Genomic DNA, 57,259 nt, shown 5'->3' with positions numbered 1-57,259 from the left:
CGTGACGCTGGACGACAGCGCCGCCTCGACCCAGCAGACGGCGAGCTTCAACATCGTCGTGGCGGCCGCCGCGACGGTGACGCCGATCCACGTCCTCCAGGGCACGTCCGGCCGGTCGACGTACGCACCCGCCTCGGGCACCGGCCTGGGCACCCAGGTCGTGAGCGCCGAGGGCGTCGTCACCGCGGTCTACACCAAGGGCTTCAACGCCTCCGGTACGGCGACCTGCGGCTTCTGCGGCTACGTCATCCAGGACCCGTCCGGCGACCTGACCGACAACGCCTCGGACGCGATCTTCGTGTACGGCGGCGCCGGCTTCACCGGGAAGGACTCGACGGGCACGGACCTCGCGCCGGGCCAGTCGGTCCGGGTCACCGGCAGGATCAGCGAGTTCGGCGGTGCGACCGACACCGAGACCCTGACCGAGCTCAACCAGTCGGCGGCGCCCGACCCGATCGCCTCGCTCGGCACGATCACGCCCCAGGCGACCGCGCCCACGACGTACGACGCACGCGAGGCGCACGAGGAGGAGCTGTTCGCTCCGACCGATCTGGTCATCACCGACCACTACAACTTCGAGGGCTTCGGCGAGCTCGGCATCGCGACGGGGAACGCCGTCCTGCAGCAGCCTGGACAGATCTGCCACGACGGTGACACCGCCTGCATCGCGGCGGCGCAGACCGACATCAAGAACCGTGGCTACTTCATGGAGGACGGCACCAACACGACCTTCCTCAGCACCGCGCAGCACTACCGTCCGCAGGACAGCAAGAACTCCGACATCCCGCTGCCGTTCATCGACAAGACCCACTCGGCCCGTGTCGGTGCTCAGCTCACCTTCCCGCAGGGTGCGGTGCTCCACTTCGCCAACAAGAAGTGGTACCTCGACCCGCCGCGTGCGGTGCTCGCCACCCACAACGCCGCCGCGCCCGACCTCGGCACCGACGTCGTGCACATCCAGGACACCCGCGCGGACAACCTCGCGCCGCGCCCGGCCCCGGCCGGCGCCAACATGCGCTTCGCGACGTACAACGTCGAGAACTTCTTCTCCGTGCCGATGGCCGACTACGCCGCCGCCAACCCCTGGTACGCCTCGTCGGGCAAGGGCTGCGAGTACGACTACGACCGCGACGGCAACGGCATCCTGGCCTACCAGTGCACCAACCCGACGGGGATGGCGACGGCCTGGGACCCGGTGACCGGCGCCGTCACGGCGTACGCGCCCGGCCTGGCGAACGCCCCGCGTGGCGCGGGTCGCCAGGAGGACCTGACCCGGCAGACGAACAAGATCGTCACCGCGATCAACAAGCTCGGTGCCGACGTCGTGGCCCTCGAGGAGATCGGCAACCCGAACAAGCTCAAGATGGGCGTCACCAACTCGCCCCTCAACCCGGACCTGTCCAACACCAAGGACCAGGGCCAGGGCTCCGCGATCGAGTGGCGTGACGAGACGCTGTCCTACCTCGTCGACCACCTCAACGCCGCGCTCCCGGCCGGTGCCGACCAGTGGGCGTTCGCGGCCTCCCCGGAGGAGACCACCGACTCGACCTCGGTGCCCGGCCTGTGCTCGAAGGTCCAGCCGAACGGCACCGCCGTGCCCGGCCCGGCCAACCTGGCCGGCACCTGCTCCTACGCCTCGGGCCAGGACGTCATCCGCTCGGCGTTCATCTACAAGGTCTCGAAGGTCGTCCCGGTCGGCCCCGGTGACCTGGACCTCCCGGGCTACACGGTCAACGGCACCCCGGACCCCTGGGGCAACCACGTCTTCTCACCGGCCGCCTCGCCGTTCGACAACGCCCGCGAGCCCTTCGCGCAGTACTTCAAGCCCGTCGGCGCCGCGAACGACGAGGGCTTCGCGCTGATCGTCAACCACTTCAAGTCCAAGGGCGACGCCGATGCTCCGGCTGGTCCCGCGACCGGTGGCGACGCCAACGACCCGCTGCACGGCGCCTTCAACGCGACCCGGGTGGCGCAGTCGAAGGAGCTGATCCGGTTCGCGAACGACTTCGCCAGCAAGCACCACACCGACAAGGTGTTCCTGCTCGGTGACTTCAACGCCTACTCGGGCGAGGACCCGATCACCACGATCGAGGACGCCGACAACACCGTCGACCCGCTGGACTTCAAGGAGATCCACTCCGACGACCCGAAGGACACCAGCTACGTCTTCACGACCACGGTCGACGGCGTCGGCTACGGCGGTGCGGGGTCCCTCGACCACATCTTCGCCAGTGCCGGTGCCCGCGGTCTGAGCCCGCGCACCGACATCTGGGAGATCAACGCCAACGAGCCGGACATCTACGACTACGGCCGCTACAACACCAACAAGACCGACTTCTTCGACGGTACGGCGCCGTGGCGCGGCTCGGACCACAACCCCGAGGTCGTCGACCTGGACCTTCCGAGCGCCGCTGCGCCGCCGAAGGTGACCGACGTCCAGATCGTCGGGATGAACGACTTCCACGGCCGGCTGATCGCGGACGCCTCGGACGGCGGCGCCTCGCCCCTGGCCAGCGGGGTCGCGTCGCTGCGCAGGATCTACGGCGCGGACCACACGGTCTTCGTCTCGGCGGGCGACAACGTGGGCGCCTCGATCTTCGAGTCCTTCACCCAGAAGGACAAGCCGACGCTCGACGCGCTGAACGCGATGGACCTGCAGGTCTCCTCGGTCGGCAACCACGAGTTCGACCACGGTGTGAGCGACCTGCTCGACCGGATCGAGAAGCCGAAGAGCGCCAGCAACCCGTACGGCGCCGACGACCCGCTGACCTGGGGCGACTACCTCGCCGCGAACGTCGTGTGGTCGACGACCGCGGACGGTCACACGGCCGGCGACCCGATCACGGCCCCGACCAAGATGATCTCGGTCCCGAACGCCCTCAGCGGCACGCCGATCAAGATCGGCTTCATCGGCGCGGTCACCTCCGACCTGCCGTCGCTGCAGAGCCCGGCGAACCTCGCCGGTGTCTCGGTGCTCGACACCGCCGACACCGTGAGCAAGATCAACGACTACGCCACGCAGCTGAAGAGCCAGGGCGCCAACCTGGTGATCCTGCTGGACCACGAGGGCGCGGCGACCACCGACTGCAGCACCATGCAGTCCGCCGGCACGGCGTTCTCCTCGGTGATCAACGGCATCAGCGCCGACGTGGACGCGGTCCTGTCCGGTCACACCCACCTGGAGTACTCCTGCTCCTTCGGCAAGGCTGCGACGGCCAGCAACCCGCTGACCACGCGCCCGGTGATGCAGGCGGCGTCGTACGGCACCGCCCTGGACCAGCTCGTCTACTCATTCGACGCCTCGAACATCCCAGTCGACCTGATCCAGGACAACGTCGGCATCAAGGGCCCGGGCGGCGCGCTGTTCGACTACGGCAAGAACGCCACCGTGCAGCCGATCGTCAACCAGGCGATCGCCGACTCGCAGGCGGCCGGGAGCCAGGTCCTCGGCAAGATGAGCGCCCCGATGTACCGGTCGAAGCTCAGCGACGGCACGGACAACCGCGGCGGTGAGTCCGTCCTGGGCAACCAGATCGCCGAGATCCAGCGGTGGGCGACTGCCGACCCGCAGCACGGCGGAGCGCAGATCGCGTTCATGAACCCCGGCGGCCTGCGGGCCGATGCGCTCGGCAACCCCGACGGCGGGGCGTACGACCTGACCTACCGCCAGGCGGCCGACGTGCAGCCGTTCGCCAACGAGCTCGTCAACCTCAAGCTCACCGGCGCGCAGATCAAGAAGGTGCTCGAGGAGCAGTGGCAGCGCGACGCCAGCGGCAACATCCCGGCGCGTCCGTTCCTCAAGCTCGGCACCAGCTTGGGCTTCACCTACACCTACACCGAGGCGCAGGACCCGGCGAAGCCGGCCGGCGCGATGCTCGGGACGGTCACCGGGATGTGGCTCGACGGCCAGCCCATCGACCCTGCCGCGACGTACTCGGTCACGGTCAACAGCTTCCTGTCCACCGGTGGTGACAACTTCTGGGAGCTGAACAACGGCGCCTCGAAGCAGGACACCGAGCTCACCGACCTGCAGGCGCAGGTCGACTACATGCAGCAGTACGCCACCACGCCGCTGCAGGTCGACTCCTCCCAGCACGGCATCCGGGTCACCTTCCCGGACGGCGCTCCGGCGGACTACGCGCCGGGCGACACCGTGACCCTCGACCTCGCCTCGCTCGACCTGAACGCCCCCGCGGCTGTCCAGGACGACACCGTGAGCATCAAGGTCGGCGGCACCGTCGTGGCGTCGGGCATCACCGTGACGCACGGCAACGGCACCACGCCCGACGACCACTGGGGCACGGCGCACGTCTCCTTCGTCGTCCCGGCGGACGCACCGCGGACGGCACGGGTCCACGTCGTCGGCGCGGCGACCGGCACCGATGTCACCCTGCCGGTGAGCCTGCGCGGCCTGCCGGCGCTCACGACGGCCACGCCGACGATCGACAACACCAGCCCGCGGGCCGGTGACGTCCTCACCGCGACCCCGGGGACGTGGGGTCCGGGCACGGTGGCGTTCAGCTACCAGTGGCTCGCGGACGGTACGCCGATCGACGGTGCCACTGCGGCGACGTACGCCGTCGGGACCTCCGAGGTGGGCAAGAAGATCACGGTCGCGGTCACCGGCACGGAGGACGGCTACGAGTCGTCGACCGTGACGTCGGCCGAGACGGCCGCGGTGACGCCGGCCCTGCAGGACATCCAGATCATCGGCACCAACGACTTCCACGGCCGGATCCTGGCCGACGGGTCGAACGCCGGCGGTGCGGCGGTCCTCGCGGGTGCGGTCGAGTACTACCGCAACCAGAACCCGAACACGGTCTTCGCGGCCGCCGGTGACCTCATCGGCGCCTCGACGTTCGAGTCCTTCATCCAGCACGACGAGCCCACGATCGACGCGCTGAACGCCGCCGGTCTCGACGTCTCCTCGGTGGGCAACCACGAGTTCGACCAGGGCTACGACGACCTGATGGGTCGCGTCCAGGACCGTGCGCACTGGAAGTACATCGGTGCGAACGTGCAGGGCCCGGCCGGGGGGCCGCAGCTCGCGAAGACCTGGACCAAGACGATGAACGGGGTGAAGGTCGGCTTCGTCGGCGCGGTGACCGAGGACCTCCCGTCCCTGGTCTCGCCGGCCGGCATGCAGGGCGTCACCGTCAGCGACATCGTCGACGCCACGAACAGCGCGGCCACGCAGCTCAAGGCGGACGGCGCGGACCTGGTGATCCTGCTCGTCCACGAGGGCTCGAGCTCCACGGACTGCACGTCGCCGCAGTTCACCGACCCGAGCACGGTCTGGGGCAACATCGTCCAGAACACCTCGCCGGACGTGGACGCGATCATCTCCGGTCACACCCACCTGAAGTACAACTGCTCGTACCCGGTGAGCGCGTGGTCCGGCCGCCCGGTGACCGACCGCCCGGTCGTGTCGGCCGGTCAGTACGGCACGTTCCTCGACAAGCTGGACTTCACCGTCGACCCGGCCACCGGCCAGGTCATGGCGAAGAGCCAGTCGAACGTCAACCTCACCGGCAGCGGTGTCCCCGGTACGCCGGACCCGGCGGTCCAGGCCATCGTGGACGCGGCCCAGCAGCAGGCGGCCGTGCTCGGCGCCAAGGAGCTCGGCACCCTCGGCGGGCCGTTCGACCGGGCGAAGTTCGCCAGCGGCTCGGAGAACCGGGGCGGCGAGTCGACCCTCGGGAACATGGTGGCCGAGGTCCAGCGGGCCCAGACCCCCGACAACGTCGGTGGTGCCGCGCAGATCGCGTTCATGAACCCGGGTGGTCTCCGTGCCGACCTGGTCGGGACCGTCGTGGACCAGGCCTACCTGGACGCGCACCCCGACTCCACGGCGGCGATCGGTGACCGGATCGTCACCTACAAGCAGGCCGCGACGGTCCAGCCGTTCGCCAACACCCTGGTGAACATGAACCTGACGGGGGCGCAGCTCAAGACCGTGCTCGAGCAGCAGTGGCAGCGCACGGCCGTGGGCGGCGTACCGACGCGGGCGTTCCTGAAGCTCGGCATCTCGAAGGGCTTCAGCTACACCTACACGCAGGCGCAGGACCCGGCGCAGGCCGCCGGCGTCATGAAGGGCACCGTCACGGGCATGTGGCTCGACGGCGTCGCGATCGACCCGAGTGCGACGTACTCGGTCACGGTGAACTCGTTCCTCGCCTCCGGTGGGGACAACTTCCGAGAGCTCGCCAACGGTGCGGCGAAGAAGGACACCGGCGTCACCGACCTGCAGGCGATGGTCGACTACCTGGCCGGCCTGAACGGGGCTGCCCTGCCGGTGGCCTTCCAGCAGCAGGGCGTGGGCGTCGCGTTCCCCGCGGACGCGCCGAGCCAGTACGGCCCGCTCGACCACGTGAGGTTCTCGCTGTCCTCGCTCTCCATGACCGGCCAGGCGGCGGGCGGCCCGAACGACACGACGGACACGTCGGTGACGGTCATGCTGGGCGGTACGTCGCTGGGCAGCTTCCCGGTGACGACGACGGTCAGCAGCTCGGCCGACGGCAGCGCCAACAGCAACGACGAGGCCGGTACGGCGTCGGTCGACGTGGTGCTCCCGGCCACCGTCGGCGCCGACCCGACCCTGACGGTCATCGGCGACACGACCAGCACGACGGTCCGGGTGCCGATCCACGTGGTGCCCGTGACGCCGGTCGCGACCGTGACCGGCACCGACACCACCCAGGTGTACGGCGAGGCCGGCTCGATGAGCGTGACCGTCGGCGGCAACCTCGGTACGCCGACCGGCACCGTGACGCTCACCTCGGGCGACGTCCAGCTCGGCAGCGCCCCGGTCGGCTCCGACGGCACCGCCACGGTCCCGATCGCGGCCAGGAGCCTGGCCGTCAGCGGTACGCCGTACCCGGTGACGGTCAGCTACGGCGGCGACGCGACGTACGCCGTCACCACGGGCACCGCCTCCCTCACGGTCTCCCCGGCGACGGCCACCGTCACCGGCGCCGACGTCACGCAGGAGTCCGGCCAGACCGCGACCATGCAGGTGACCGTCGCGGGGACGCTCGGTGCGGGCACGCCGACCGGCACCGTCAGCCTGGCGTCGGGCAGCGTGGCGCTGGGCAGTGCCACGCTCGGACCGGACGGCACCGCCACGGTGACGATCCCGGTGAACGACCTGGCGGCCGGCAGCACGGCGTACCCGGTGACGATCAGCTACTCCGGCGACGGCGCGTACGCCGCCGCGAGCGGCTCCGGGTCGCTCACGGTGACGGCCGCCCCGCCGGCCCGCGCCACACCCACGGTGACGGGCACGCCGGCCACCCAGCGGTACGGCCGGACCGGCTCGATGAAGGTCACCGTCACCGCCGCCGGCGTCACCCCGACCGGCACGGTCGCGCTGAGCTCGGGTGGGGTGCAGCTCGGTCAGGGCACCCTCGGCGCGGACGGCACGGTCGTGGTGTCCCTCGCGGCCAAGGCGCTCAAGCCCCGGGCCACGCCGTACCCCGTGACGATCACCTACTCCGGCGACGCCTCCGTGCTGAACGGCACCGGCACCGCTGCGCTGACCGTCACCAAGGGGTCGGTGAAGGTCACCGCCAAGGCGTCGACGAGCCACGTGGTGGTGAAGCGGACCAAGGTGGGCATCGTGGTCACGGTCGTGAACGCCGACCGGGTCGCCGCGACCGGCAAGGTCACCGTGTCCGGCGCGGGCATCGCGAAGGTCTCCGGGACGCTGTCCCGCGGCCGGGCGACCCTCCACCTCAAGCCGTTCGGCACCACCGGTGCGAAGCGGCTGACGGTGACGTACGCCGGCAGCACGTACCTGCTGGGTGGACGGGCCACGATCACGATCCGGGTGGTGAAGAAGTAGCCTGCGACGCATGACGGACCACCCTTCCGACCTGGTGGCGGCACTGGCCGAGCGCGGGCTGACCGTCGCCACCGCGGAGTCGCTCACCGGAGGCCAGGTCGCCGCCGCGCTCACCGGCGTCCCCGGATCCTCGAAGGTGTACGCCGGCGGCGTGGTCACCTACGCGACCCGGGCGAAGGTCTCGGTGCTGGGCGTCCCGGAGGTGCTGGTCGACGAGCACGGCGTCGTGAGCGGCGAGTGCGCCGCGGCGATGGCCGAGGGGGCACGGCAGCTGCTGGACACCGACATCGCGGTCAGCACGACCGGGGTGGCGGGGCCCGAGGAGCAGGAGGGCAAGCCGGTGGGGACCGTCTTCGTGGGCGTCGCGTCCTCGTCGGGGACCACTGTCAGCGAGCTGTCGCTGTCCGGTGACCGGGTCTCGATCCAGCAGCAGGTCGTCGACGCGGCGGTCGGTGCGGTGCTCGATCATCTCGGAGACGGGTGAGTCCTGCTCCGGAACATCCGGGCCTCGGGTAGCGTTGGCCCTCACAGCAGTTGTTGAGGGACCGATCGGTCGAGGGGAGACGATGATGGCGCTGTTCCGCGAGCGGCTCGGCGACGTGCTGCGTGGTCGCCGCACCGAGCTCGGTCTGACGCTGCGTCAGCTCTCCGCCCTGGCCCGGGTCAGCCTCGGCTACATCTCCGAGATCGAGCGCGGCCAGAAGGAGGCGAGCTCGGAGCTGCTCGCCTCGCTGTGCGACGCCCTCGACGTCCCGCTGTCGGTCGTCCTGCGCGACGTCGCTGACGCGGTCGCGATCGAGGAGGCCGCCTCGCTGCCCACCCCGATCAACCCGCGCATCCCCGCAGCGGTGGTGGCCTCCGCCGCATGATCGCGGCGGCGTGATCGCCGTCTCGGAACGATCCGGCGCTCGTCGTACGTTCTCCTGACATGCACAGCCACTTCAACGGACTCAAGACCGCCGGCCTGCTCGCCGGGATCTTCGCCCTGCTGCTGGCGGTGGGTGGCGCGATCTCCGGCGCGACCGGCAACTCCGCGTTCATCTGGCTCTTCGCGCTCATCGGCCTCGGCACGACCGCGTACGGCTACTGGAACTCCGACAAGATCGCCATCCGGGCGATGCGCGCCTACCCGGTCACGGAGGCGCAGCAGCCGGCGATGTACCGCATCGTGCGCGAGCTCTCCGCCACCGCCGGGCAGCCGATGCCCGCGCTGTTCGTGTCGCCGACCCAGGCGCCCAACGCCTTCGCGACCGGCCGCAACCCGCAGCACGCCGCGGTCTGCTGCACCGAGGGCATCCTCGGCCTGCTCGACGAGCGCGAGCTGCGCGGGGTGCTCGGCCACGAGCTGATGCACGTCTACAACCGCGACATCCTGACCTCCTCCGTCGCGGCCGCGATCGCCGGCGTCATCACCTCGGTCGCGCAGATGATGATGTTCGCCTCGATGTTCGGCGGCGGCAGCGACGACGAGGACCGCCCCAACCCGCTGGTCCTCATCCTGATGTCGCTGCTCGCCCCCATCGCCGCCTCGGTGATCCAGATGGCGATCAGCCGCACCCGCGAGTACGACGCCGACGAGGACGGCTCCACGCTCACCGGCGACCCGCTCGCGCTCGCCTCTGCGCTGCGCAAGCTGGAGTCGGGCACCGCCCGGGCACCGCTGGCCCCGACCCCACAGCTGCAGAACGCCGCCCACATGATGATCGCGAACCCGTTCCGGGCCAGGGACGTCTCGCGGCTGTTCTCCACCCACCCGCCCACCGAGGACCGGATCGCCCGGCTCGAGGCGATGGCGGGCCGGGCTCGCTGACCCGCGAAGCGTCACCTCTGCACCCGCGAAGCGTCACGACTGCACCCGCGAAGCGTCACATGTGCAGCCTTTGCGGGCATGCAGAGGTGACGTCTCGAGGGTGCAGTCGTGACGCCTCGGGCGTGCAGAGGTGACGCCTCGGTCAGGAGCGCAGCCGGAGCCCGCGAGGTGTCGCGACGAACCCCGCCGCTCCGAGCGCCTCGCGCAGCGGGGTGGAGCTGCCGAGCAGCGGGGCGCCGTCGGCCTTCTCGACGGTGAGCCGGCCCAGGTTGCCGCGGCGTACCGCCGTGGACAGGGCCTCGGCCGCGGGGGCCAGCAGGTCGGGCACCTCGGACCAGGTCAGGAGCGTACGGCCGCCGCGCTCGACGTACAGGACCAGCTCGCCGTCGACGAGGACGACGAGGGCGCCGGCCTTGCGGCCGGGGCGGTGCCCCTCGGTCGAGACCGGCCAGGGGAGGGCGGCGCCGTAGGGGTTGGCCGGGTCGGTCGCGGCGAGGGCGACGGCGACGGGCTTGTCGCCGACCGCGGTGTGAGTGCGCAGCCGGTCGACCGCGCCCGGGGTCGCGAACTGCGCGGCGCCGAGGCCCTCGACGAAGTAGCCGCGGCGGCAGCGGCCGGAGTCCTCGAACGCGGTCAGCACCCGGTAGACCGACGCGAACCCGCCCGGCACGCCCTCGCTCGTCACCGCCCCGCGCGTGACCACGCCGTGCCGGTCGAGCAGCCGCTCCGCGGTCGCGTGGGCGCGCCGGGTCGGGTCGGCATCGACCGGCGGCAGGAGCGACCAGCGGCCTGCGGTCTCGGGCGGTCCGGTGCGGCTGACCCGCCCCGGACGGGCGGTCGTGCGCCGGCTGCGGTGGGTCGCGGAGCCGTTGCGGGTGAGGGCGCGCAGCGGCGTGAGGGTGTCGTTGGTGACGCGCCCGGCCCAGACCAGGGCCCACAGCGCGGCACTGAGCGAGGCGTCATCGGGCGACTCGTCGCCGGCGGCCCGTGACGCGACTGCCACCTGGTCGCTGAGCTGCCGGAAGAACCACGCGCCGCCGGGCGACAGCGCGTCGACGATCCGCTGCTGCAGCGCGCCCTCGACCGGCTGCGGCTCGGGCAGGGTGAGCGCCGCCTGGTCGGCGAGGTGGAGCGAGACCCACCCGTCGGCACCGGCCAGCGCGCCGTGGCCGGTCCAGATCACCTCGCCGGTCGCCGTCAGCTCGTCGAGGTACGCCGGCTCGAAGTCGCGCACCCGCGCCCCCAGCACCAGCGACTCCAGTGCGCTCGCGGGCACCGGTACGCCGGCCAGCTGCTCCACCGCGGCGACCACGCCGTCGATGCCGCGCAGCGCACCCGACCCGGTCGAGACCCGCTGCCAGGACAGCGCGAAGCGGGCCAGCGTGGCGGGCGGGACCGGCTCGATCTCGTGCCGCAGCCGGGCGAGCGAGCGACGCCGCAGCCGGCGCAGCACCTCGGCGTCGCACCACTCCAGGCTGTCGGCCGACGCGGTCGGCCGGAACTCGCCCGACACCACCCGGCCCTGTCCCTCGAGCCGCTGCAGCGTGTGCCGCACCACCGCGACGCCCAGCCCGAGTCGGGCACCGACCTCGCCGACGAGGAAGGGGCCGTGGGTGCGGGCATAGCGCCCCACCAGGTCGGCGAGCGGATCGTCGACGGGCTCGGTGAACGCGGCCGGCACCCCGGGCGGCACGGGCACGCCGAGGCCGTCGCGGAGGCGGGCCACGTCCTCGACGACGGCCCACGCCTCGCCGTACGGCATCCGCACCTTGACCACGCGCCGGGCCGCGGCCAGGCCGGTGAGCAGGTCGAGGTCTAGGTCGTCGACGGACCTGGCGGCGATCTCGGAGGACGTGAGCGGACCGAGCAGCCGGAGCAGGTCAACCACTCCCTCGGCGTCCCGCGCCCGCCGATCGGCAGCGGTGCGCTGCAGCTCCGCCTCCACCTCGTCGAGCACGGCGGGATCGAGCAGCTCGCGCAGCTCGGCACGGCCCAGCAGCTCGGCCAGCAGCCCCTGGTCCAGGGTCAGCGCGGCGGCGCGGCGCTCGGCGATGGGGGAGTCGCCCTCGTAGAGGTACTGGGCGACGTACCCGAAGAGCAGGGTGCGCGCGAAGGGCGACGGCTGCACCGTCTCGACCTCGGCGACCGTGACCTCGCGGGAGTCGATCCGGCGCAGCAGCGTGGTCAGCCCGGGCAGGTCGTAGACGTCGTTGAGGCACTCGCGCACCGTCTCGAGCAGGATCGGGAAGGCCGGGTAGCGCGCGGCCACCTGGAGCAGCGCCGCCGCCCGCTGTCGCTGCTGCCACAGCGGCGAGCGGCGGCCGGGGTCGCGCCGCGGCAGCAGCAGCGCCCGTGCAGCGCTCTCCCGGAAGCGCGAGGCGAAGAGGGCGGAGCCGCCCACCTCCCGGGTGACGATCTCGGCGATCTCGTCCGCATCGAACACCACCAGGTCGGCACCGGGCGGCGCGGCGTCGGTGTCGGGGATGCGGATCACGATGCCGTCGTCGGCGGCGAGCGCCTGCCCGTCCACACCGTAGCGCTCGTGCAGGCGGGCGTTGATCGCCAGGGCCCACGGGCCGTGGACGGCCTGGCCGTAGGGGGAGTGCACGACGAGCCGCCAGTCGCCGAGCTCGTCGCGGAACCGCTCCACGACCAGGGTGCTGTCGGTGGGCAGCTGGCGGGTCGCCTCGGTCTGCTCGCGCAGGTAGGCGACCAGGTTGGCCGCCGCGTACTCGTCGAGGCCCTCGGCCCGCACCCGCTCGATCGCCTGTGCGTCAGGGATGGCTCCCAGCTCGCGGGTGAAGGATCCGATGGCCTCGCCGAGCTCGGCGGGGCGGCCGGGGTTGTCGCCCTTCCAGAACGGCAGCCGGGCAGGTACGCCGGGGGCCGGCGTCACGATCACCCGGTCGTGGGTGATGTCCTCGATCCGCCAGCTCGTCGCGCCCAGGGCGAACACGTCGCCGACACGGCTCTCGTAGACCATCTCCTCGTCCAGCTCGCCGACCCGGCGCCCGACACCCTCGCCGGCGATGAACACCCCGAACAGCCCGCGGTCGGGGATCGTGCCGCCGCTGGTGACCGCGAGCCGCTGCGCACCGGGCCGGCCGGTGATCCGCCCGGTGACGCGGTCCCAGGTGATGCGCGGGCGGAGCTCGGCGAACTCGTCGCTCGGATAGCGCCCGGCCAGCAGATCCAGCACCGCCTCGTACGCCGAGCGGGGGAGTGCGGCGTACGGAGCGGCCCGACGGACGGTCTCGAACAGCTCCTCGACGTCCCACTCGTCGACGGCCGTCGCCGCGACGATCTGCTGGGCCAGTACGTCGAGAGGGTTGGCCGGGATGCGCAACGACTCGATGTCCCCGGACCGCATCCGGCTGACCGACACCGCCGCCGGGACCAGGTCGCCGCGGTGCTGGGGGAAGAACACCCCGCGCGAGACCTCGCCGACCTGGTGGCCGGCGCGCCCGACCCGCTGCAGCGCGCTCGCCACGCTCGGCGGCGACGCGATCTGGACGACGCGGTCGACCGCGCCCATGTCGATGCCGAGCTCGAGGCTGCTGGTCGCCACGACGGCGGGCAGGCGCCCGGACTTCAGATCGTCCTCGACCAGCGCGCGCTGCTCCTTGGACACCGAGCCGTGGTGGGTGCGGGCCAGCAGCGGCGCCGAGCCGGCGGAGGCCCCCGACTGGGCCATCACCTGCGCCGGGGCCGTCACGCCGTCGGCCGACTCACCGGAGGCGATCTCGTTGAGGCGCGCGGTCAGCCGCTCCGCCGTACGGCGGCCGTTGGTGAACACGATCGTCGAGCGGCTCTCGCCGATCAGGTCGGCCACCCGCTGCTCGACGTGCGGCCAGATGCTGGGGCGCAGGGCCGGACCGTCCAGCTCCTCCTCGATCTCGCTCTGCCGGGGCAGCGCGGTCATGTCCTCGACCGGCACCTCGACCCGCAGGTCCCACTGCTTGCTGGCCGGGGGAGCGACGATCTCGACCGGCTCGGGACCACCGAGGAACCGCGCGACCTCCTCGGTCGGCCGCACGGTCGCGGACAGCCCGATCCGCTGGGCGGGCGCCGGCAGCAGGGCGTCGAGTCGGGCCAGGCTGAGTGCGAGGTGCGCGCCCCGCTTGGTGCCCGCGACGGCGTGGACCTCGTCGAGGATGACCGCCTCGACGCCGCGCAGCGTCTCACGCGCCTGACTGGTCAGGATCAGGAACAGCGACTCCGGCGTGGTGATGAGGATGTCCGGCGGTCGGGTGGCCAGCGCTCGGCGCTCGTTGGCCGGAGTGTCCCCGGACCGTACGCCGACGGAGAGCTCGGGCAGCTCCGGCAGCCCCAGCCGCGCTGCGGTCTGGCGGATGCCGGCCAGCGGCGCGCGCAGGTTGCGCTCCACGTCGACGGCGAGGGCCTTGAGCGGGCTGACGTAGAGCACGCGGGTGCGGTGCTTGCGCTCGGCCGGCGGCGGGGTGGTCAGCAGCCGGTCGATGCCGGCCAGGAACGCGCTGAGCGTCTTGCCCGACCCGGTGGGCGCGACGACGAGCGTGTGCCGGCCCTGGGCGATCGAGCGCCACGCCCCCGCCTGGGCAGGTGTCGGCTCGGCGAACGCCGCGCCGAACCAGGCACGCGTCGCCTCGCTGAAGCCCGCCAGGGCGTCGTCCTCGACCACCCGCCCATCCTCGCGCACGGCACCGACAACCCACCGATGACGGGGCGCCCAGTTGCCCGCACGCGACGCGACGGTGACACTGACCTGCGTGGGGTGGGAGATCGGGCCGACCGGGGAGGTCCTGCGGCGGCGTCGGAAGCGGCGCTGGCCGCTGCACCTGGCCGTGCACGGCACGCTGCTCGCCATCGCCCTGACCGCGTGGTTCCTGCGGCCGCACCACGCCCCGGTCTTCCCGGACATCCAGCTGGCGCCGATCGCACCGATGCCGGACCTCACCGCCGCCCGCGGCCCGTGCGCGCGCCCTCCGGCCCGGCCGTTCGTGCCGGCGTCGATCACGGTGGCCGGCCGCACTCAGGCCGTCCACCCGGTCGCCCGCACCGCGGACGGGGTGATGGGTGTCCTGCCCGACACTGACAAGACCGAGTTCGCGACCGACGAGGGCGGCGTGCGGGCCGCCGCGCGACACGGGCGGGTGCTGCTCAACACCCACACCTGGCCGGACGGTACGGCGATGGGCAACAGCCTGCTCGCCCGGCTGCACGTGGGCGACCGCCTCGTCCTCAAGGCGCACCGACGCGTCGCCTGCTACCGCGTGGTGTCGCGCGAGGAGGTCCTGGCCAGCGCCGGCTACCCGGGCTGGGACCGCAGGACCGGCCGGCCGCAGGCCGTCATCGTGGTCTGCTCCGGCACCCGGCTGGGCCCGGGGGACTGGACCCACCGGACCCTGTGGTTCGCCGACCCCTACTTCGGGGGCAGGGTCCCGGCGTACCCGACGCCGCGACCGACCCACTCCTGAAGCGCCGCGTCGTCGGTGATCGCGTCGTCGGCGACGCGCAGCCACCCGGTCATCGTCCGGCCGCGCATCTCCATCGGCTCGGCCTCGGTCGTCTGGATCAGCTCGTCGCCCTCGTCGGGGTCGACGCGCACCATCAGGCCGCCCTGGCCGCTCGCCGCGACGGCCATGTTGCCGCCGATCAGGAACGCCAGGCCGCCGAACATCCTCTTCTCGCTGAGCCCGGGCTCACCCTCGACCAGGTCGCGGATGCGGCCGGCCAGCACCTCGTCGTACGCCATGAGATGCAGGGTACGGCGAGGCGCGGACAGTCAGCCCGGACCAGCCCCGCTCAGGCCTGCCAGTGCGGGTCGCGGCCGATGAAGCCGAGGAACCGGTCCTGCGCCGATGCGTCGGCGGGCACCTCCACCCGCGCTCCGAACTGGTCGCCCTGGCGCAGCGCCGCGTCCATGGGCTCCATGGCGGTGAGGGCGGCCGCGCAACGGTCCTCGTCGAGGTCGAAGTCGTGGCCGAGGGCCTTGGCGAGGTCCCAGGAGTGCATCCAGACGTCGTTGGTGTAGAACCGGTCGATCGCCGCCCCGATCGTCATCGTGCCGAACATCGGGCTCTCGAAGGTCTCCTCGGAGCGTCGCTCCAGGACGTCCTGCACCTCGTCGCAGCGGTGCCGCCAGGCGTGCTCGAGATGGTCGAGGTCGACCGGCTCGAGGGTCACCCGGGCGCGCTCGAGGAACCCCGGCAGCCACTCGATCAGGTGCGCGACGACGTCGCGGGCGGTCCAGCCGGCGCACGGCGAGGGGTTGTCCCAGTCGCCGTGGTGCGCGGACTCGACGAGATGGGTGAAGCGGGCGGCGTCGTACGCGTGCTGCTCGGCGGGAGTCATGCCACCCATCCTGCCGTGCTCAGGCCGGCTCTGCGAGCAGGCGGTCGAGGGCGGCGTACCCCTCGTTGACGCCGACCTCCATGCCGGAGGCGAGCATCGCGTCGCGGGCCTCGATCGACTCGACCACCGAGGTGATCTCCAGCCGGGTGCGTCCGCCGGGCAGGTCGGTGAGCACGAGCGTCTCGAGGCTGACGGCCTCGGGCATCTCCTCGAAGCCGAAGGTCTGCACGATCCGCTTGTTCTCCTCGACGCGGTGGAAGGAGCCGTAGAAGTGCGCGATCTCCTCGCCCTCGCGCACGGCGGTGTAGCGGTACTCGCCGCCGGTGCGCACGTCCCAGGTCTCGAAGACGCAGCTCAGGCTGTCCGGGCCGAGCCATTGCGCCATCAGGTCGGGGTCGACGTGGGCGCGGTAGACGCGCTCGCGCGGGGCGTCGAACTCGCGGACGATGCGGACGACGGGGAGGTCCGGGACGGCCTCGATCGTGGTCTCGTGGGTCGTGGTGGTCATGACGCTGCTCCTTGGTGTGCTGTCGGTTTGTCGGTCCGCTGGTCGCCCTCGTCCTCGCCCATCCGGGCCAGCAGGTCGTCGAGGCGGCGGTAGCGCTGCTCGGCCTCGCGCCGGTAGCGCTCGATCCACTTCGTCATCAGGTCGAACACCTCCGCATCCAGGTGGACGTGGCGTTGCCGCCCCTCCCGCGTCCGCGTCACCACGCCGGCGTCCTCCAGCACCCCGAGGTGCTTGGAGACGGCCTGGAGCGAGATCTCGTACGGCGCCGCGAGCTCGCCCACCGTCGCGTCGCCGCCGGCCGCGAGCCGGGCGACCAGGTCGCGGCGGGTCGGGTCGGCGAGGGCCGCGAAGGCCCGGGACAGGGGATCGGATTGCTCAACCACAAGGTTGAGTGAACTCCGTCGCCACGCCGTTGTCAACCATCCGGTTGAACGTTTCTGGCGGCCCGTTCCGGGCTGTCGGTGGCGTGCGACAGGATCTGCTCGTGACCACCGCCGCCGATCCGGCCGACGTCCCCGTCGCGCCGATCGCCCCCACCCTCGCCGATGCCGACGCGCCCACCGGCATCTCCGTCCTCCAGGGCACGGCCCTCACCCTGGCCGCGGTGCTCGGCACCGGCGTCATCTCGCTGCCGGCCCTCGCCGACCGCGCCGCCGGCCCGGCCTCGCTGCTGGCCTGGGCCGCGCTGCTGCTGATCTCGGTCCCGCTCGCGGCCACCTTCGCCGCGCTGGGCGCGCGGCACCCGGACGGCGGCGGGGTGTCGACGTACGCGCGGCTCGCGTTCGGCGAGCGGGCCGCCAGCCTGGTCGGCTGGGCGTTCTTCGTGGCGATCCCGATCGGCGCTCCGGTGGCGGCGGGCTTCGCGGCGTCGTACGTCGCCGACGCGGTCGGTGGCGGGCGGCGGACCGAGGTCCTCGTGACGGTCGCGGTGATCCTGCTCGTGACGGTGATGAACTGGTTCGGCATCCAGCTGTCCGCCCGGGTCCAGGTCGGCATCGCCGCGGTGATCGCGACCCTGCTGCTGGCCGCGATCGTGGTCTCGCTGCCGCGTGCCGACGGCGCGAACCTCACGCCCTTCCTCACCCACGGCTGGTCGGGCGTGGGCTCGGCGGCGGCCCTGCTCGTGTGGGCCTTCGCGGGGTGGGAGATCGTCAGCTCGCTGTCGGCCGAGTACGCGCACCCCGCGCGCGACATCGCCCGCGCCACCTCGATCACCCTCGGCGTCGTCACCGTGCTCTACCTGGGCATCGCCTTCGTGACCGTCGCGGTGCTCGGCGAGCACGCCGGCCGGGCGCCACTGGCCGACCTGCTCTCCGGGGCCGTGGGCGGCTGGGCGCGGCCGGTCACCACCGTCATCGCGGTGCTGCTGACGGTCGGTGCGATCAACGCCTACTTCGCCGGCGCCTCGCGGCTCGGCGCCGCCCTGTCCCTGGCCGGCGCCATGCCCGCCTGGCTGGGGTCCGACCTGCGCGCGGGCGCGACCACACCCCGCCGGGCGCTGCTGGTCGTGGCCACCGGCGGCCTGGCCGTGACCGTCGGCGAGGCGCTGCTGGGCCGCCCCACCGACGCCACCCTGCTCGTCACCACCGGCACCTTCGCGCTCGTGTACGTCGTCGGCACGGCCGCAGCCGTCCGGCTGCTGCCCACCGGCTGGCCGCGCGCGGCCGCCGTGGTCTCGTTCGCGGCCTCGGTCGGCCTGGTGCTGCTGACCGGGCTGCCGGTCCTGGTGCCGATCGCCAGCGGTCTGGCCGGGGTCGGCTGGATGGCGTGGCGAGGTCGGCGCGACCTCAGTCGCGGTAGAGCGGCGGCCTGATCTCGGTGGCCGGTCCCCGGCGGTAGTGGGTCGGCCCCTCGCCCGGGACCGGCACCACGAAGCCGTCGGTGCCGAGCACCATCCGCTGGAACGAGCGCAGCTCCGGCGGCGTGCCCCACACGGCGGCGTACACCTGGCGCAGCTCGGGGAGCGTGAACGGCTCGCTGACGAACTCGCCGGCCAGGGTCGTGTACTCCAGCTTGGCCCGGACCCGCTCGAGCGCGTCGGCCAGGATCTCGGCGTGGTCGAAGGCCAGGTCGGGGAGGTCGTCGACGGCCCACCAGCGCGCGTCGGCGGCGTCGTCGCCGGCCTTCGGCTCGGGCAGGTCGGGGGCGAACGCGACGTGGGCGACCGAGACGGTGCGCATCCGCGGGTCGCGATCGGGCGCGGTGTAGGTCCGCAGCTGCTCGAGGTGGCCGGGGAACCTCTCCACGCCGGTCTCCTCGACGAGCTCGCGCCAGGCTGCGCTCTCCGCGTCCTCGTCGGGGTCGACGAACCCACCCGGCAGGGCCCACGAGCCCGCGTCGGGGTCCCGGGCGCGCTCGATGAGCAGGACCGACAGCCGGCCGTTGCGGATGGTGAACAGGGCGATGTCGACGACGACCGCGAACGGCGGGTACTTGGTGGTGTACATCAGCGCTCGACCTCCACACCGGCGGCCGCCAGGTCGCTCAGTGCGGCCTCGGAGGTCTCCGGTGCGACCCCGGCGTGCAGCCCCGCGAGCAGCCGTACGCCGAAGCCCGCGGCGCGCGCGTCGAGGGCGGTCGCGCGCACGCAGTAGTCGGTGGCGATCCCGGTGACGTCGACGTCGGTGACCCCGGCGTCGCGGAGCACGTCGGCGAGGCGCTCACCGCTCTCGGTGACCCCGTCGAAGGCGGAGTACGCCGGCACGCCCATCCCCTTGGTGATGTGGTGCGTGACGTCGCCGGTGTCCAGCTCCGGCGCGTACGCCGACCCGTGCTCGCCCGACACGCAGTGCACCGGCCAGGTGCTGGTGTAGTCGGGGTCGGTGCCCGGCGCGGCGAAGTGGCCGCCGTTGGTCTCGCCGTCCACGGGCGCATGGTGCCAGTCGCGGGAGGCCGCGATGACGGCGTACTCGGCCGCATGGACCGCGAGGTGCGCGGTGATGGCGGTGGCGACGTCCTTGCCGCCGGCCACGCCGAGGGAGCCGCCCTCGACGAAGTCGTTCTGCACGTCCACGACGATCAGGGCCTTGGTGGGCTGGCTCATCACTGCTCCTTGGGGTTGATCCGGTCGACGGTCAGGTAGGGCTCGCCCGCGGCGACGTCGCGGGCGGCGGGCGGGAGGGTGGCGAGGGCCGCGGCCGCGTGGTCGCGGATCTCGGCCAGGCTGGGCCGGTGCACGACCTCACCGGCCCGGACCAACGGGACCTGCGGCGACCGGCCGGGCAGCGGCTCGAGGGTGGTGTGCTCGGCGACCAGGGTCGTGCCGTCGTACTCGCGCAGCGCGTGCTTGTGCCCGCCCGCGGAGCCCTTGCCGGCGGCCTTCTTGGCCACCGGCCGCAGCTCGCCGCCGGGGGAGTCGCCCACCGCGACGAGCTTGTAGACCATGCTCGCGGTCGGGTGGCCCGACCCGGTGACCAGGCGGGTTCCGACGCCGTAGCCGTCGATCGGCGCGTCGCGCAGGGCGGTGATCACGAACTCGTCGAGGTCGCTGGTGACCACGATCCGGGTGCCGGTCGCGCCGAGCTCGTCGAGGAGGGCCCGCGCCTTCGCGGACTCCTCGGCCAGGTCGCCGGAGTCGATCCGGATCGCGCCGAGCTCCGGCCCGGCGACCTTCACGGCCGTCCGGATGCCCTCGGCGATGTCGTAGGTGTCGACGAGCAGGGTGGTGCCGACGCCGAGCGCCTCGACCTGGCTGCGGAAGGCCGACTCCTCGCTGGTGTGGGCGAGGGTGAAGGCGTGCGCGGCGGTGCCGACGGTCGGTACGCCGAAGCGCCGACCGGCCGCCAGGTTGCTGGTCGAGGCGAACCCGGCGAGGTACGCCGCCCGCGCGCTCGCCACCGCCGCCTCCTCGTGGGTACGCCGGCTGCCCATCTCGATCAGCGGCCGGCCCTCCGCCGCGTCGACCATCCGGGCGGCCGCGCTGGCGATGGCGGTGTCGTGGTTGAGCACGCTGAGGACGAGCGTCTCGAGCACGACGCACTCCCCGAGCGTGCCGGACACGGTGAGGACCGGGCTGCCGGGGAAGTAGAGGTCTCCCTCGGCGTACCCGTCGATGTCGCCACGGAAGCGGAAGCCGCGCAGGTAGTCGGCGGTGGCGGTGCCGATGGCACCCTCCGCGACCAGCCACTCGACCTCCTCGGAGGAGAACGTGAACTCCTCGACCAGCGGCAGCAGCCGGCCCAGGCCGCCGAGCATGCCGTAGCGGCGGCCCTCGGGCAGCCGGCGCGCGAACGCCTCGAAGACGGCCGGGTGGCCGGCGCTGCCGTCGCGCACCCAGGAGTCGAGCATGGTCAGCTCGTAGCGATCGGTGAACAGTCCGCTGCGGTCACTCACCCCCCTATTCTGCTCAGGTGGATGCGCGGGCTCGGGCAGAGGATGCCGCGACCGCCTACGAGCGGGGCCTCGCGTCCGACCCCGGGCGGCGCGGACGCGGCGCGTTCTACACCCCTCCGGCGCTGGTCGCCTGGGTCCTCGACCGGGCGCTCCCGCAGGAGGCGGGCCGGGTGCTCGATCCCGCCTGCGGGACCGGCCACTTCCTGGTCGCCGCCGCCGAGCGGGTCGGCGCGCGCGCCGTGTGGGGCAGCGACCTGGACGCCGAGGCGGTCGAGGTCGCCCGGGCCCGGTTGCACGCCCTCGACCCGTCGCTCACCGATGCCGACCTCTCCGAGCGCGTCCGGTACGCCGACGGCCTGACCTGCTGGGACGGGGAGGCGTTCGACGCGGTCGTCGGCAACCCGCCGTTCCTGGGGCAGCTGCGGCGGCGTACCGCCGGAGCCACGGGTGGCCTGGGCGCCTACACCGACACCAGCGCCGCCTTCCTGCACCGCTCCCTCGGTCTGGTCGGCGACGGCGGCACGGTCGCGCTGGTGCAGCCGCTCTCCGTGCTCGCCGCCCGCGACGCGGGCCCGGTGCGCGCGGAGGTCGCGGCGCGGGGAGCCGTCGTCGACTTCTGGTGCTCCGCCACCCCCGTCTTCGCCGACACCTCCGTGCTGACCTGCGTGCCGGTGGTCCGGGTCGGCGCGGGTGGGGGGCCGGGCCCGGACGACTGGGGCTCGCTCGCCGCCCCCACCTTCGCCATCCCCCCGGTCCACCTCGGTCGTCAGGTTGAGGGCGGCCCCAGGGCCGGTCACAACCTGACGACCCGGACGGTGGGGGACCTCGCCACCTGCACCGCCGACTTCCGCGATCAGTACTACGGCCTGGTCCCGCACGTCCGCGACGCGACCGACGGATTGCGCGACGACGAGGTCGCCCTCGTCACGACCGGCCTCATCGACCCGATGGTCTGCCGTTGGGGGAGCACCCCCACCCGCTTCGCGCGCCAGAGGTACGACGCTCCCGCGGTCCGCCCCGCCGACCTGCCCGAGCCGTTGCGGACGTGGGCGCGCACGCGGCTGGTCCCCAAGCTGCTCGTCGCCGGGCAGGGCCGGGTGATCGAGGCCGTCGCCGACCCCGCGGGCGAGCTGCTGCCGTCGGTGCCGGTGGTGTCCGTCGTACCCCACGAGCCGGCGGACCTCTGGCGGCTCCTCGCGGTCACCCTGGCTCCGCCGGTGGTCGCCCACGCGGCCGCGCGCTACCTCGGCACCGGCCTCACGCCCGGATCGGTGAAGGTGAGTGCCAAGCAGCTTGCCGCACTTCCGCTGCCCTCCGACGCGGACGCGTGGGACGAGGCCGCGGGACTCGCGGCGGGCGGTGCCGGCCTGGAGGAGATCGGCGCTGTGATGACCCACGCCTACGGCATCGACGACGCCGGACTCGTCGACTGGTGGTTGCGCCGCGCTGTCCGTGGCTCCCTCTAGTCTCGGAGGGGTGGACGCGATGATCGAGGCTCGGGGCCTGCGCAAGACCTTCGGCGAGGGCCAGCGGGCCTTCGAGGCGGTCAAGGGCATCGACGTCACGGTGCGCAAGGGCGAGGCGTTCGGCTTCCTCGGACCCAACGGCGCCGGCAAGTCCTCGACGATGCGGATGGTGGCCGCGGTGTCGCCGATCAGCGGCGGAGAGCTGCGCATCCTGGGCATGGATCCGTCGGTCGACGGTCCCGCGATCCGCGCGCGGATCGGCGTGTGTCCGCAGGAGGACACCCTCGACGCCGAGCTCAACGTGTTCGAGAACCTCTTCATCTACGGCCGCTACTTCGGCCTGTCGCGCGCCGTGGTGAAGGAGCGCGCCGAGGAGCTGCTGGAGTTCGCGAAGCTCACCGACCGGGCCAAGGACCGGGTGGAGGAGCTGTCCGGCGGCATGAAGCGACGACTGACGATCGCCCGCAGCCTGATCAACCGCCCCGACCTGCTCCTGCTCGACGAGCCGACCACCGGCCTGGACCCCCAGGCGCGCCACCTGCTATGGGACCAGCTGTTCCGGCTCAAGCAGGCCGGCGTCACCCTGGTCATCACCACCCACTACATGGACGAGGCCGAGCAGCTGTGCGACCGGCTCGTGGTCATGGACAAGGGCCTGATCGTCGCCGAGGGCACCCCGCTGGACCTGATCCGGCGCTACTCCACGCGCGAGGTCGCCGAGCTGCGCTTCCCCGTCGGCGAGGGCGCCGACGACAACGACGTCATCGCCGAGAAGATCGCCGACCTCGGCGACCGGCTGGAGGTCCTGCCCGACCGGATCCTGGTGTACGCCGAGGACGGCGAGGCCGTGCTCGCCGCGGCCCTCGAGCGGGGGCTCCGGCCGGTCGCCTCGCTGGTCCGGCGCTCCAGCCTCGAGGACGTGTTCCTCCGGCTGACCGGACGGACCCTGGTCGACTGATGACCTCGACCACCGGCGGGCTCCCGCTTCGCGACGGCGTGCTCCGCCAGGCCGACTACTGGGGCGTCCTCTGGCGGCGTACCTGGCGCGGCGTGCTCGCGACCTCGTTCCTCAGCCCGTTCCTCTACGTCCTGGCGATGGGCGTGCTGCTCGGCGGCTTCATCCACGTCGACCCGGCCCGGCTCGAGGGCGCCCACTCCTACCTGGCGTTCGTGGTGCCCGGCCTGATCGCGGCCCACGCCATGCAGCTGGCGGTCGGCGAGACGACGTACCCGGTGATGGGGATGATCAAGTGGCGCCCGACGTACCGCGCCATGTTCGCGACGCCGCTCGAGGCGCGCCACATCGTCGGCGCCCACCTCTCGACCGTCGCGCTGCACGTCGCGGCCGCGACTGGGATCTACTCGCTGGTGATGGCGCCGTTCGGCGTCTACGCGACCTGGTGGGGTGCGGTGCTCGCCTGGCTGACCCAGGTCGCTGTCGGGATGGCCTTCGCGGTCTGGGTCTACGGCCTGTCCACCCGGTTGCAGAACGAGGAGGGCTTCGGGCTGCTGTTCCGGCTCGGGGTCTTCCCGCTGTTCCTCTTCTCCGGGGCGTTCTTCCCCGTCGCGAACCTCGGCCACGTCGGTGCGGCCATCGCGCGGTGCACGCCGCTGTGGCAGGGCGTCAACCTGTCCCGGATGCTCACCCTCGACCACGTCACCTGGTGGGTCGCAGCGGTGAACGCCGCCGTGCTGGTGGGCCTGGTCGCGACCGGCTGGCGCTGGGCCGTCTCCGGCCTGGAGAGGCGGATGATCGCATGAGCATCCTGTCGCCGGGGGCGGTCGCGCAGCCTCTCGGCCCGCTCGCCGCGCTGCGGCTGCTGGTCTACCGCAACTACGTGGTCTACCGGCGCGCCTGGAAGCTGTTCCTCACCGGCTTCCTCGAGCCGTTCTTCTACCTGCTCTCGATCGGCATCGGCGTCGGGGCGCTCATCGGCGGCTTCGCCTTCCAGGGCCACCACGTCTCCTACAGCGCCTTCGTGGCGCCGGCGATGCTCGCGACCTCGGCGTTCAACGGCGCGCTCATCGACTCCTCCTACAACGTCTTCTTCAAGCTCAAGTACGTCAAGCTCTACGACCAGATGCTGTCGACGCCGCTCACGCCCGCCGACGTTGCGCGCGGCGAGATCGCCTGGGGACAGGTCCGTGGGGGCGCGTACGCCGCCGCCTTCCTGCTGGTCATGCTCGCGATGGGCCTGATCAGCTCGTGGTGGGCCGTGCTCGCGCTGCCGGCCGCGCTGCTGATCGGGTTCGCCACCAGCGCGGTGTGCATGGCGGCCACGACGTACATGCGCAGCTTCCAGGACTTCGACAAGATCACCCTGGTGCAGCTGCCGCTGTTCCTGTTCTCGGCCACGTTCTATCCGGTCACGACCTACCACGGCGCGCTGCGCTGGGTGGTCGAGGCGACGCCGCTCTACCGGGGCGTGGTGCTGTGCCGCGAGCTCACCCTCGGCACCCCCGGCTGGGCCTCGCTGGTGTCGGTGGTCTACCTGGTCGCGCTGGGCCTGGCCGGCTTCGCCGTCGTACGCCGCCGCCTGGAGACCCTGCTGCTGACCTGATCTCCCGGGTGGTTGGCAGGGAATCTCGTGTCGCACGGATCCTGCCGTCGACGATCCTGGGCGCATGACGATCGCACCCGACACCAAGGACTGGACCTGGGTCCTCGAGAAGGCCTGCCCCGAGTGCGGCTTCGACGCCGGGGCGGTCGACGTCGGCTCGATCGCCGCCGCGATCCGCGAGAACGCCGGCTTCTGGGCGAGCGCGCTCGCGCAGGACGGCGTCGAGCAGCGCCCCGAGCCGGGCGTGTGGTCGCCTGTCGAGTACGCCTGCCACGTGCGTGACGTGCACCGCGTCTTCGCCGAGCGCCTCGCGCTGATGCTCGCCGAGGAGAACCCGCTCTTCGCGAACTGGGACCAGGACGAGACGGCCGTCGCCGATCGCTACGACCTGCAGAGGGCGCCGGTCGTGGCGGCCGAGCTCGCCGTCGCGGCGGAGGCTGCCGCTGCGGCGTACGAGCGCGTGGTGGGGGAGCAGTGGCAGCGCCCCGGGCGCCGCAGCAACGGCAGCGTCTTCACCGTGACCACCCTGGGGCGCTACCACCTGCACGACGTCGTCCACCACCGCTGGGACCTGCGTCGGCTGTCCCTGTAACGATGGGGGCATGCGCCACACCGAGTTCTGGGAGCGGATGGACCGCCACCTGGGCGCCTCCTACTCCCGCTCCTGGGCCGACACCATCGTGATCCGCGCCCTCGACGGCCGCACCGCCGCGCAGGCCCTGGCCGACGGCTGGTCGCCCAAGGAGGTCTGGCGCGCGGTCTGGGAGGTCCTCGACCTGCCCGACTCCGAACGCTGACGCGACACGCCGGTCGCTCCTGCCGGAGATCGAACAGATGTTCGTCTAGCCTCATGCGTAACGACAGGGACCACTTCCTGTCCACAGGTACGACGTCGGACGAGCTTGTCCACAACCACGACCCGGCTGACCAGGCTGTGTCGGGACCTCGCTCTAGCGTCGCCGATGTACCTGGCTCGACGACGAATCAAGGAGATTCCCATGGCTGGCGACGACCGCTTCAAGGCACTGGACACCGCACTGCTCAACATCGAGAAGGCCTACGGCAAGGGCTCGATCATGCGACTGGGCGACGACACCCGTGCCCCCCTCGACGTGATCCCCACCGGCGCCATCGCGCTGGACGTGGCACTCGGCATCGGCGGCCTGCCGCGCGGCCGGGTCGTGGAGATCTACGGTCCGGAGTCCTCCGGAAAGACCACGGTGGCCCTGCACGCGGTCGCCAACGCGCAGCGCGCCGGCGGCATCGTGGCGTTCATCGACGCCGAGCACGCCCTCGACCCCGACTACGCCCGCGCCCTCGGCGTCGACACCGACGCGCTGCTGGTCAGCCAGCCCGACTCCGGTGAGCAGGCGCTGGAGATCGCGGACATGCTGATCCGCTCCGGTGCCCTCGACCTGATCGTCATCGACTCCGTCGCCGCGCTCGTGCCCCGCGCCGAGATCGAGGGCGAGATGGGCGACAGCCACGTCGGCCTGCAGGCCCGCCTGATGAGCCAGGCGCTGCGCAAGATGACCGGTGCGCTCAACCAGTCCAAGACCACCGCCATCTTCATCAACCAGCTCCGCGAGAAGATCGGCGTCATGTTCGGCTCGCCCGAGACCACCACCGGTGGCCGGGCACTGAAGTTCTACTCCTCGGTGCGCCTGGACGTGCGCCGGATCGAGACCCTCAAGGACGGCACCGACATGGTCGGCAACCGCACCCGGGTCAAGGTCGTCAAGAACAAGGTCGCGCCGCCGTTCAAGCAGGCCGAGTTCGACATCATGTACGGCCAGGGCATCTCCCGCGAGGGCGGCCTGATCGACGTCGGTGTCGAGGCAGGCCTGGTGCGCAAGGCCGGCGCTTGGTACACCTACGAGGGCGACCAGCTCGGCCAGGGCAAGGAGAACGCCCGCACCTTCCTCAAGGACAACCCCGACCTGGCCAACGAGCTGGAGAAGAAGATCCTCGAGAAGCTCGGCGTCACGCCCACGGTCGAGGACGAGCTCTCCGACGAGCCGATTGGCGTGGATTCGTTCTGATCATCGCGCGAGCGCGTCGCCGCTGATCAGCGCCTTGCCTCACCCGCGTCGTTCGACCCTCCGGTCGCTCGTTCCTCGCTCCCTCCGGATCGCCCGACGCAGGCTCGGCAACCGGCGCTGGCGGCGCCGCGCTGCCGCGCACGCGGTTGTCTTTCGTAGGTCCTGCCATGGTCTGGCGGCAAGCCTTGAGGAGATTTCGTGGTGACCGAGTTCGATACGAGGACGGCCGAAGAGCTTCCGGAGGCCGATCATGAGGCGGTCGCGCGCAAGATCCTGCTCGACCAGCTGACCGGGCAGGCGCGGAGCCGGCACGAGCTGGCGCAGCGGCTGGCGAAGAAGAACGTGCCGGAGGAGATCGCGGTGCGGCTGCTCGACCGGTTCGAGGAGGTCGGGCTGATCGACGACGAGGCCTTCGCCCGGGCCTGGGTCGACTCGCGGCAGCGCACCCGCGGGCTCGCCCGCACGGCTCTGCAACAGGAGCTGCGGCGCAAGGGGATCGACGACGAGACGACGCGGACCGTGCTCGCGGAGGTGGACAGCGACGACGAGGCCGCGACCGCCCGGGCGCTGGTGCGCAAGAAGCTGCGCTCCATGGCCGGGCTGGCGCCCGAGGTGGCGACGCGCAGGCTCGTCGGGATGCTCGCTCGCAAGGGCTACGGGCCGGGTCTCGCGTTCGCGGTCGTGCGCTCCGAGCTCGACGCTGCAGGGGTCGACCCGGACGACCCCTGTGACGGGGGCGACCTGACATGATCGGTGGGTGAGCTTCACCGACGCGCTGCGGCTGCCTGATGACGGAGCCTTCGAGCTGGCCGACCTGCCCACCGACTCCTCGCCCGCGTTCGACGGCGACAAGGACCAGGGCGCGCAGGCGCTGCTCGACCTGGGGCCCGAGCTGCTCGAGCTGCAGACCAAGATGTTCGCCCATCGCGGCCGCTCGACTGCTCGGGGGGTGTTGCTCGTCCTGCAGGGCATGGACACCTCCGGCAAGGGTGGCGTCCTCAAGCACACCGTCGGTCTCGTCGATCCGGTCGGCGTCCGGATCACCTCCTTCAAGGCACCCACCCCGGAGGAGCGCTCACACGACTTTCTGTGGCGGATCGAGCGCGCCGTGCCGGAGCGGGGCTACCTCGGCGTCTTCGACCGCTCCCACTACGAGGACGTGCTGATCGCGAAGGTGCGCCAACTGACCGACGCGCCCGAGATCGAGCGTCGCTACGGCGCGATCAACGAGTTCGAGCAGCGACTCACCGACCAGGGCATCACGGTCCTCAAGTGCATGCTGCACATCTCCCCGGCCGAGCAGAAGGCCCGCCTCGCGGCCCGGCTCGAGGACCCGACGAAGTACTGGAAGTACAACCCCGGCGACGTCGACGAGCGCCAGCTGTGGAGCGAGTACGCCGCGGCCTACCAGACCGCGCTGGAGCGCACCCACACCCCGCACGCCCCGTGGCACGTCGTACCGAGCGACAAGAAGTGGTACCGCAACCTCGCGATCGCGCACCTGCTGCGCCACGCCCTCGCCGGGCTCGACCTGGATTGGCCGGCGCCGGACTTCGACCTCGAGCACGAGAGGCAGCGGCTCGCGGAGGACACGATCTCGTGAGCCTGCCCGAGGTGCGGGTGATCCGGTACGTCGCCCCGCTGCGCGAGGGCGGCAGCCTCCCCGGGATCGTCGAGGCCGACGACCTCGGCACCTACGTGTGCAAGTTCCGCGGTGCCGGACAGGGCCTGCGCGTCCTCGTCGCCGAGGTGATCGTCGCCGGGCTGGCCCGCGCGCTGGAGATCCCCACCCCCGATCAGGTGGTGCTGGACCTGGATCCCGAGCTGGCTCGCTACGAGGCGGACGAGGAGGTCCAGGAGCTCATCACCAAGAGCGTCGGCAGCAACCTCGGCATCGACTTCCTCCCCGGCTCCTTCGGGTACGACGCTGCGACCGAGCCCGATCCCGACCGGGCCGGCCGCATCCTGTGGCTCGACGCCTACGTCGCCAATGTCGACCGCAGCTGGCGCAACCCGAACATGCTGCTCTGGCGCGGGCAGCTCAACGCGATCGACCACGGCGCCTCGCTGTACTTCCACTACTCGTGGCCCGGCGGGCCGGGCGACCCGGACCGCTTCGCAGCGCAGCCGTACGACGCCGGCGAGCACGTCCTTCGGCCCTACGCCGCGCAGGCGCACGCCCAGGACCAGGAGCTGGCCGCGCGCCTGGACCCCGCTGCCCTCGCGGCCGTGGTGGCCGACGTACCGGACGAGTGGCTGGAGCCGGTGCCCGGCGCGGGCACCGCGGCCGAGCTGCGCGACCGCTACGTCGCGTTCCTGTCCGCGCGCCTTCACGGCGGTCGCGCCTGGCTGCCGGCCGTCGAGGCGGCGCGATGAGTCCGTACCAGTACGTCGTCCTGCGCTGCGTGCCGCGCGTGGAGCGCGAGGAGTTCGTCAACGTCGGGGTGGTCCTCTTCTGCCCGGAGGAGAAGTTCCTCGACGTGGCGTGGGAGGTGAGCGCGGCGAAGCTGCACGCGCTCGACCCGGACCTCGACCTGGAGGGCGTCTGCGACGCGCTGCACGCCGTCGACCTGATCTGCCGCGGGGAGGCATACTCCGACGCGGCGACGGCGGTCCGCGCCACGGCGTACGGCACGCGCGAGGCCCTGGACACCCAGAGCACCCGGTTCGGGATGCTCAAGGCTCCGCGCAGCACGGTGGTCCAGCCGGGCCCCGTGCACGGCGGAGTCACCGCGAACGCCGACGAGACGCTCCAGCACCTGCTGGAACGCCTCGTGATGTGAGTCGTCAGGTTGAGCGGTGCGGAAGGCGCACCGCTCAACCTGACGACCCGTCAGACAGGGACGAGCTCGACAGCCCCGACGGCGTACCGCGCCAGCACGGTCCGCGCGATCTCCTGGTGCGCGCCCAGCGGCTCGGACACCGCCACGGCACCCGCCTCGAGCGCGAGCTCGGTGGCCCGGTCGACGAGAGAGCCGGGAGCCAGGAACAGCGAGGCCACGGCGACGTGCCGGCGCCCCTCGGCGCGGAACGCGCGGACCGCCTCGCCCGTCGCCGGGGGAGCGGCCGAGGCGTAGGCGGCGGTGACGGGCAGCTTGTGGTGCGCGCCCCACACCCGCGCCAGCCGGGCGACGGCCTGATTGGCCAACGGGTCGGTGGAGCCGGCGGCGGCGAGCACGAGGGCGTCCAGCTCGCGCACGCGGGCGTCCTTCAGCGCGGCGCGGAGCCGCTCGTCGAGGACCTCGAGGAAGCGGGGCTCCAGGCCGAGCACCTCGGTCCGGCGGATCTTGAGCCCGGGGTGGCGGGCCATCGCCTCCTCGATCAGGCTCGGGACGTCGACGCGGGCGTGGAACGCCTCGACGAGCAGCAGCGGTACGACGACGATCTCGTCGTACCCGGCCCTCACGAGCTTGTCGACCACCGTTCCGAAGGACGGCTTGGCGAGCTCGAGGAACGCCTTCTCGATGCGCAGATCCGGCCGGAGCGCCTTGACTTCGTCGACAAGGGCGGTCACGGTCGCGGCGGAGCGGGGGTCACGGCTTCCGTGAGCCAGTGCCACGAGTGCAGGTGCGGTCATCGGGTGTGCCTCCTTCCGATCAGGTGTGGATTCCGCATTCGGTCTTGTTCTGTCCGGCCCAGCGCCCGCTGCGCGGGTCCTCGCCCGGCGCCACGCGCGAGGTGCACGGCCAGCAGCCGATCGAGGGGTAGCCGTCGTAGACGAGCGGGTTGACGAGGACACCGTTGTCCGCGATGTAGCGCTCGACGTCCTCGTCGCTCCAGCGAGCGATGGGGGAGACCTTGACCTTGCCCTTCTTGGCATCCCAGCCGATGACCGGCGCGATGACCCGGTTGTGGGTCTCGGCGCGGCGCAGGCCGGTCGCCCAGGCGTCGTAGCCGTCGAGCGAGGTGGCCAGCGGCTGGACCTTGCGCAGCTTGCAGCACAGGTCGGGGTCGCGCTTGTAGAGGTCCGGGCCGTACTCGGCGTCCTGCTCGGCGACGCTCTGCACCGGGGTGATGGTGATCAGGTTGACCGGGAGCGTGTGCTTCACGGCGTCGGCGGTGCCGATGGTCTCGGCGAAGTGGTAGCCGGTGTCGAGGAAGACCACGTCGATGCCGGGCACGACCTTGGAGGCCAGGTGCGAGAGCACCGCGTCGCCCATGGACGAGGTGACGCAGAAGCGCTCACCGAAGGTGGCCGCGGCCCACTCGATGATGTGCTCCGCCGGGGCGAGCTCGAGCTCGGCGCCCATGTGCGACACGAGCTCGCGCAGCTCCTCCGGCGTACGTCCCTCGGTGAGGGTGCCCCGGTTGTTGCGCGCGGACTCGGTCGCGGAGGTGGTCATGCGACCGGCTCCAGCTTCTGGTCCCCGCGCAGCAGGGCCTCGTCGGCGCGCTCGATCCAGGCGGCGAAGCGCTCACCGTCGGTCCGGTCGGCCAGGTAGTTGCGCACGACCGTCTCGACGTAGTCGTCCAGGCCGGTGCTGGTCACCTTGTGGGCGCGCAGCTTGCGGCCCAGCACGGTGATCTCGCCGATCCCGCCGCCCAGGTGGACCTGGAAGCCCTCGACCTGGTTGCCGTCGTCGTCGAGCACCAGCTGACCCTTGAGGCCGATGTCGGCGACCTGCGAGCGGGCGCAGGAGTTCGGGCAGCCGTTGACGTTGACCGTGATCGGCACGTCGATGTCCGGGATCCGACGCTCGAGCTCGGCGATCAGGTCGTTGGCGCGCTGCTTGGTCTCGACGATCGCGAGCTTGCAGTACTCGATGCCCGTGCAGGCCATCGTCGAGCGGCGCCAGTTGGAGGGGTTGGCCTCCAGGCCGATCAGCTTGAGCTCGTCGACGATCGCGTCGACCTTGTCGGCGTCCACGCCGATCACCACGAGCTTCTGGTACGACGTCAGGCGGACACCCGCGGCGCCGTACTGCTCCAGCACGTCGGCGAGCTGGGTCAGCATCGTTCCGCTGACCCGGCCCACGATCGGCGCGGCGCCGATGTAGAACTTGCCGTCCTTCTGCTCGTGCACGCCGATGTGGTCACCGGGCCGCGTGGCGGCGACCGGCGACTCGTTGTCGATCAGGGCGCGGCCGAGGTACTCCTTCTCGAGCACCTCGCGGAACTTCTCCTTGCCCCAGTCGGCGACCAGGAACTTCAGGCGGGCCCGGGACCGGAGCCGGCGGTAGCCGTAGTCGCGGAAGATGCCGGCGACGCCGGCCCACACGTCGGGGACCTCGTCGATCGGGACCCACACGCCGAGCTTCTGGGCGAACATCGGGTTGGTCGACAGGCCGCCGCCGACCCACACGTCGAAGCCCGGGCCGTGCTCGGGGTGCACGACGCCCACGAAGGACACGTCGTTGATCTCCGGCGCGCCGTCCAGGCTGGGGTGGCCGCTGACCGAGGTCTTGAACTTGCGCGGCAGGTTCGAGAAGTCCTTGTTGTTGAGGAACCGGTGCCGGATCTCCTCCAGCGCGGGCGTGCCGTCGATGATCTCGTCGGCGGCGATGCCGGCCACGGGGGAGCCCAGGAACGGCCGCGGGCCGTCGCCGCAGGCCTCCAGCGACTGCAGGCCCACCGCGTCGAGACGCTCCCAGATCGCGGGGACGTTCTCGATGTCGACCCAGTGCAGCTGGATGTTCTGCCGGTCGGAGATGTCGGCGGTGTTGCGCGCGAAGTCGGTGGAGATCGTGCCGAGCGTGCGGACGGCCTCGGGGGAGAGCAGCGCACCGTCGGTGCGGATCCGCATCATGAAGTAGCGGTCGTCCAGCTCCTCCTCTTCGAGGGCGCCGGTCTTGCCGCCGTCGATGCCGGGCTTGCGCTGGGTGTAGAGGCCCATCCAGCGGAACCGGCCGCGCAGGTCGGCCGGGTCGATCGAGTCGAAGCCGCGCTTGGAGTAGATGTAGAGGATGCGGTCCCGCACGTTCAGCGGGTCGTCGTCCTTCTTGGACTGCTCGTTCTTGTTGAGCGGCTCGGTGTAGCCGAGGGCCCACTGGCCCTCGGCACGACGCGGCCGGGGGATCTCGGTGTACTGGGCCTTGCTGGCCTGGTAGCGCAGATCGGGCATGGTGGAAGCAGGTCCTTCGCTGACGGATCGCGCCGGATGCGGCGCGGAAGTTTGAGCGTGGTCGAGGTCGGGGTCAGCGAGGCCAACACATCGCGCTGCGCGTGCGCCCGAGGTCCACGTGGCGACGTACCACGAGGAAGGCGTGAGTTGCGGCGGAGACCATGTCAACAAGTCTCAGGTTTCGGACGGTCATCCCACAAACGGCAATCTCATGATGTGGATGCCAGGACCAATATGTGAGACGGAAGTTCCGCTCGTCAGGCGCAGAAAGAGGCCGGGTGCGACTCAGGTCACAGCCCGGATCCGGGCACCTGCCTGAGCGTCGGCCATCGCCACTAGTCTGTGCCGCATGAGCGAGTCGCCGTCCGTGAATGACGTGAAGAACGACATGAAGTTGGCCAGCAGCGCGTACCAGCAGGCCCTCGAGGTCATCGCCTCGGTCGAGCCGCGGATCGCCGAGGCCACCCGGCAGGAGCTGGCCGACCAGCGGGCCTCGCTGAAGCTGATCGCCTCGGAGAACTACGCCTCCCCGGCGGTGCTGCTCACCATGGGCACCTGGTTCTCCGACAAGTACGCCGAGGGCACGGTCGGCCACCGCTTCTACGCGGGCTGCCAGAACGTCGACACCGTCGAGACGATCGCGGCCGAGCACGCCAAGGAGCTGTTCGGCGCCGAGTACGCCTACGCGCAGCCGCACTCCGGCATCGACGCCAACCTGACGGCGTACTGGGCGATCCTGGCGCAGCGCGTCGAGGGCCCCTGGCTGGAGAAGGCCGGCCGCAAGAACATGAACGACCTCACCGAGGCCGAGTGGGAGGAGCTGCGCCACGAGCTCGGCAACCAGCGCCTGCTGGGCATGAGCCTGGACGCCGGCGGCCACCTCACGCACGGCTTCCGCCCGAACATCAGCGGCAAGATGTTCCACCAGAACCAGTACGGCACCGACCCGGAGACCGGGCTCATCGACTACGACGCGCTGCGTGCCAAGGCCAAGGAGTTCAAGCCGCTGATCCTGGTGGCCGGCTACTCGGCGTACCCGCGCCGGGTGAACTTCGCCAAGATGCGCGAGATCGCCGACGAGGTCGGCGCCACGCTGTTCGTCGACATGGCGCACTTCGCCGGCCTCGTCGCCGGCAAGGTGTTCACCGGCGAGGAGAACCCGATCCCGTACGCCGACGTCGTCGCCACCACCACGCACAAGTCCCTGCGCGGCCCGCGCGGTGGCCTGATCCTCGCGACCAAGGAGTACGCCGGCAACGTCGACCGCGGCTGCCCGATGGTCCTCGGCGGCCCGCTGTCCCACGTCATGGCGGCCAAGGCCGTGGCGCTGGCGGAGGCGCGGACCAACGCGTTCCAGACCTATGCGCAGAACGTCGCCGACAACGCCAAGAGCCTGGCCGAGGGCTTCCTCAAGCGCGGCGCCAAGCTCGTCACCGGCGGCACCGACAACCACCTGGTGCTGCTCGACGTCACCAGCTTCGGTCTCACCGGCCGCCAGGCCGAGCAGGCCCTGCTCGACGCGGGCGTCGTGACCAACCGCAACTCGGTCCCCGCGGACCCGAACGGCGCCTGGTACACCTCCGGCATCCGCTTCGGCACCCCGGCGCTGACCACCCGCGGCTTCGGCCACGACGAGTTCGACACCGTTGCGGACCTCGTCGTCAACGTCCTCAGCAACACCACGCCCGGCGTCACCAAGGACGGTGGCTCGTCGAAGGCGTCGTACACGCTGGCCGACGGCGTCGCCGACAAGACCAAGGCCATCTCGGCCGAGATGCTGGACAAGCACCCGCTCTACCCCGGTCTCGACCTCGCCTGAGCGTCTTTCGTCCCGGGTCCCGTAGCCCGGTCGGACCAGCCCGGATTTCCGGGCGGTCCGACCTGGCCGGATCGGCCGTCCGGGTGCAGACGTGGGGCGCTCGGATGCGCCAAGGTGTGCCCATGGCGAGGGATTTCGGACCGTGGGTACGGATGGACTGGTGCCCCCAGTGCTGCACGACGACCGAGCAGTCGCGGTGGCATTCGTACGTCGCTCCCGGCTCCCCGTTGAACGGTCTCAAGGTGCGCTGCAACGTGTGCCTGCAGGCCGTGCCGACGGGTCTGGGGGAGTTGGTGCTCGACCAGATCGATCCGGTCGCGGTCGCCGCCGGTGACGCACCCCGGGGACGTCACTCCCGCTGAGCTCCCTCGGAATCCGGTGCGGGGCATCCGATCTCGTCGTGTGGGTACCCCTGGAGTGAGTCCATCCAGAGGAGGAGACCCATGTCCAGCGTTCTGCACGACATCAAGCATGAGCTCGACGACCTGTCCAAGGATCTGCGGGCCGACCTGAAGCAGCTGGCCGAGGATGTGCGCCCGGTGGCCGGCAGCACCTGGCAGGACGCCCGCGAGCGCGGCGCCGCTGTGGGTGCGACCTTGGCGGGACACATCCCGGACCGCGTGATCGACCGGGTGCCCGACGCGGTCACCGACCGCCTGCCCGGTACGTCGACGTCGCACGGGTCGCGCGCGAAGAAGCTGCTCCTGCTCGGCGGCCTCGCGGGCCTGGCCGCAGCAGGGGTCGCGTGGATGCGCCGCGGGTCCGCCCCGGTCCAGCCGGCCGCCGGCGCCTACCCGCCCGCGCCCGCTCGTCCCACGACGATGGAGGACGAGGCCCTCGACCTGCCGGTCAACAACGAGCGTCCCTGATCCTGGGCTGACGCGAATCGGCCCGGACCCGCACTCCCGCGGGTTCGGGCCGTTCCTCTTTTTCGCGGGTTCACGGCCAGCCATCGCGCGGAGTGAACCCTTCTGCGTGAAGTCCGGACAAGTGTCGTGGGTGGCTGACATGCTGACGCCGAGCTTGCAGACCCGGGCGCAGTGGCGATGCGAAGGAGAGTTCTCGATGGTGGATCTCGCGATCCTGCTCGATCCGTCCCACATGACGTCGGACGAGGAGGGCGTGGCGCTGGTCGGACTGGTGGGCCCGATCGCCACGGAATCGGCCAACGAGGGGCCTAGCGAGCTCGCGGCAGCGCTTCGCGGGTCCATCTCGACGATGGCCCCGAGTCTGGTGAGCGCGTCCTTGGACTGGTGGTGCAAGGTCGAGCTCGGCGAGGTCGCCAGCAGTCACTGCTATCAGCTGCCCGACGAGTTCCGCTCTCCGTTCCGGGAGTCCGTCGAAGCACTCCGGGACGTTCACACGTCCGTGACCCCTGCCCGCTGGCGGCGGGCCATCGACGAGCTCGAGGCCGGACGCTCAGAGCTGCGGCCGGAGGCGGCCGGGCCTCTCGACCTCGACTCCTACGGCAAGTCGAAGCTGCCCGAGGAACGGACCGCATGGGATGCGCTGCTCGAGGAGCTGTCCTCCTCGATCGAGTCTCTGCGGGCCGGCCAGCCCGGACCGGAGATCGACGAGGTCGACGAGACGTTCGTGAAGATCCTCTCGACCACGACCATCCAACGGAACTCCCGGCGTTGGGATGAGATGGTGCGGCGCGCAGGCGAGCTGGTCGCGCGCCTGCAGGTCATCCGGGACGCAGCCGTGATCGTGGCTGGCCACGCGGGCGCCGCGCCGGCTCGGGTGGACGAGGTGCCGCCCAACCTGCGTGAGGGACTGGGGCCGGTGGCCGACGTCGTCTTCGCGTCCATCCTGCGCGATCCGGAGGAGGGGAGGCCGGCCGCGCGGCTCGCCGCGGACCTCGATCGGTTCGCGTCCACCCTTCAGCCCCAGGACCTGAACCGGATCGCAGCACTTCTACGCCCGTGGGTCGAGGCCCATCGGGTCACGATCGGCGCGCTCGACCAACCGATCCGGATGTTGCGGGAGATCGAGGACGCCGAGCGGGAGCTGGAGGCGGCGGGGGCGGATGTGGACGCCATCGGCGTCGAACGACTCGATGGCCGGTTCAGTGAGGCGCTCGAGCTGGTGCGGGAGCTGCACGGCCAGATGGAGCATCAGCTCGCCGGGCGCCGTCTGCATCGGGAGGTGCAGTCGGTCCGCAGGCGTTTCGAGAGCGCGGGGATCACGCCCGACGCCGACCTCGGGGCGCTGGAGGCGGAGCTCGACGGGCTGGTCGGTGACGGTCGGGTTCGTGAGGCTGAGACGCGGCTGGGCGCCGTGGCGGCCCGGTTCACCGACCTGCTCGATCAGGATCGCTCCCAACGTGCACGCGACCTCGTCGGCCGCCTCGAGGACCTCGGCGCGCCGCGCGAGCAGATCCTCGACATCGGCAAGGCGATCGACGCGGCGCCGCCCACCGCTGCCCGCATCACCGAGCTCGAGGAGGAGGTCGAACGCCTTCGTGCCGCGTTGCTGCGCGAGGCCGCCGCGATCCGTGAGCGCATCCTGTCCGACATCGAGGACGATGAGCGCGACGACGGCGATCTCGACGCTGACACCGCCGCGGAGTTCCGCCGCAGGGTCGGAGTCGTCGCGACCGAGGACGACCCCGACGAGGAGATCCGCAGGCAGGTCAACGCCCTCAGGGCCCTCGAGGCCGAGCTCGGTCGCCTCAAGGTCCGCCGTTGGCGGCCGGGCCGTGACACCGAGGCACAGCTGGTCAGCCACCTCATCGGGTTCTGCACCGAGCGGATCGACTACGCCGAGAAGGACCTCCGGCGCCTCTACGCCGCTCTCAAGACCAAGCCGTTCGTGATCCTGTCGGGCCTGACCGGGTCGGGCAAGAGCAGCATCGTTCGGCTGGTGGCCGAGGCCCTGGGCGCCACCCAGGGCAACGGCCAGTACCGGCGGGTGGCGGTGCGCCCGGACTGGATCGACCAGTCCGAGGTGCTCGGCTACATCAATCCGCTCTCGGGCCGATTCGAACCGGGATGGCTGGCCGACGTCGTACGTTCGTGCCAGGCCCAGCCCAACAAGCTGCACTTCGTGCTCCTCGACGAGATGAACCTTGCTCCCGTCGAGCAGTACCTGGCGGAGTTCCTGTCCGCGATGGAGTCAGCCAGGGCCGGCTTCGACGATGTCGTCATTCCCCTCTATACGCGTGGCGCATCGCCGGCCAACTCCGAGGAGTGGCCGGCAGAGCTGAGGTTCCCGGCCAACCTCTTCATGGTCGGCACCGTCAACGTGGACGAGACCACGCGGCCACTCTCGGACCGGGTCATCGACCGAGCGAACGTGCTGCAGCTCGACATGGTGTGGTCACGGCGCCACCACGAGCCGCCCGGTGAGCGCCTGACCCAGCCCTGGGTCGTCGATGCTGACGCGTGGGCGACACTCGTCGAGACCGTTCCCGCTGACGATCACCACGACCTGCTCGTGGACATAGCGCGCGGCGTCGAGGCTGCGGGCATCGGTGTGGGACTGCGTGCCCACGTCGAGCTGGAGCGCTTCCTGGCGAACGCCGAGCATGTGCTGGACCCGATCGAGGCACTCGACATGGGGATCCTGCAGCGGATCGTTCCGAAGATCCGCGGCTTCAAGCGAGAGCTGGAGCCCGCGCTGAGCACCATGCACGGGCTGCTCGTCCCGATCGGCTGCGTGAACACCATCGCGCTGCTCGACCATTGGCTCGACTCGAGTGTCTCCGAGGATGCCTTCCTCGACGGCACCGCGCCGCTGCGCAGCAGGCCACGGTGACGGTCGAGGTATTCGGTGCAGGGCGCTGGCATCCGCTGACCTCGACGCAGCCGGCGCCACGTGTGAATGAGAGCGACCTCTTCTCGCTGAGGGGCCTGGACGGTGTCGGATGGGTCGACATCGGAGGAGCGCACCTCGTCGAGGTCGAGGCCGGTGCGGTCCAGGTCAAACTGAGCCAGCGCGAGGAGCTTCGCGGACACATCGGACTCATCAAGGTGTACGGCGACGGCAGCCTGCTCGGCGAGATCGAGGTCGTTCCGGACAAGATGAGCGAGGCCGCGTACTCCCTGCTGCGAGCAGACCTCGAGCGGGTGTGGATCGGTTTGACCTTCGCCCCGGACGGCCCCTCTGCCGTCGAAGCGGGACCTCCGCCGCCTCGCGAGCTCTGGAGGCGCATCGAGACCGTCGTCGCCCAGATCGTCCGGCAGCCGCACGAGCACCTGGTCGACGTGGAGACCTATCGCCGCGCGCAGCTGGTCCGCACCCGACGGGAGCTGACTCCCGCCACGCTGCGCGCGCAGCAGTTCGGCGGGTCGGCTCGGGTGCGCACGCTCTCCCGCACGGTCGACACCCCGGAGAACCGCCTGGTGGCCGACACCTTGCACCGTCTCGTCGCCTATGCCCGTCGGCGCGGGGACCAGGAGACCCATGCCGCAGTCGTGGGGGTCCTCGGATCGGAGCTGTTCCGGTCGGTCGCCTCGACCGGCCGGGGCGAACGGCTCTACGTTCTGGACCAGCGCTACCGGCAGGTGCAGCAGGTGAGACGCCTGCTGACCCATCCGGAGCTCGAGCCGGTGGAGGGTCCGGGGGAGGTGCGCCTTGGCGTCCAGTCCCTCCCACGACTCTTCGAGTACTGGCTCTTCCTCAAGGTCCTCGAACAGGCGGCGACGACGTACGGCAGGCCGCTCGGTGCTGGGTTCTCCGTCCTCCGCGTCGACACGAACCAGCGACCGCGGATCGAGATCCCGCGTGGAGCGACGGTCGAGTTCCCCGGTGATGTCGTGGTTGCGTTCGAGCCCGAGATCCGCGAGAGCTCCATGGTCAGCTGGCAGGGCCTCGAGTACGTCCGCCACCCCGATCCTGCTGTCGTGCAGAGACTCGCCACGCCCGACGTCGTCGTTCTCAGGCGGGGCGAGGAGCCGCAGGCACTCGTCCTCGATGCCAAGTACGTCGCGCGCGGGCTCGTGGAGCTTCGAGCTGCCGAGGTCCATACGAAGTACGCCCGGATGCGGAGGGAAGGCACCCCTGTCGTCTCCAAGGTGCTGGCGGTGCATCCTCACCTGTCGTTCCCGGCGATGGCGTGGGCCGGCTACGGCCACCTGGCGTGCGCCCCGGGCGCGCCCGTCCCCGACTTCGGCCTGCCGGTACCGCGGTCCGTGACATCCGCACCGGTGGAGGTGCTCGCGCCCGACGAGGCCTCGGAGCTGCCGGACCAGACGCTCGTGATCCACCAGGGCTGGCTTCGCGATGCTCTCGGCCACCGTCGGCTCGACCTGGGACGGGTCCTCACGCTGTGGGGCACGGGCGAGCGAGTCGCGGCCATCGTCGTCATGCCGAGACTCGGCGCGCTCGCGGGGTTCGCCCACCAGATAGAGCGACAGGGGTGGGAGATCGCCTATACCGACGCGGCCGACTTCAGCGACGTCGAGCCGACCTTGGTCGAGCAGGTGCGGACCGGGCTTCTCGGCGGTGACGTCGTGCTGTTCTGCGGCGAGGAAACGGCCGAGGCGATGCCGCACAGCGACAGGCTTCACCTCGTCTCCGATGTGGCTGAGCTCCTCGACGTCGCCGAATTCAGGCCTTCGAGGTGACGCTGGCCGAGCGCCGGGTACGACGACGGACCCTTGGCATTCGCTCCCGCGGAGGCGCCGAGGAGGAGGAGGCAGTGGACCCGCCGGTATAGACCGGTCGGGCCTCACTGTCGGAGGTCCGGTGTGGAATCACGAAGGTGCGGAGGGGGAGGACGTGCTGACGGCTCCAGTGACCCTGACGGTCACGTGCAGGACGACGCGGATGGGCGGTCGTGGCAAGCAGCACCCGATCACGATCAACCCCGACTGGTCCGTGCAGACCCCGCACGACCTGGCGGCCGAGCGCGTCGCGATGGCCTTCGGGGGCTACCTGTCGTGCGTCGAGCTGGTCGACCTGGAGGTGCCGGCGCTGCGGGACTGGGTGATGCTCACCAACCGCGCCGCGCTCGCCGGCATCAGCGCCACGCCGAGCGGCTGGCGGGTCGAGGCGGTGGCGGGCTGCCGCTGCGCACGGACGGCGTACGACGGCGCGGCGACCGCGTTCGAGCATGTCCGCAGCGTCGACCACCTGGCCCTCAAGTACGGCGCCGATCGTCGTCGGCTCACCCGGCTCCTCGAGTCGTTCGAGGCCGGGGCGGGGACGACGCTGCGCCACCGGCCCGATGTGCCGCCCGAGGTGTGCGCCCGCATCCGCGAGCCGCACGGCGCTGAGCTGTTGTGGCGTGCCGGCATTCACGAGGACCGGGTGGCCGAGGCGCTCGACCTGGTGACCAGCGTGGAGGATGCGCTCCCCGTGACCTTCGTCGTGCGGGTCGTGTACGGCGGCGTCGACCGCCGATGGTTCGCCGACAACCTGCGCCACGCCCCCACGGCCGAGGCCGCGACCTGGTTGGCCTGGTGGGACGGCGAACGGGGCGACCATGAGGACTTCGGTCGCTGGCTCGGTCTCGGCGTACCGCCGCGCATGATCTCCCCGCTCATCGAGGTCGGTCTCAGCCCGGCGGAGGCGCTCGCCGCGGCCGCCTGGATCGATGCCGATGTCGGTGTCACCGCGCGCCGCATGGCCGCCTGGGCCGAGGTGGACTGCCGCGTCGATGGCCGCCACCTGGCCGCACTCGACCGCTACGGCATCGGCGCGCTCGTGCCCTCGCGCTCGGCCATTGGCGTACTCGATCAGCACGTCCGGATGTCGCGGGTCGCCAGTCCTGCGCGCGCCGACCTGGCCGTCCTGCTCGCCGTCTGCGGCACGACCGGTGCGGCCGCGATGGCGATCACGACCCGGGGCTTCGCGGGCATCGCCGACCTCGACGCGGCCATGGCGGCGTTCGGATGAGTGGCCCGCTCGTCGTGCACGTCGCCTGCGAGACCGGTGACCGCGATCCGACCAGTCACCCGGTCACGGTCACGGAGGATTGGGCACTGATCAGTCCACACGACCTGGCGGCCGAACGGGTGGGTGTCGCGTTCGGCGGCCGCTGCAGTTGCCTCGAGCTGGCCGATCGAGCGCTCCCGGCTGTGCGCCACTGGCTCGACCTGCACCTGCGCCGGCGCACGCCCGAGGTGCGCTACAGCGCCGCTCGCGGCTGGTGCGTCCCGGTGCGAGAGGGATGCGAGTGCGACTTCGGTCCGGAGTTCGGCCGGGTGGCGACGGTCGAGGCCGCTGTCGCGCACGCCACCTCGCCGCAGCACGTGGCCGCGGGGTTCGGTGCCCGGGTCGGGCAGATGACGTCGCTCGTCTCCGCGCTGCGCTCGCGCCACGCCGAGGAGGTGCGTCGGATGTCACGCTCGCCCGCCCTCGATGAGGCCGTACGTCGACCCGCGGCCGGACAGCGGCTGTGGGCGAGCGGGATCCACCCGACCGAGGCGCTCGACCTCCTCGGCCTGGTGCCGTCGGTGCGCGGCCGGGTGCCGATCTCGTTCCTGCTGGGCGTGACCTATCTCGACGGGTGGCCGAGCCGGCAGGCCGACCTCGCCCCGCTGACCGACGGCGAGCAGGCCTCGCGCCTCGTGTGGGCCCGCGCGTCGCCGTACCCCGCACGACCGCTCGCGTACGCCGCGCTGCTGGCGCCCGGGAGGCTCGATCCGGGTAGCGCCCGCGAGGTCATGGAGGCCGGCTTCGACGGGCCCACGATCCAGCGGTACGCCGAGGCGATCGAGCGCGTCCGCGGCCGTCCGGTAGGCCCCCGTCAGTGGGCGAGCGCGGCACAGGCCGTGCTCCAGTGGCGCTACGCCGGCTGCGAGCCCACGCTCGACGACCTCGTCGCGCTCGGTCCCGTCCGGCCCCCGTCGCCGGAGCTCGTCCGCTGGGCCTGCGACAGCTCTGCGGTGCGCGAGGCCGGGCTGTCTCCCACCGAGGTCGGCCTCCTGATCGCGGTGACGGGATCGGTCGAGGTCACCGACGACGCCGTCCGCAACGGCATACGAACCCCTGCGGGCCTCCGCAGCTGGCAACGACAGAGAAGAGATCACTGAATGTCCATCCGCACCCGCGCGCAGTACGAGCACGCTCTCCAGGCGACCGGCATCTGCATCAGCCTCCGCATCCCGGTGCTGCTCTGGGGAGCACCCGGCGAGGGCAAGACCGCCGTCGTCGAGTCGGCCGGTCGGTCCGGGTGGCATGTCGAGTCGCTGATCATCAGCCACTACGAGCCCTCCGACTTCGCCGGTCTGCCGGTCGTCAGACCCGACGGCTCGGTCGACCTGGCCCCGCCGTCGTGGGCCAAGCGGCTGGTGGAGGTCGACGGTCCGGCGATCGCGTTCTTCGACGAGTTCAGTACCGCGCCGCCTGCGCTCCAGGCCGCAGCGCTGAGGCCGCTGACCCACTACGAGGTCGGCGCGCTCAAGCTGCCCGACACCGTCTCCTTCGTGGCGGCGGCCAACCCCTCCGACGTCGCGGCCGCCGGCTGGGAGCTGGCCGCCCCGACGGCCTCGCGCTTCGTCCACCTCGACTGGAGCCTGCCCCTCGAGGTGTACGCCGAGGGCCTGGTCACCGGGGACTGGCCCGAGCTGCCGGTCTACCCGACTCCCGACGATCTCGATGAGCGCACGGCGGCCGAACGGGTGCTGGTGTCCGGCTTCCTGCGGGCCCGCGAGTCGCAGCTCAGCGCGATCCCCAAGGATGCGGCGGGCCGCGGCCGCGCCTTCCCGACCCCGCGTACGTGGGACTACGCGGCGCGGCTCTCCGCCTTCGCCCAGGCGGTCAGCGCGCCCGCCGACGTACGCCGCCTGCTCGTGGCCGGGTGCCTGGGCGAGGCCGTCGCCCACGAGTACCTCACCTGGGTCGCGGCCCTGGACCTGCCGGACCCCGAGGACCTGCTCGCCGACCCGTCGGCGACGTTCGCGGGGATGCGCGCGGACCGGGTCTACGTGACCCTGCAGGGAGTCCTCGCCGCGGTCACGAGGCGTCCCGGGGTCGACCGGTGGGCGGCCGCCGTACGCCTCTGCGCCCGCGCCGGGCAGGAGATCGGCCTGGACCCGGCGGTGCCGGTGGTCCGGGCGCTGCTCCGCCCCGGCGTACGACCGTCGGGTGCACCGGTGCCCTCGGAGATCAGCGTCTTCGCGCCGGCGCTCGCGCTGGCGGGCCTGCTCCCGGGTGCCGGTCGCTGATGGACCTCACCAAGCTCTCGGCCGCGAAGCTGTGGCTGATCAGCCCGCCGCCCGTAGGCGCCGAGCCGGCACAGGCGCCCCGCGGCCTGGCCTACCTCAGTCATGCGCTCTACGCCCTCGTGCCGGTCCCGTCCGACGACGTGCGCCGCATGACGGTGGACGAGCAGTGGCGCATCTACGTCAACCCGACCTGGCTGTCGCTGGCGAGCGTGCCGGACGTCGCGCGCGAGCTCGCGCACGTCACGTGGCACCTGCTCGCCGAGCATGCCGACCGCGCGCGCAGCCTGAACGTCGACAGCCGCACCGCGGAGTTCTGGAAGAACGCGGGCGACGCGACGGTGGCGGCGACCCTCGCTCCCGACGCGCTGCGTTCAGCCGATCTGCCCACCACCGAGCACCTGAGGCTCCCCGCGGGACGCAGCGCGGAGGAGTACTTCGCCATCCTCTCCAAGCTCCCGCCCAGCGATGGCGCGGGCACCGGCCAGCTCGGTCCGCAGGACGGCTGCGGCAGCGGCTGCGACGGCGTACCTCGCTCGCACGAGCTGCCGCCCGACGCGGACGCCGGCGTCGACGTACCCCAGGCCCAGGACATCCGTCGCCGGGTCGCGATCGACTACACGGCCCAGCACGGGCAGCGTGGTGATCGTCCGGGCGAGGCACTGCGCTGGGCGCAGCGGATCCTTGAGCCGACGATCGCCTGGGAGCCGCTGCTCGCCGGCCTCGTACGCCGAGCCGCGGGATGGGCGGCCGGCCGCGGCGACCGCACGTACCGGCGCCCGTCGCGCCGCCGCGTCGAGGGCGTCGTGCTGCCCGGCATGCAGCGGCCCGTGCCGCGGGTCGCGATGGTCATCGACACCTCGGCGTCGGTCGACGACCGGCTGCTCGAGCGCGCTCTCGGCGAGGTCGACGGCGCACTCCGCGGTCTCGGCATCGCCGGTGGCGACGTGACCGTCTACTCCTGCGACGCGGCCGTCCACGTCGTGCAGTCCGTACGCCGGGCCCGCGACGCGACCCTCGCGGGCGGTGGCGGCACGGACATGCGCGTGGGTCTCGCCGCAGCCGCCGCCCAGCGCCCGCGCCCCGACGTCGTCGTGGTCTTCACCGACGGCGAGACTCCCTGGCCGCCCCAGCCGCCCGCCGGGATCTCGGTGATCGTCGCTCTGCTCGGCCGCCGCCGTGCCGACCTGCCGCCCACGCCCCGCTGGGCCCAACGCGTCGAATGCCTGCTGGACTGACCTCGCGAGCGGCGAGAGCGAAACAGCCCCCGGCCTGCGTCTGCGCAGATCAGGGGCTGTTGTCGTGACGGTGGGTGATACTGGGTTCGAACCAGTGACCTCTTCGGTGTGAACGAAGCGCGCTACCACTGCGCCAATCACCCGTGCGGTGGACGACTCTAACGCATCCCCTGCAGGCACTTCACATCGGTGGGTGGAGGAGTGTCGGCTCATGCGCGCGCCAGGCGGCCATGGCCTCGCGGGTGACCGGCCCGGGGGCGGGGAGGTCGCGGTCGTCCCAGCGGCGCACGCCCTGGACGTCCCTCGTGGTGGACACCAGGAAGATCTCCTCGGCGGTCGCGCAGACCTCGGTGGGCTCGTCGACCTCGCGGCCGCCGTACCACTCCAGGACCAGGTCGCGGGTGACTCCGGCGAGGCACCCGCTGGCCAGGGTGGGGGTGCGGAGCTCGCCGTCGACGACGTAGAAGACGTTCGTTCCGGTGCCCTCGCAGAGGTTGCCGGCGAGGTTGCTGAAGATCGCCTCGCCGGCGCCGCGCTCGGCGGCGTGCGCGAGCGCGACCACGTTCTCGCCGTACGACGTGGTCTTCAGGCCGGCGAGCGGGCTGCGCTCGTTGCGCGGCCAGGGGACCGTCACCACAGCGGCGGTCTCGGCCGCCGGTGGCATCGGGGCCGCGACGACCACGGTGGTGAGCGGCGAGTCGCCGCGACCCGAGCCGAGCGGCGCGTTCCCGCCCGTGACGGTGATGCGCAGCCGGCCGAGGGGGAGCGGCTCGTCGGCGAGCACGGCGGCGACGCCACGGCGTACCCCATCGAGGTCGAGGCCGACGAGCCCCAGGCCCGTCGCGGAGCGCTCGAGGCGGGCGAGGTGACGGTCGAGGGCGAAGGGGAGACCGTCGATGACCTTGACGGCCTCGAAGACCGCGTCGCCCACCGTCAGGCCGTGGTCGGTGACCGGCACCGCGGGACTCGTCGGATCGGCCAGCAGACTTCCGTTCACCCACGCTCGCATGGCTGCACTCTAGGGCGGCGCACGCGGCGCGACGCACCGACGGGGACCCCGTTTTGGCGGCTTCTGGCCCATCGGCTAATGTTCTCGACGCAGCAAGGAACGGCCCGGAAACGGAACGTGAGCGGTTGCAATGCGGACGTAGCTCAGTTGGTAGAGCACGACCTTGCCAAGGTCGGGGTCGCGAGTTCGAGTCTCGTCGTCCGCTCGGAGTGGTCAGACCACTGGCTGACCCCGGCCAGATCAGACCACCGCGGTGGGTTGGCCGAGAGGCGAGGCAACGGACTGCAAATCCGTGTACACGGGTTCAAATCCCGTACCCACCTCGTAACAACTCAACAAGCTAGGGCGATTGGCGCAGCGGTAGCGCGCTTCCTTGACACGGAAGAGGTCACTGGTTCAAACCCAGTATCGCCCACCATGCCGACACCGGCCCCGAGCTGCAGGAATGCAGATCGGGGCCGGTTCGCATTTTGTCCGCGTACCACCTCCGGGCCCTGTGGACGACCGGCCCGCCTCCGCTCCTGACACGATGTCGGTGTGACGGATTGGCATGCGCTCCGCGACGCGTACGGGAGCGCCGGCGCGGTCCCAGACCTGCTCGACCGCGCGGAAGTCGGCGGGGATGAGGTCTGGGGCGAGCTCTGGTCACGCCTGTGCCACCAAGGCACCGTCTACCCGGCGAGCTACGCCGCACTGCCCCGCTTGGCCGCGCTCGCCGAGGCGGGCGAACCCGCGGGGCGCGTCGAACCGCTCCTGCTTGCTGGCAGCATCATCGCCTCGACCGACGGGCAGGCGACGACGGCCGTCGATGTCCGCACCGAGTACGCCGATGCCATCGACGTTCTCCACGACATCGCGGAGCGCGCGGTTCCGCGGGCGGGTGACGACACCGACTTCCTCTTCAGGGTCCAGGCCCTGACTGCCCTGGAAGGCGGCAGCACGTGGGGCCATCGTCTCGAGGCCCTGGCCGCCCAGGAGGTCGAGCTCGCGTGCCGCCGGTGCGGCGAGCAGCTGCTGATCGACCTCGAAGACTCGCCGGCGGTGGTCCGAGGATTCGACGATGCGTCGATCGGCACAAGGACGTTGAGCCCCGCAGATCCGTCACGTCTCTCGGCGAGCGAGGCGCGTGCCTACGAGCTCGCGACCGCACACGGCCGGACGCAGGTCGCCGGATGGATGCTCGAGCTGTTCGGCTGGTTCGAATGCCCCGGCTGCGGGTTCCGGGACCGAGCATCAGCGGCCCCCGCCTAGGCAGGCTGGGCTCTCGGAGGGCCGTGTGACCGCGGGTGAGGATGAGTCGTCGAGCTGCCGGTTGAACCATTGGGCGGGCCAGCGACGTGTTCTCTACAACGCGCCCCATCGGGGTTCTCGACACCACTTGTGAGGCAACAGATGTCAACCACCTTCGTACGCCGGATCGCGCTCGCCGCCGCCACAGCCGCCGCCGTCGCGACGCTCGCCAGCGGATGCGGCTCCGACTCCAAGACGCCGCCCGCCAGCGGCACGTCCCCGTCCAGCTCCGCCCCGGGAGGCGGCGGCGCGGCGTTCTGATCGCGCCGGTCCGGCAGGAGGTGCAGGACATGGTGCAGGAGACGTACGGCGCCGCGGTGCCGATGCGGGGGAGTGCCGAGACGCGCCCGGGCCGCCGATCGGTGGGCCTGGGGACCTGGCGGCGGGTGTCGGCCCGCGTCTATCTCCCGGCTCTGGCCGTCCCGATCGTGGCGGTGCTGCTGATCGGGCTCGGTCAGGCGACCCGGTGGGGCGGCGCGGACTTCGCGGGATCGATGACCAGCCTGCGGGTCGAGACCATCGGGCCGCTCGCCTCGGCGCTGATCGTGCTGTTCCTGGTGGCCGAGCGGGTGCGCCCCGCTCAGTCACGGCCGATCGTGGCCCGCGGCCATCGCCATGACCTCCTGTACGCCGCCCTGTACGTCGTGCTCGTGGTGCCGCTCGTCACGGCCCTGACGCTGGGGATGGCCGACGTGGTCCGGCAGGTGGCGCCGTGGGTGATCCTCCCCGAGCTCGGGGTGGTCCCTCGGTGGGCCGTGATCCTGGTGATCCTGGTGGGGATGGACTTCTTCAACTGGTGGGTGCACCTGGCCAACCACCGGGTGCGGATGCTGTGGCGCTTCCACGAGCTGCACCACTCGCAGGAGGACATGAACGTCCTCACCGTGTTCCGGACCCATCCGCTGATCCACGTGTCTTACCTGCTGGCCGTCGTCCCGGCGCTGGTGCTGCTCGCCAACGGCGAGCTGCCGACGCTGCTGCTCGTGCTCTACGGCGGTGCGGTCGCGTTCGCCCATTCCAACACCGACCTGAGCTTCGGGCCGCTGGACCGGGTCTTCGTCAGCCCGAACTACCACCGCATCCACCACCGGGTGACCGGTGCCCAGGACGTCAACCTCGCGTTCACGCTGACGATCTGGGACCAGCTCACCCACCGCGCGATCTTCCCCACGCCGGAGACGATCGGGGCCGACACCGGGTTGGCGCAGCGTCCGCTCCGCGTCGAGCAGGACGAGGACGGCGCGCACCACCTCAGCGTGTTCGCCGCGCAGATGCTGGGACCGTTCCGGCCGATGAGCGAGCCGGTGAGGCTCGCGTCGGTCAAGGAGCCCGCGCCGGCCTCGCCGGACGGCGCGCCGTCCGAGGCACGGTGGTGAGCGTGGCGGCGCAGCGTCGTACCGCGGCGGGGTGGGCACGCCTGTTGTTCGGTACGACGCCGACCGGTCTGGCGGTCGACCTCACGCTCCTGGCGGTGCGCGGCGTGCTGGCCTGGATCTTCATCTACTACGGAGCCGCGAAGCTGTTCGGGGCGTTCCCGGGGACCGGTGGCCCGCACGGCCTCCACGAGACCGCGAGCTTCATGGCCCAAGGGGCGCACCTCCACCCGGGGGAGCTCTTCGCCGTCATGGCCGGGCTGATCGAGCTCGGCGGCGGGCTCGCGATGGCGCTCGGCCTCTGCACGCGACTGGCCGGGCTGGCGCTGTTCGGCGACATGGTCATGGCGGCGATCACCGTCACCGGCGCCGAGGGGTTCAACCCGACGGGTGGCGGCACGGGCTACCAGCTCAACGTGGCGATCGCCGGGCTGGCACTGGCCGCGGCCGTGATGGGCGCCGGCCGGTTCAGTGTCGATGAGCGGATCGCCCGCGCGCTCGCTCCGGACGCCGGCTAGGCCCGCCCAGCGACCGTTCGGAGCCGCCGCGATCGCGGGCCGTGCAATCAGGTGCGCCGCATTCTGAATATTACGCGTGAGTAGCATCACAGTCCTGACAGGTGCTAACTGAGTGCAAACTCTTGTTAGCGTGACTCACTGTCATGAAGAAGAACACGTTCCTGTTCCGAGTGCTCGCCCTGCTCGCCGTCGTCTCCCCGTGGACCGCGCTGACGCCCGCGCCGGCGAGTGCCGCGGTGCCGCTGACCGCGCGCATCTCCCAGCGCGTCGTCCTCGTCGGCCGTGGGATGTCGGTTACCGGACAGGCCGCCCCGGGCTCGCGCGTCTCGCTGGCCTGGCGGCGCGGAGGCACCTGGCAGCACCTGCGCACCGTGGTCGCCGGCATCGACGGCGGCTATCGCGTCGCGGTCCCCACCTGGTGGATCGGTGACCGCACCGTCCGGGTGTCGTCGACCGACCCGACGACGGGAGTGCGCGCCAGCGACCGCCTGATGTACGACGTGAACACCACCTACCTGCCGCAAGGGAGCAGCACCAGCTTCGGCCGGTACGTCGGCGAGAACTACTGGGACCCGTGCGGCGTGGTCACCTGGAGGTTCACCCCCGGCGGCTACGCGGGATCGCTGCGGACCGTGAAGGCGGCGATCCGCAAGGTGTCCTCGGCGACGGGCCTCCGCTTCGCCTACCGGGGCACCACGCACCGGGTCGCCTTCCGCGACGGCGCACCCTCGGCCGGTGTCGACCTGCTCATCTCCTGGGCCACGCCGCGCCAGGTGCCGTCGCTGGCCGGGAGCGAGGTCGGCAGTGCGCTCAGCACCACCGGCTACGGGGGCTACTACGACGACGGCGAGCTGGCGCTGGACCGCACCGCCCACCTGCGGCACGGCTTCCACAGCAGCGGCGCGGTCGACTGGGGACAGGTCATGCTCCACGAGCTCGGTCACGTCGTCGGGCTGCGGCACGTCGGGTCGAGGTCGGAGATCATGTACCCGGACACCACCCGCCGGACCCACCGGTACGGCGCCGGCGACCTCGCGGGGCTCCGCGCCGTGGGCGCGCGCCGGCCGTGCGCGGCCTGAGCAACTCCTCAATCCCCGCGCGCGGGCGCGGGGCCGCTCGGTAGAGTCATCGCCAAGAGAGCGACCCAGCCGTAGGGGCCGCCGTACTGAACCATGAATGGTGAAGGTGACCGCCGTGAGCGACCTCGACATCCTCGTCCGCACCGTTGCCGGAGAGGAGAAGCGCAGCGTCGAGGCAGGGACCAAGGCCTGGCAGCTGTTCGCCGACACCCCCGACGTGATCGCCGCCCGCGTGGGCGACACGCTCAAGGACCTCTCCTACGAGCTGGCCGAGGGCGACACGGTCGAGGGCGTCGACATCGCCAGCGCCGACGGGCTCGCCATCCTGCGCCACTCGACCGCGCACGTCCTGGCCCAGGCGGTGCAGCAGGTCTTCCCCGAGGCCAAGCTCGGCATCGGCCCGCCGATCACCGACGGGTTCTACTACGACTTCGACGTCGAGATCCCGTTCGTGCCCGAGGACCTCGCGAAGCTCGAGACCGCGATGCGCAAGATCATCAAGGAGAACCAGCGGTTCTCCCGGCGCGTCACCACCGACGAGGACGCACTCGTCGAGCTGGCGGACGAGCCGTACAAGGTCGAGCTGATCGGTCTCAAGGGCTCCGCCGCGGACGCCGCCGAGGGCGCCGGTGCCGAGGTCGGCGCCGGCGAGCTCACCATCTACGACAACCTCAACCGCAACAACGAGGTCGCCTGGAAGGACCTCTGCCGCGGCCCGCACCTGCCGACCACCAAGCGCATCCCGGCGTTCAAGCTGATGCGGAGCGCAGCGGCGTACTGGCGCGGCGACGAGAAGAACAAGCAGCTCCAGCGCATCTACGGCACCGCCTGGCCGAGCAAGGACGAGCTCGATGCCTACCTCGAGCGGCTCGAGGAGGCCGAGCGCCGCGACCACCGCAAGCTCGGCCGCGAGCTGGACCTGTTCAGCTTCCCCGACGAGATCGGGTCCGGCCTGCCGGTGTTCCACCCCAAGGGTGGCGTCATCAAGCGCCAGATGGAGGACTACGTCCGGCAGCGCCACATCGACGAGGGATTCTCGTACGTCGGCACGCCGCACATCAGCAAGGACGGGCTGTTCCACACCAGCGGCCACCTTCCGCACTACGCGGACACCATGTTCCCGCCGATGGAGTTCGAGGGCGCGAACTACCAGCTGAAGGCGATGAACTGCCCGATGCACAACCTGATCTTCAGCAGCCGCGGCCGCTCCTACCGCGAGCTGCCCTTGCGGCTGTTCGAGTTCGGCAGCGTCTACCGCTACGAGAAGTCCGGCGTCATCCACGGGCTGACCCGGGTCCGTGGGTTCGCCCAGGACGACAGCCACTCCTACTGCACCCCCGAGCAGGCGCCGGCCGAGGTCAAGCACCTGCTCGACTTCATGCTCAGCGTGCTGCGCGACTTCGGCCTCAACGACTTCTACCTCGAGCTGTCCACCCGCGACGACACGAAGCTGGACAAGTTCATCGGGTCGGAGGAGGACTGGGCCACCGCGACGTCGATCCTGGAGCAGGTCGCGACGGCGTCCGGGCTGGAGCTCGTCCCCGACCCGGGCGGCGCGGCGTTCTACGGGCCGAAGATCTCGGTGCAGGCCAAGGACGCGATCGGGCGGACCTGGCAGATGGGCACCGTGCAGTACGACTTCAACCAGCCGGCCCGCTTCGGCCTGGAGTACACCGCCCCGGACGGCTCCAAGCAGCAGCCGGTGATGATCCACTCCGCGAAGTTCGGATCGATCGAGCGCTTCCTCGGCGTCCTGGTCGAGCACTACGCGGGTGCCTTCCCTCCGTGGCTCGCTCCGGTCCAGGTGCAGGGCATCCCGATCGCCGAGCGCCACGTGGACTACCTGTACGAGGTCGCGGGCCAGCTGCGCAAGCACGGCATCCGGGTCGAGATCGACGACTCCGACGACCGGATGCAGAAGAAGATCCGCAACGCGCAGCTGCAGAAGGTGCCGTTCATGGTCATCGCCGGCGACGCCGACGTGGAGGCCGGCGCGGTCAGCTTCCGCTACCGGGACGGCCGGCAGGACAACGGCGTGCCGATCGCCGAGGCGATCGAGCGCGTCGTCGCGGCGGTGCAGTCCCGCGAGCAGGTCTGAGATGAGGCGCGCGCTGGCTCTGGGGGCGGCCGCGCTGCTGCTCGGCGGCTGCGGCACGTCGGGCGGGAGCGACGGGGCCAAGCCCCAGGGACGGTCGACCCAGCAGGCCACCCAGGCCGTGCGGTCCGCCGCGCCCGGCGGGCAGGACGTGCCCACCGACGCCGGCGCCCTGGCCTCGATGGCCCAGTCGCTCGCCAACCAGACGAGCGTGCCGACCTCCGCCGGGCCCACCGGCCTCGACCCCGGCGCGACGACCGGCGGTGACGTCAGCTGGCCGCAGTGCTCGCCCGGCATGGGCATCCCGCAGAAGCGGTCCAGCGGCCAGCCGATGCCGCTCCCCGACGCGTCGTTCGTCATCGTCGGGCTCACCAACGGGCCGGGCTTCGTGCGCAACCCCTGCCTGAAGTCGCAGGTGCAGTGGGTGAAGATCCACCGGCTCAACCTCGCGGCCTACTCGGTGGTGACCTATCCGAGCGCCGCGGACCTGCACAAGTACGGCGCCGACGGCCCGTACGACGCCTCGACCGAGCTCGGGCAGCTGCGCAACGTCGGCTACCAGCAGGCGACGTACAACGTAGGCTCGATGGGGCTGGCCGGGCTGGCCACGCCCATCGTGTGGCTCGACATCGAGAGCGTGCCCGACTTCGACTGGCCCCGGAACAACACGCAGAAGAACGCCGCCGTCGTGCAGGGGGCCGCGAAGGGCTACCGCGACGCCGGCTACCAGGTCGGCGTCTACGGCACGCCCACCATCTGGGCCGGCATCGTCGGCGGGCTGACGCTCGGCGCCGACGTCCCGGAGTGGCGCGCGGCCGGTCAGACGTCCTCGACCGAGGCGGTGAACCGCTGCGGTGCGGACTGGTCCATCCAGGGCGGCCCCGCGATCCTCGGCCAGTGGGTCGAGCAGCGCCGCGACCGCGACATCGTGTGCCCGGGGGTCGCCGCCGATCTCAGCACGTGGTTCCATCAGACCTGACCGATCCGGGTCGGGACGACGAGTAGAGCGATGGTCGGAGCGGAGAGGTCGATGGCGGAAGCGAAGCCCGACGGGCGGCAGGTGCGCTGGCAGGAGCACAACGAGCAGCGCCGCCAGCTCATCGTCCAGGCCGCGATCGCGGTGCTGCAGCGCCAGTCGCCCGGTGATGAGATGCAGGTGCAGGCCGTCGCCGACGAGGCGGGCCTGAGCCGGACCGTCATCTACCGGCACTTCGAGGACCGCGCCGACCTCGACCGCGCGGTGCAGCGCACGATCTGCGACCGGATCGGGCTGGTCCTGCTCTCCGCGCTCACCATCGACGGCACGCCCGAGCAGATCGTCGCCAACGTCATCGAGGGCTTCGTGCGGTGGACCGTCGAGCAGCCCACGCTGTTCTGGTTCGCCGACCGCGACCTGGCCGACTGGGGGCCGAGCCCCATCGCCGAGGCGATGGAGCAGATCGCCGCGGGCGTCGAGGACATCATCGGCGTGGTGGTGGCGGCGCTGGGCGCGGAGCTGAACGAGAACGACATGGCCGGCCTCGAGCCCTGGGTGTTCGCGATGATCGGCGGTGTCTTCGCCGGCGTACGCCGTTGGCTCGGGCGGGCCGAGCGCGTCCCGGCCGTCGACGACTTCATCGCCATGATGGCCGAGGTGGTGTGGGTCCAGATCAACGGCATGGCGCTGTCGCGGGGCATCAGCCTGCCGGACCTGCCCGTCGCTGAGCTGCTCACCCCGCTGAGTGGGGCCGAATGACCGACCCGGACGGCCTGGAGCGGCTGTGGGCGCCGTACCGGATGGCCTACGTGCGCGGCGAGGAGAAGGCCGACGAGGTCCCTGCCAAGCCGGTGTGCCCGTTCTGCCGGATCACCGCCGACCCGGCCACCTCGACCGACGACTCGCTGGTGGTGCACCGGGGGAGCACCTGCTTCGTGGTGCTGAACCTCTACCCGTACAACCCGGGCCATCTGATGGTGCTGCCGTACCGGCACGTGCCCGACCTGACCGACCTCGACGACACCGAGGCCGACGAGCTGACCGCGCTCACCCGGGCCGCGCTGGTGGCGATCCGGCGGGTCTCCTCGCCCGACGCCTTCAACGTCGGGCTGAACCTGGGTGCGGCCGCCGGCGGCTCGCTGTCCTCCCACCTGCACCAGCACGTCGTGCCGAGGTGGACCGGCGACGCCAACTTCATGACCGTGGTGGGCGGGACCAAGACCCTGCCCCAGGTCCTGGAGGACACCCGCGATCTGCTGATCGGCGCCTGGGAACGGTAGCGTTCGGCAGGTGCTCGAACGGTTCCGCGCTACCTGGACCAAGATCTGGGCTCCCGTCGCCCACCTGCTGATCCGGCTCGGGGTGACCCCGAACATGGTCACCTTCGTCGGCACCGTGGGCGTCTCCGCGGGTGCTCTGATCTTCTTCCCCACCGGCCACCTGCTCACCGGTGTCCTGGTCATCACCGCGTTCGTCTTCAGCGACCTGATCGACGGCTACATGGCGCGTACGACGGGCCAGGTGTCCACCTTCGGCTCGTTCTGGGACTCCACGCTCGACCGGGTCGGGGACGCCGCCATCTTCGGTGGCCTGGCGCTGTACTTCGCCGGCCCCGACGACAACTGGCTCTACCTCTGCCTCACCCTGTACCTGCTCGTCACGGGCAACGTGACCTCGTACGCGCGGGCCAAGGCCGAGTCGCTCGGGATGGATGCGAAGGGCGGTCTCGCCGAGCGTGCCGACCGGCTGGTCTCGACCCTGGTGATGACCGGTTTGGGTGCCTTGTTCGGCCTGCCGATCCTGATGTACATCACGCTCTGGGCGCTCGCCGCGGCATCGACGTACACGGTGTTCTTCCGCATCCTGAAGGTCTACCGGCAGTGCGTGGCCCGCGACACCGAGCTGCGTCTCGCGGCCGTCACCGAGGCTGCCGAGGCGGCGATCCCGGAGGCCGAACCCGAGGCGTGACGCCGCGGGCGCGCGCCGTAGGATCGGTCCCATGAGCGACCAGCAGAACCCGCAGTCCGGCACCGGTACCTCTCGCGTGAAGCGGGGGATGGCGGAGATGCTCAAGGGTGGGGTGATCATGGATGTGGTCACTGCTGAGCAGGCTCGGATCGCTGAGGATGCGGGTGCGGTCGCGGTGATGGCGTTGGAGCGGGTGCCGGCCGACATCCGGGCTCAGGGTGGTGTCTCGCGGGCCTCGGATCCGGACATGATCGACTCGATCATCGAGGCTGTCTCGATCCCGGTGATGGCCAAGGCGCGGATCGGGCACTTCGTGGAGGCCCAGGTGCTGCAGTCGCTGGGTGTGGACTACATCGATGAGTCCGAGGTGTTGACGCCGGTCGACTATGCCAACCACATCGACAAGTGGGCGTTCACGGTGCCGTTCGTGTGTGGTGCGACGAATCTGGGTGAGGCGTTGCGGCGGATCACCGAGGGGGCGGCGATGATCCGTTCCAAGGGTGAGGCCGGGACGGGTGATGCCTCGAACGCGGTGGGTCACATGCGGACGTTGCGGGCTCAGATCCGTCGCCTGACCGTCCTGTCTGAGGATGAGCTGTATGTGGCGGCGAAGGAGTTGCAGGCGCCGTACGAGCTGGTCAGGGAGGTTGCGTCCACCGGCAAGCTTCCCGTCGTGCTGTTCACTGCGGGTGGCATCGCCACCCCCGCCGACGCCGCGATGATGATGCAGTTGGGTGCTGAGGGTGTGTTCGTGGGTTCGGGGATCTTCAAGTCGGGCAATCCGGCGCAGCGTGCGGAGGCGATCGTGAAGGCGACGACGTTCTTCGATGACCCGGATGTGATCGCGAAGGTGTCGCGGGGTCTGGGTGAGGCGATGGTGGGGATCAACGTGGACGAGATCCCTCAGCCCCACCGGCTCGCCGAGCGCGGCTGGTAGGTCCAAGGGGGCCGGGTCCCGTAGTCCATCGGGACCATGTCCCGGGTCCCTTCGGTCGATAGTCCCTTTACCTTCGGGATCAAGTCCTCGATTTCGCTACATGGACTAGCCCGTCTCCCTTAGCGTCGTTGGCGCAACGGATGCCGCACCGGCATCGCCACGACACGTCGCCGGCTCGGGCCGGCGGAGACGGAGACCTCCATGAAGAAGACCACCAAGGGCGCGATCGCTGCCGGCGGCGCCGCCGTTCTGCTGATGGGCGGCGCGGGCACGCTGGCCTACTGGACCAGCACGGCCACGGTTGCCGGCACCAGCATCAGCACCGGCCACATGTCGCTCGACCTGGTCAGCTGCGGCGGCTGGAAGCTGGACGACGGCACGGCCCTCGCCAGCCAGAAGCTCGTCCCCGGCGACTCCATCAGCAACGTCTGCACCTACACGCTGAGCGCTTCCGGCAGCCACCTCGCGGCGACGCTGACGACCCCGGCCGCTGTGGCCGCGACCGGCACCCTCGCGAGCGCCGCGAACGTCTCGCTGCCCGTCACCTCGGCCTACAGCCTGGGCGGCACCGCGCTGAGCACCTCGGCGCCGGCGACGGTCACGTCCGCCGACAACGGCAAGACCCTGAGCGCCACCATCACGGTCAGCTTCCCCTACGGCACCGCCGACTCGACGCCCTCCTCGACCGACGGCACCAACGGCAACGCGACCCAGGACAAGGCGGCGTCGCTCAACGACATCACCGTCTCCCTGGTCCAGAACAGCCACTGATCCGCGTCGACGTCTGCCGGTGCGCACTACTCTCGGCTGGCTGGGGCAGGTCTTCGCCTGGCTGGTGATCCTCGGTGTGGTCGTGGCGCTGGCGGTCGCGGTCTTCGTACCTCGACT

Annotated in this window: 51 protein-coding genes and 4 tRNA genes (2 of these 55 only partly in view); 42 read left to right on the top strand and 13 right to left on the bottom strand. The window is 71.5% G+C overall.

The features are described 5' to 3' along the window. From ACYU8V_RS06040 to htpX, 4 genes are all read left to right on the top strand, one after another. Positions 1-7,843, top strand: the 3' portion of a protein-coding gene (locus tag ACYU8V_RS06040; protein WP_460845915.1) for an ExeM/NucH family extracellular endonuclease. It extends 839 nt beyond the left edge of the window; the window shows 7,843 of its 8,682 coding nt (coding positions 840-8,682); the start codon falls outside the window, past its left edge; it ends in the stop codon at positions 7,841-7,843. 10 nt (positions 7,844-7,853) lie between these two features. Further along, positions 7,854-8,327: a CinA family protein gene (locus tag ACYU8V_RS06035; protein WP_460845914.1), complete on the top strand. Its 474-nt coding sequence runs from the start codon at positions 7,854-7,856 to the stop codon at positions 8,325-8,327. A gap of 85 nt (positions 8,328-8,412) precedes the next feature. After that, entirely contained in the window at positions 8,413-8,712 is a 300-nt protein-coding gene (locus tag ACYU8V_RS06030) for a helix-turn-helix domain-containing protein (protein WP_460845913.1), read from the top strand. A gap of 59 nt (positions 8,713-8,771) precedes the next feature. After that, the gene (gene htpX / locus ACYU8V_RS06025) at positions 8,772-9,653 is read left to right on the top strand and encodes a zinc metalloprotease HtpX (RefSeq protein ID WP_460845911.1); all 882 of its coding nucleotides are present in this window, start codon (positions 8,772-8,774) and stop codon (positions 9,651-9,653) included. A 142-nt stretch (positions 9,654-9,795) separates the two neighbouring features. On the opposite strand, the gene ACYU8V_RS06020 is transcribed toward htpX, so the two are convergent. Then, positions 9,796-14,313, bottom strand: coding sequence for an ATP-dependent helicase (locus ACYU8V_RS06020; protein ID WP_460845910.1), 4,518 nt, complete (start codon positions 14,311-14,313; stop codon positions 9,796-9,798). Positions 14,314-14,401: 88 nt separating this feature from the next. On the opposite strand from ACYU8V_RS06020, the gene ACYU8V_RS06015 reads away from it, so the two are divergent. Further along, the gene (locus tag ACYU8V_RS06015) at positions 14,402-15,109 is read left to right on the top strand and encodes a class F sortase (protein WP_460845909.1); all 708 of its coding nucleotides are present in this window, start codon (positions 14,402-14,404) and stop codon (positions 15,107-15,109) included. Here ACYU8V_RS06015 and ACYU8V_RS06010 read toward each other — a convergent pair. The 4 genes from ACYU8V_RS06010 to ACYU8V_RS05995 are packed head-to-tail and all read right to left on the bottom strand — an operon-like array spanning position 15,055 to position 16,877. Then, positions 15,055-15,387: a TfoX/Sxy family protein gene (locus ACYU8V_RS06010; protein ID WP_460845908.1), complete on the bottom strand. Its 333-nt coding sequence runs from the start codon at positions 15,385-15,387 to the stop codon at positions 15,055-15,057. The genes ACYU8V_RS06015 and ACYU8V_RS06010 overlap by 55 nt on opposite strands. Positions 15,388-15,437: 50 nt before the next feature. Beyond that, positions 15,438-15,986 (bottom strand): TIGR03086 family metal-binding protein, encoded by a 549-nt coding sequence (locus ACYU8V_RS06005; protein ID WP_460845906.1) that lies wholly within the window; start codon positions 15,984-15,986, stop codon positions 15,438-15,440. Positions 15,987-16,005: 19 nt separating this feature from the next. Continuing rightward, positions 16,006-16,494 (bottom strand): SRPBCC family protein, encoded by a 489-nt coding sequence (locus tag ACYU8V_RS06000; RefSeq protein ID WP_460845905.1) that lies wholly within the window; start codon positions 16,492-16,494, stop codon positions 16,006-16,008. Then, positions 16,491-16,877 (bottom strand): ArsR/SmtB family transcription factor, encoded by a 387-nt coding sequence (locus ACYU8V_RS05995; RefSeq protein ID WP_460845904.1) that lies wholly within the window; start codon positions 16,875-16,877, stop codon positions 16,491-16,493. Before ACYU8V_RS05995 ends, ACYU8V_RS06000 begins: the two co-directional genes overlap by 4 nt. Positions 16,878-16,978: 101 nt before the next feature. Between ACYU8V_RS05995 and ACYU8V_RS05990 the strand changes: the two genes are divergently transcribed. Next, positions 16,979-18,307 carry an APC family permease gene (locus ACYU8V_RS05990; protein ID WP_460845902.1) on the top strand — a complete coding sequence of 443 codons (1,329 nt, stop codon included), beginning with the start codon at positions 16,979-16,981 and terminating at the stop codon, positions 18,305-18,307. On the opposite strand, the gene ACYU8V_RS05985 is transcribed toward ACYU8V_RS05990, so the two are convergent. Genes ACYU8V_RS05985 through ACYU8V_RS05975 form a run of 3 tightly spaced genes read right to left on the bottom strand, consistent with a single transcriptional unit; the run spans position 18,282 to position 20,826 of the window. Then, on the bottom strand, positions 18,282-18,941 hold the full coding sequence (locus ACYU8V_RS05985) for an NUDIX hydrolase (RefSeq protein ID WP_460845901.1): 660 nt from the start codon (positions 18,939-18,941) through the stop codon (positions 18,282-18,284). The genes ACYU8V_RS05990 and ACYU8V_RS05985 overlap by 26 nt on opposite strands. After that, positions 18,941-19,537: an isochorismatase family protein gene (locus ACYU8V_RS05980; RefSeq protein WP_460845900.1), complete on the bottom strand. Its 597-nt coding sequence runs from the start codon at positions 19,535-19,537 to the stop codon at positions 18,941-18,943. The genes ACYU8V_RS05985 and ACYU8V_RS05980 overlap by 1 nt, the downstream gene beginning before the upstream one ends. Then, on the bottom strand, positions 19,537-20,826 hold the full coding sequence (locus ACYU8V_RS05975) for a nicotinate phosphoribosyltransferase (RefSeq protein WP_460845899.1): 1,290 nt from the start codon (positions 20,824-20,826) through the stop codon (positions 19,537-19,539). Before ACYU8V_RS05975 ends, ACYU8V_RS05980 begins: the two co-directional genes overlap by 1 nt. A gap of 17 nt (positions 20,827-20,843) precedes the next feature. Here ACYU8V_RS05975 and ACYU8V_RS05970 point away from each other — a divergent pair, with 17 nt between their 5' ends. The 11 genes from ACYU8V_RS05970 to ACYU8V_RS05920 all read left to right on the top strand — a co-directional run bounded on the left by ACYU8V_RS05970 (position 20,844) and on the right by ACYU8V_RS05920 (position 29,678). Beyond that, positions 20,844-22,292 (top strand): HsdM family class I SAM-dependent methyltransferase, encoded by a 1,449-nt coding sequence (locus tag ACYU8V_RS05970; RefSeq protein WP_460845898.1) that lies wholly within the window; start codon positions 20,844-20,846, stop codon positions 22,290-22,292. 19 nt (positions 22,293-22,311) lie between these two features. Beyond that, positions 22,312-23,250: an ABC transporter ATP-binding protein gene (locus ACYU8V_RS05965; protein WP_460845999.1), complete on the top strand. Its 939-nt coding sequence runs from the start codon at positions 22,312-22,314 to the stop codon at positions 23,248-23,250. Continuing rightward, positions 23,250-24,053 carry an ABC transporter permease gene (locus tag ACYU8V_RS05960; RefSeq protein WP_460845897.1) on the top strand — a complete coding sequence of 268 codons (804 nt, stop codon included), beginning with the start codon at positions 23,250-23,252 and terminating at the stop codon, positions 24,051-24,053. The genes ACYU8V_RS05965 and ACYU8V_RS05960 overlap by 1 nt, the downstream gene beginning before the upstream one ends. Then, a complete protein-coding gene (locus tag ACYU8V_RS05955; RefSeq protein WP_460845896.1) occupies positions 24,050-24,853 on the top strand; it encodes an ABC transporter permease in 804 nt (267 codons plus the stop codon). Before ACYU8V_RS05960 ends, ACYU8V_RS05955 begins: the two co-directional genes overlap by 4 nt. A 64-nt stretch (positions 24,854-24,917) precedes the next feature. Continuing rightward, the gene (locus ACYU8V_RS05950; RefSeq protein WP_460845894.1) at positions 24,918-25,445 is read left to right on the top strand and encodes a DinB family protein; all 528 of its coding nucleotides are present in this window, start codon (positions 24,918-24,920) and stop codon (positions 25,443-25,445) included. 10 nt (positions 25,446-25,455) lie between these two features. Beyond that, positions 25,456-25,650, top strand: coding sequence for a DUF3046 domain-containing protein (locus tag ACYU8V_RS05945; protein ID WP_460845893.1), 195 nt, complete (start codon positions 25,456-25,458; stop codon positions 25,648-25,650). A gap of 201 nt (positions 25,651-25,851) precedes the next feature. Next, complete coding sequence (gene recA, locus ACYU8V_RS05940) at positions 25,852-26,895, top strand: recombinase RecA (RefSeq protein WP_460845892.1); 1,044 nt, start codon at positions 25,852-25,854, stop codon at positions 26,893-26,895. A gap of 201 nt (positions 26,896-27,096) precedes the next feature. Then, a complete protein-coding gene (locus ACYU8V_RS05935; RefSeq protein ID WP_460845891.1) occupies positions 27,097-27,645 on the top strand; it encodes a regulatory protein RecX in 549 nt (182 codons plus the stop codon). Between the two features lie 7 nt (positions 27,646-27,652). Beyond that, the gene (locus tag ACYU8V_RS05930; protein ID WP_460845888.1) at positions 27,653-28,498 is read left to right on the top strand and encodes a PPK2 family polyphosphate kinase; all 846 of its coding nucleotides are present in this window, start codon (positions 27,653-27,655) and stop codon (positions 28,496-28,498) included. After that, positions 28,495-29,271 (top strand): HipA family kinase, encoded by a 777-nt coding sequence (locus tag ACYU8V_RS05925; RefSeq protein ID WP_460845887.1) that lies wholly within the window; start codon positions 28,495-28,497, stop codon positions 29,269-29,271. Before ACYU8V_RS05930 ends, ACYU8V_RS05925 begins: the two co-directional genes overlap by 4 nt. Further along, positions 29,268-29,678 carry a DUF3037 domain-containing protein gene (locus ACYU8V_RS05920; RefSeq protein WP_460845885.1) on the top strand — a complete coding sequence of 137 codons (411 nt, stop codon included), beginning with the start codon at positions 29,268-29,270 and terminating at the stop codon, positions 29,676-29,678. The genes ACYU8V_RS05925 and ACYU8V_RS05920 overlap by 4 nt, the downstream gene beginning before the upstream one ends. 50 nt (positions 29,679-29,728) lie before the next feature. Here the strand turns inward: ACYU8V_RS05920 and ACYU8V_RS05915 are convergent, their stop codons facing one another. Genes ACYU8V_RS05915 through ACYU8V_RS05905 form a run of 3 tightly spaced genes read right to left on the bottom strand, consistent with a single transcriptional unit; the run spans position 29,729 to position 32,956 of the window. Continuing rightward, positions 29,729-30,472 carry a sirohydrochlorin chelatase gene (locus tag ACYU8V_RS05915; RefSeq protein ID WP_460845883.1) on the bottom strand — a complete coding sequence of 248 codons (744 nt, stop codon included), beginning with the start codon at positions 30,470-30,472 and terminating at the stop codon, positions 29,729-29,731. 19 nt (positions 30,473-30,491) lie between these two features. After that, complete coding sequence (locus ACYU8V_RS05910; RefSeq protein ID WP_460845881.1) at positions 30,492-31,238, bottom strand: phosphoadenylyl-sulfate reductase; 747 nt, start codon at positions 31,236-31,238, stop codon at positions 30,492-30,494. Continuing rightward, positions 31,235-32,956, bottom strand: a complete 1,722-nt coding sequence (locus tag ACYU8V_RS05905; RefSeq protein WP_460845880.1) for a nitrite/sulfite reductase — start codon at positions 32,954-32,956, stop codon at positions 31,235-31,237. The genes ACYU8V_RS05910 and ACYU8V_RS05905 overlap by 4 nt, the downstream gene beginning before the upstream one ends. A 349-nt stretch (positions 32,957-33,305) precedes the next feature. On the opposite strand from ACYU8V_RS05905, the gene ACYU8V_RS05900 reads away from it, so the two are divergent. The 9 genes from ACYU8V_RS05900 (at position 33,306) to ACYU8V_RS05860 (ending at position 45,126) form a co-directional block, all read left to right on the top strand. Beyond that, positions 33,306-34,775, top strand: coding sequence for a glycine hydroxymethyltransferase (locus ACYU8V_RS05900; protein WP_460845879.1), 1,470 nt, complete (start codon positions 33,306-33,308; stop codon positions 34,773-34,775). A gap of 122 nt (positions 34,776-34,897) precedes the next feature. Beyond that, a complete protein-coding gene (locus ACYU8V_RS05895; protein ID WP_460845878.1) occupies positions 34,898-35,137 on the top strand; it encodes a hypothetical protein in 240 nt (79 codons plus the stop codon). Between the two features lie 81 nt (positions 35,138-35,218). Then, the gene (locus tag ACYU8V_RS05890) at positions 35,219-35,644 is read left to right on the top strand and encodes a hypothetical protein (RefSeq protein ID WP_460845877.1); all 426 of its coding nucleotides are present in this window, start codon (positions 35,219-35,221) and stop codon (positions 35,642-35,644) included. 196 nt (positions 35,645-35,840) lie between these two features. Then, positions 35,841-38,534 carry a hypothetical protein gene (locus tag ACYU8V_RS05885; protein ID WP_460845875.1) on the top strand — a complete coding sequence of 898 codons (2,694 nt, stop codon included), beginning with the start codon at positions 35,841-35,843 and terminating at the stop codon, positions 38,532-38,534. Between the two features lie 215 nt (positions 38,535-38,749). Next, on the top strand, positions 38,750-40,345 hold the full coding sequence (locus tag ACYU8V_RS05880; protein WP_460845873.1) for a hypothetical protein: 1,596 nt from the start codon (positions 38,750-38,752) through the stop codon (positions 40,343-40,345). Positions 40,346-40,547: 202 nt separating this feature from the next. Next, entirely contained in the window at positions 40,548-41,618 is a 1,071-nt protein-coding gene (locus ACYU8V_RS05875; RefSeq protein ID WP_460845872.1) for a hypothetical protein, read from the top strand. Then, entirely contained in the window at positions 41,615-42,757 is a 1,143-nt protein-coding gene (locus tag ACYU8V_RS05870; protein ID WP_460845870.1) for a hypothetical protein, read from the top strand. Before ACYU8V_RS05875 ends, ACYU8V_RS05870 begins: the two co-directional genes overlap by 4 nt. Then, positions 42,758-43,891, top strand: coding sequence for a hypothetical protein (locus ACYU8V_RS05865; RefSeq protein ID WP_460845869.1), 1,134 nt, complete (start codon positions 42,758-42,760; stop codon positions 43,889-43,891). Next, on the top strand, positions 43,891-45,126 hold the full coding sequence (locus tag ACYU8V_RS05860) for a vWA domain-containing protein (protein WP_460845867.1): 1,236 nt from the start codon (positions 43,891-43,893) through the stop codon (positions 45,124-45,126). Before ACYU8V_RS05865 ends, ACYU8V_RS05860 begins: the two co-directional genes overlap by 1 nt. A gap of 71 nt (positions 45,127-45,197) precedes the next feature. On the opposite strand, the gene ACYU8V_RS05855 is transcribed toward ACYU8V_RS05860, so the two are convergent. Together ACYU8V_RS05855 and ACYU8V_RS05850 are read right to left on the bottom strand one after the other, a co-directional pair. After that, positions 45,198-45,269 (bottom strand) — tRNA-Val (locus ACYU8V_RS05855). A 38-nt stretch (positions 45,270-45,307) separates the two neighbouring features. Beyond that, positions 45,308-46,135: an aminotransferase class IV gene (locus ACYU8V_RS05850; protein ID WP_460845866.1), complete on the bottom strand. Its 828-nt coding sequence runs from the start codon at positions 46,133-46,135 to the stop codon at positions 45,308-45,310. Between the two features lie 132 nt (positions 46,136-46,267). Here ACYU8V_RS05850 and ACYU8V_RS05845 point away from each other — a divergent pair. The 16 genes from ACYU8V_RS05845 to ACYU8V_RS05770 all read left to right on the top strand — a co-directional run. Continuing rightward, positions 46,268-46,340 (top strand) — tRNA-Gly (locus ACYU8V_RS05845). 47 nt (positions 46,341-46,387) lie between these two features. After that, positions 46,388-46,458, top strand: a tRNA-Cys gene (locus ACYU8V_RS05840). A 20-nt stretch (positions 46,459-46,478) separates the two neighbouring features. Then, positions 46,479-46,553: transfer RNA gene (locus ACYU8V_RS05835), tRNA-Val, on the top strand. 119 nt (positions 46,554-46,672) lie between these two features. After that, positions 46,673-47,386 (top strand): hypothetical protein, encoded by a 714-nt coding sequence (locus ACYU8V_RS05830; protein ID WP_460845865.1) that lies wholly within the window; start codon positions 46,673-46,675, stop codon positions 47,384-47,386. A gap of 141 nt (positions 47,387-47,527) precedes the next feature. Next, positions 47,528-47,686 carry a hypothetical protein gene (locus tag ACYU8V_RS05825; protein WP_460845864.1) on the top strand — a complete coding sequence of 53 codons (159 nt, stop codon included), beginning with the start codon at positions 47,528-47,530 and terminating at the stop codon, positions 47,684-47,686. Positions 47,687-47,715: 29 nt separating this feature from the next. Next, positions 47,716-48,801 carry a sterol desaturase family protein gene (locus tag ACYU8V_RS05820; protein ID WP_460845862.1) on the top strand — a complete coding sequence of 362 codons (1,086 nt, stop codon included), beginning with the start codon at positions 47,716-47,718 and terminating at the stop codon, positions 48,799-48,801. A gap of 2 nt (positions 48,802-48,803) precedes the next feature. Next, a complete protein-coding gene (locus tag ACYU8V_RS05815) occupies positions 48,804-49,316 on the top strand; it encodes a DoxX family protein (protein ID WP_460845860.1) in 513 nt (170 codons plus the stop codon). A gap of 143 nt (positions 49,317-49,459) precedes the next feature. Continuing rightward, positions 49,460-50,395, top strand: a complete 936-nt coding sequence (locus ACYU8V_RS05810) for a matrixin family metalloprotease (RefSeq protein ID WP_460845858.1) — start codon at positions 49,460-49,462, stop codon at positions 50,393-50,395. A gap of 115 nt (positions 50,396-50,510) precedes the next feature. Further along, positions 50,511-52,493, top strand: coding sequence for a threonine--tRNA ligase (gene thrS / locus ACYU8V_RS05805; RefSeq protein WP_460845857.1), 1,983 nt, complete (start codon positions 50,511-50,513; stop codon positions 52,491-52,493). 1 nt (position 52,494) lies between these two features. Continuing rightward, entirely contained in the window at positions 52,495-53,469 is a 975-nt protein-coding gene (locus ACYU8V_RS05800; RefSeq protein ID WP_460845855.1) for a hypothetical protein, read from the top strand. Positions 53,470-53,520: 51 nt separating this feature from the next. Beyond that, a complete protein-coding gene (locus ACYU8V_RS05795) occupies positions 53,521-54,225 on the top strand; it encodes a TetR/AcrR family transcriptional regulator (protein ID WP_460845854.1) in 705 nt (234 codons plus the stop codon). Beyond that, positions 54,222-54,746, top strand: a complete 525-nt coding sequence (locus ACYU8V_RS05790; protein ID WP_460845853.1) for an HIT family protein — start codon at positions 54,222-54,224, stop codon at positions 54,744-54,746. Before ACYU8V_RS05795 ends, ACYU8V_RS05790 begins: the two co-directional genes overlap by 4 nt. Positions 54,747-54,756: 10 nt before the next feature. Beyond that, complete coding sequence (pgsA, locus tag ACYU8V_RS05785; RefSeq protein ID WP_460845852.1) at positions 54,757-55,434, top strand: phosphatidylinositol phosphate synthase; 678 nt, start codon at positions 54,757-54,759, stop codon at positions 55,432-55,434. A gap of 31 nt (positions 55,435-55,465) precedes the next feature. Continuing rightward, positions 55,466-56,371 (top strand): pyridoxal 5'-phosphate synthase lyase subunit PdxS, encoded by a 906-nt coding sequence (gene pdxS / locus ACYU8V_RS05780; protein ID WP_460845850.1) that lies wholly within the window; start codon positions 55,466-55,468, stop codon positions 56,369-56,371. A gap of 201 nt (positions 56,372-56,572) precedes the next feature. Continuing rightward, positions 56,573-57,142, top strand: coding sequence for an alternate-type signal peptide domain-containing protein (locus tag ACYU8V_RS05775; protein ID WP_460845849.1), 570 nt, complete (start codon positions 56,573-56,575; stop codon positions 57,140-57,142). Between the two features lie 19 nt (positions 57,143-57,161). Then, positions 57,162-57,259 carry the start of a signal peptidase I gene (locus ACYU8V_RS05770; RefSeq protein ID WP_460845848.1) on the top strand. Its footprint extends 601 nt past the window's final position, so only the first 98 of its 699 coding nucleotides appear in the window; its start codon is at positions 57,162-57,164; its stop codon lies beyond the right edge, outside the window.

It is taken from the genome of Nocardioides ultimimeridianus (genome assembly GCF_054777895.1).
The sequence above is the reverse complement of the archived record's forward strand: the minus strand, read 5'-3'. Positions and strand labels throughout refer to the sequence as shown.

Coding starts and splice junctions, on each gene's coding strand:
- ACYU8V_RS06010 (WP_460845908.1), bottom strand. CDS start 15,387: ATGGCGTACGACGAGGTGCTGGCCGGCCGCATCCGCGACCTGGTCGAG.
- ACYU8V_RS05800 (WP_460845855.1), top strand. CDS start 52,495: ATGAGGCGCGCGCTGGCTCTGGGGGCGGCCGCGCTGCTGCTCGGCGGC.
- ACYU8V_RS05790 (WP_460845853.1), top strand. CDS start 54,222: ATGACCGACCCGGACGGCCTGGAGCGGCTGTGGGCGCCGTACCGGATG.
- ACYU8V_RS05820 (WP_460845862.1), top strand. CDS start 47,716: ATGGTGCAGGAGACGTACGGCGCCGCGGTGCCGATGCGGGGGAGTGCC.
- ACYU8V_RS05910 (WP_460845881.1), bottom strand. CDS start 31,238: ATGACCACCTCCGCGACCGAGTCCGCGCGCAACAACCGGGGCACCCTC.
- ACYU8V_RS05885 (WP_460845875.1), top strand. CDS start 35,841: ATGGTGGATCTCGCGATCCTGCTCGATCCGTCCCACATGACGTCGGAC.
- ACYU8V_RS05825 (WP_460845864.1), top strand. CDS start 47,528: ATGTCAACCACCTTCGTACGCCGGATCGCGCTCGCCGCCGCCACAGCC.
- ACYU8V_RS05860 (WP_460845867.1), top strand. CDS start 43,891: ATGGACCTCACCAAGCTCTCGGCCGCGAAGCTGTGGCTGATCAGCCCG.
- ACYU8V_RS05960 (WP_460845897.1), top strand. CDS start 23,250: ATGACCTCGACCACCGGCGGGCTCCCGCTTCGCGACGGCGTGCTCCGC.
- ACYU8V_RS05895 (WP_460845878.1), top strand. CDS start 34,898: ATGGCGAGGGATTTCGGACCGTGGGTACGGATGGACTGGTGCCCCCAG.
- ACYU8V_RS05965 (WP_460845999.1), top strand. CDS start 22,312: ATGATCGAGGCTCGGGGCCTGCGCAAGACCTTCGGCGAGGGCCAGCGG.
- htpX (WP_460845911.1), top strand. CDS start 8,772: ATGCACAGCCACTTCAACGGACTCAAGACCGCCGGCCTGCTCGCCGGG.
- ACYU8V_RS05955 (WP_460845896.1), top strand. CDS start 24,050: ATGAGCATCCTGTCGCCGGGGGCGGTCGCGCAGCCTCTCGGCCCGCTC.
- ACYU8V_RS06005 (WP_460845906.1), bottom strand. CDS start 15,986: ATGACTCCCGCCGAGCAGCACGCGTACGACGCCGCCCGCTTCACCCAT.
- ACYU8V_RS05920 (WP_460845885.1), top strand. CDS start 29,268: ATGAGTCCGTACCAGTACGTCGTCCTGCGCTGCGTGCCGCGCGTGGAG.
- ACYU8V_RS05980 (WP_460845900.1), bottom strand. CDS start 19,537: ATGAGCCAGCCCACCAAGGCCCTGATCGTCGTGGACGTGCAGAACGAC.
- ACYU8V_RS05900 (WP_460845879.1), top strand. CDS start 33,306: ATGAGCGAGTCGCCGTCCGTGAATGACGTGAAGAACGACATGAAGTTG.
- ACYU8V_RS05795 (WP_460845854.1), top strand. CDS start 53,521: ATGGCGGAAGCGAAGCCCGACGGGCGGCAGGTGCGCTGGCAGGAGCAC.
- ACYU8V_RS05890 (WP_460845877.1), top strand. CDS start 35,219: ATGTCCAGCGTTCTGCACGACATCAAGCATGAGCTCGACGACCTGTCC.
- ACYU8V_RS05945 (WP_460845893.1), top strand. CDS start 25,456: ATGCGCCACACCGAGTTCTGGGAGCGGATGGACCGCCACCTGGGCGCC.
- ACYU8V_RS05875 (WP_460845872.1), top strand. CDS start 40,548: ATGGGCGGTCGTGGCAAGCAGCACCCGATCACGATCAACCCCGACTGG.
- ACYU8V_RS05870 (WP_460845870.1), top strand. CDS start 41,615: ATGAGTGGCCCGCTCGTCGTGCACGTCGCCTGCGAGACCGGTGACCGC.
- ACYU8V_RS05985 (WP_460845901.1), bottom strand. CDS start 18,941: ATGTACACCACCAAGTACCCGCCGTTCGCGGTCGTCGTCGACATCGCC.
- ACYU8V_RS05810 (WP_460845858.1), top strand. CDS start 49,460: ATGAAGAAGAACACGTTCCTGTTCCGAGTGCTCGCCCTGCTCGCCGTC.
- ACYU8V_RS05850 (WP_460845866.1), bottom strand. CDS start 46,135: ATGCGAGCGTGGGTGAACGGAAGTCTGCTGGCCGATCCGACGAGTCCC.
- recA (WP_460845892.1), top strand. CDS start 25,852: ATGGCTGGCGACGACCGCTTCAAGGCACTGGACACCGCACTGCTCAAC.
- ACYU8V_RS05950 (WP_460845894.1), top strand. CDS start 24,918: ATGACGATCGCACCCGACACCAAGGACTGGACCTGGGTCCTCGAGAAG.
- ACYU8V_RS06030 (WP_460845913.1), top strand. CDS start 8,413: ATGGCGCTGTTCCGCGAGCGGCTCGGCGACGTGCTGCGTGGTCGCCGC.
- ACYU8V_RS06035 (WP_460845914.1), top strand. CDS start 7,854: ATGACGGACCACCCTTCCGACCTGGTGGCGGCACTGGCCGAGCGCGGG.
- ACYU8V_RS05915 (WP_460845883.1), bottom strand. CDS start 30,472: ATGACCGCACCTGCACTCGTGGCACTGGCTCACGGAAGCCGTGACCCC.
- ACYU8V_RS05905 (WP_460845880.1), bottom strand. CDS start 32,956: ATGCCCGATCTGCGCTACCAGGCCAGCAAGGCCCAGTACACCGAGATC.
- ACYU8V_RS05865 (WP_460845869.1), top strand. CDS start 42,758: ATGTCCATCCGCACCCGCGCGCAGTACGAGCACGCTCTCCAGGCGACC.
- pdxS (WP_460845850.1), top strand. CDS start 55,466: ATGAGCGACCAGCAGAACCCGCAGTCCGGCACCGGTACCTCTCGCGTG.
- ACYU8V_RS06000 (WP_460845905.1), bottom strand. CDS start 16,494: ATGACCACCACGACCCACGAGACCACGATCGAGGCCGTCCCGGACCTC.
- ACYU8V_RS05775 (WP_460845849.1), top strand. CDS start 56,573: ATGAAGAAGACCACCAAGGGCGCGATCGCTGCCGGCGGCGCCGCCGTT.